Genomic DNA, 57,671 nt, shown 5'->3' with positions numbered 1-57,671 from the left:
GCTGGTGGTTTTCCATTTTCATCTTATTTGATCCCCCTTTACTTATTAGTGGAGTCTATAAACTAGAAAAGTTTCAATATGTTTAAGTATTTTCCAAGAAAAGCATCAACGAAAAAAAGCATACCAATTTCTAACTGAATTGATATGCTTATTCGTATGCTTTCTGAAATGCCTCACCTAAAAACGAACTATATCCTATTTTCCGCAGCACTTTTTATATTTTTTGCCGCTGCCGCATGGGCAATGGTCATTACGGCCTACCTTGTTGTCATTTCTTACAGGAACGCTGTGCAGCAAATTGCCTTGTCCCGATTCTTGTCTAAAGTCCATTTCTCGTTCCATCGCCCCTTGTTTCCAATACTCCATGTCAGGATGCTGCTCTCCGATGATAGAAAAATAGCCATAAACCACCTGTTCGATATCCACCAAGCTTGAGAAATACTCATTTTCCATATGTGCGGAGATGTCAGGCAATGCCTGTTTGGAGAACTGATGGCATAGTGCCTCAATCAGCATATCTTGGTCTTCCAATTCCTCAGCAGCTTGGTAAGCCTCCCGTAATGCTAGAATAGCATGCTCTGATTTGATATTTTCGACAACGGAGCTGGCAAAAATTATCGATTCTGATTTCTTTAAGTAAGGTGCTACTTCCTTTACCACCTCATCTGATTGGAAACGAATTAAGACGTCCGCCACTTCCTCTAGCAGGACATCCTCATCACGGGTTAGCATGCCTGCCAGTGTCGGAATATATTGATCCAATTTCATCAAACCAATCATATAAACTGTCAAAATGCCATTAAAAGAAAACCATTGCTCCTTTACCTCTTTTTGAATCACCTGGCCAATTTCATCTGCTGTCATCCAGCCATGATCCACCATACATTTTGCCAGTTTTTTTGCTTTCTCAAATTGATCATGCTGGAATGAATTGGCACGCTCCAGTTTATCTATTGTGTTCCTATATTCTTGGCAAACCGTTTCTTTTGTCCCGGTTTGGATAAGCTCATATAACTCCCATGTCTTTTGGTTAATATATTTTTTTAACTGCTGCTTATATTGGAGTGCTAGTTCAATTTCCATGTTATCTAGCAATCTTATCGCTAAATGGGCCTGGGTCTTGTCCATTGTTGGGATTTTTTCGATTAGCAGCTTGGCTGCATCTTCATTGATTTTCTGATGGTCGACATAAATAAGAATGTCGCTCAGCTTGTCTTTATTTTTAAATGCTTCCTTCAGCAATTCTACGGTCCACTCCTCTGGAACAAGTGGATATTCATGCAAAGCATGCAGTACGGTTTGCTGAATTAAAAGATCATCGCTCGTTAAGTGCGGTTTTATTTTTTCTATAAAAGCCATTGGTAACGTCCTTTCAAAATGCTATTGTGTTCATTATCAATAATACTAAAATTTTCAATCCGAATAAACTATACGGCGTACTATAAATGTCATTACGGTTTTGAGGAACGCTTAAAATGCAAACAAAAAAAGAGAAAGCAACTTTAATTCGGAAGTTGTTTCACTATCTTTCAGAAATAGAGTATACTGAACTCAAATCCCTAAAAAGGAGAATTTTCCGATGACAGAGAATCACCAAATCGAAACGGCAAAAAAGAAAGTCAGCCTGCAAGAAATCATGAAGCAGCAGCTTGAAAACAAAAAGAATCAGAATTCCGCTGGTAAAGGAAAAGCAAGTGCTGACCTTTCAGCCAAGAAAATGAAGAGCCAGCAAACAAAGAAACCAAGCAATACCCGCAGAAAAATGGGTGTCTAACGAATCAGAAAGGCAATTAGATTCTTTCAATAAGCTCTGCATAGATAAAAAAGCTTGGGTTCATGATATCCCAAGCTTTTTTTCTAGGTAATATAATTGGAACCAACTGCTCTTTATGTTAGCCATCAATATTAGCCTTCCCCTTGGAATGGATCATCCTTAATTTGAATATTGGTATATTCTAGATCTATTTCTTCATTATAACTTTCCTGCTTGTCCATTTCATCACCGCTGGATTCCTTCTGGTGCTTCTGTTGTTTCATTGCCTTCATTTGGGCGATGTCTTCCTGAATTTGGTCTGTCACCGCTTTTGGCACTACGTCTTTCCCGTAGGTTGCGCCAATATTGAGGGCTCCGTTCAATTCTTTAATACCCAGCTGAGCGAAATTATTGTTTTGTTCATATTTATCTAAAAAAAGCTTATCAACATAAAGCGTTTTAAATAGCGGTTCCTGCTTGGATTCAAGGTCTTCGCTTTCACTAGTGGATTTGCTTCGATCCGCCAGTTTTTCAGATAAGTCCGCAATTTGCCTCATGATGACTGCTTGCACTTCATTTAGCAATAAGAAATTTGCCTCCAGTGCAGTGATTTTTGCTTGGATTGAGGATAAGCCGGCCTCTCCCTTTTGGTTCGATTGGCTGGTCTGAGTGGAACCTGTGCTGGTATTCTTTTGCCGCACCTTTCGTTCAAGGCCATTTACTTTTTGCAGCAGTTGCTCATACTCCTTATTAGGGACCATCATGTCAGAAGCATCCGGCCTCTCCCCTTCCCGGCGCCCCAGCTTAAGGAGTATTGGCCGAGCTTGTTTTTCAAACTGCAGCAAGTGCTTGACCTGAACCTCTAGTGCATTGATCCTGGTTATTTGCCGTTCCTCCGGCTTATTTTCGGGAGTTCCTGTCCGATTATTTTGGCTGAATAATTTTTTTAGATCCATTTCCCATCACCAAGCTTACCGATTTTTTTAAGAAGCCTACTCGATGTTTACTTGTTCCTCGTTTATCCTTTGCCGTTTATAAGCTATGTAGAGAAGTCCATTGTGAAACTTTGCCGTCATTTGATTAGAATTGACCGGTTCAGGCAGATCGATGGTACGCTGAAAATCCCCTTGGTGCCTTTCCTGCAAAATCGCAGTTCCAGGATTCATCCGGCCGCTGGTGCCTTTTAGCATTAATTTCATTCCAGCCAAGGATAACTGAAGATTTTCCTTTCGATACCCCGCCAGGTCCGAAACAATGAGAACCTCTTCCTCTGTCAAATAAATATCCGTTGGGGGAAAACTAACTTCTTGGCCAGGAGAACGCTCACTGCCAGGGGAGGGTGGGAAATCCGATACATCCTTCATCAGATCATTCACGGACGCCTGCTCAAATATGCTGCCCCAAAAGTCACCCGCCTGATACTTTTTTGCCAACTCCAGCCATTGCATCAGGTTCTTCATGTCCATAATGGATTCCCCCCTTGTGCTGCCAAACAAAGCTCGTACTTTTTCCTCTATTATTAAATCATATTTGATATTCCTGAAAAAAATTCATCTGTTTCCGATCGGACTTCCCCGTCTCCCTAACATAATTTCGTCCTAAACAGCATAGTCTGTAAAAACTGGCATGGAAGGAATGGTTTAGATTGAACTTTTTGCCAACCAATATCACGATTAAAGGTCTTAAGATAAATAATATGGACCACCTGAGCTCAACGTCCTTTTCTTCGACCATCAAAACAAACCGAAACGTCTGTGCCAAGAAAAATCAAGGGTTTGGGCAGCAATTTTCCGATAAAACAATTAGAGCCTTCGGTATCCATGCTGCCAACGATAATGATTTTCAGGATGAATATGCTGAGAAAATCAACCGTTAACTTTATATACGAGGAGGGATTTCATGACAGGACCAGTACCCTACATTAACATCAACATCAATATGATTAAAGTAAACTCTTTCGAAAATGCCTCGGCCATCAATGTGGGGCAGAACCTGTTGGCAGAATGGCATAATTCAGACAAGAAAAACCAGGGATTTGGTCAGAATATGGGCGATGGCAGTCATTTTCTCGGGACGAGGAGCTGTGTCGATGACCGCGACCAGATTGATTCTGCTTCTTCTTTTGCATCATCTCCCGTCCCGATTCCATAAAGGGGGACAATATGGTTTTTGCACCGATATCAATGAATATACTAGGTTTTAAGATTAATGCCCTGGACCACGGAGCCGTAATCAATCTTGGACCGAGCCAGCACAATGATTTTTTTGTGTCCTATAAAAGGAGCCAGGGGATTGGCGAACAAAACGGTGACCTGTCCCCCTCCCTGCTGTCGGTATCTTGGGTGTCGGATATGGATCTGATTGACAGCCCAACCATAAAGAACAGTGTCTTGTGACAACAGCTTTTAGCCATATAACATTAGGAGGAATTTGATGATATTTATTACGCCGATGGCAATCAATCTTCTCGGGTTTAAAATTAATGCAATGGATAATGGGGCTGTGGCAAATATGGGCTCGTTTCAACAGATTGACCAATTTATTTCCTATAAACGAAACCAAGCTGTTGGGGAACTAAACGGCGACCTATCCCCCGTGAATCTCCCTGCGGCATTTGTCTTTGATCCTGATGGTTCTGACAGTAATACAGTCAAAAACAGTTTGATATAATTTCTTCACTAAAAAAATGCAGGACCTAAATGGGTTCTGCATTTTTAATCGTTATAATACATAATCAATATAATTTCCATGCCCTCTTTCAATGGGGAGCCCTTGGCCTTCTAGTTCTTTCCAAATCTTTTGGTCCAACGCGAAGGCATCCATCTGCTGCAAGGCAGTGATTTCCTCTTCGGAAATTGAAAGATAATAATCCCGGTCATTCATTTTGACAATAAATTCATAGTTTTTTAGCTTCAAAACAAGGACTTCATACTGTTCATCCCATTCTTTCAGCTGTCCTTCAACACAATTGGCCACATGCAGCAGGAATCGTTCGGTACTATAATTTCTGGACATTAACCCTCGTGCAAATCCACTAATGTTCATGTTCCTCGCTCTCCTTTAGGATTATTTTACTATAAAAATGGGAAAATAAACAATATTGTTAACAGACTAAAAATGGCTGCCGATTATGATCGACAGCCATTTATTATCCTACACTTTTTAGCATAATTTCCTCCATACACTTGTGCTATGGGCTATGGAATTGCATTCAATGAGCGAATAGGCAGCGTTGGTAATGGCTTCGGCCAGCGAATTGCCAGTGGCACAGATCTCGTTGAAGCATACTCTGGAAGTTCCATTGATTTTATACGTAAACCCTAAGGCTTCTAACCTATCGACAATCATCATAGCGTGGGCAAGATTTTGCTCTGGCTGGAACTCAGAATCGTGGATGAATTTCCCTGTTTCATAATCATACCAGCGATCCCATCTATTTAACTTCCAACCTAGTATTTTCCGTGCAATCGCATCAATTTTCATCATAAATTCCGCTCCTTTTTGTTATATAACAATTCATTTATTTTTAAAGCAATTATATAACAGAAGGAATGAATTATCCAGTTCTAATTTTAAAATTTTCAAAAAATAAACCCTATACGAAAATGTTTTATTAGTGATTTCCATCACTATAAAATCACTGCAATTTTTATATAGTAATAGTAGAAATAGTCGAAAGGAGAATTAAATATGCAAGGATGTCATAATGGAATGTTTGGCAACGGGCCAGTTGCACTTTCAGAGGGATTAAACAGATTAGTGAGCGAGCACACACCGCTGCGGAATGGTTTAGATGCTTTATTCGCTCTAGGCAATCAAGTTGAGCAGGACCCCGAAGGCATAGCATGTGAAGAACTAGTTCCAAAGGTGAAAAAGTTTTTCACTGACCTTGAGTTCCATTCCGAACGAGAGGAAGATCTGTTGTTTCGGATGATGGAAGTGTATCTGGGAAAAAACGGCGGACCGATTGCCGTGATGGAATATGAACACGAGCAAGCTAGGGGGTTCATTCAGGAATTCATTAGCAATACTGAGAACCTATCCGCTTTAACAGCAGAGGAAAAGATTACTAATGCTCATTTAATAAAGAATGCTTACTACACGCTGCTGGACCATTTTGCTAAAGAGGAACAAGTCCTTTATCCGATGGCTGAACGGATGTTGACTGAAGAGGAAAAAGAACAATTGGCCCAAAAGGTGTGAGGTCAGTGCAAACAGAGGCTGTCCATTTAGGTGTTAAAACCCTTAATGGACAGCCCCTTTAGTTTTATATTTCTACGTGTTCGTGTTTGATCATTTCAATGACTTTTTTTAAATACTCATATTCCTTTTGTTCTAAAATATCCACTTCAGTGTTTGTAGCCAGAAGAATTTGCTCCCTGCATTTTGCAATTCTTTGGATCATCGGGTAAATGGTTAAACTAGATAAATTCACAAAGTCATACAAATCATTTAAACAAACCGGCAATTTATAGCCCTTTGTGCTGCTGGCAATTATGACCCCGCTGTCGCGGAGCTTTGAAACAATGTTTGAACGGAAATAATGAGGATTGATTTTTATGTCCCTGAGGGCGTTTAAATTATCGAGAATTTCCTGGGTATAAACATATTGATCCGGATTTTCCCTCAGATTAAATAGAAGATACTTAAGAAAAACCAGCCGAATTTTTTCATCCTCATCCTCACTTTTTCGATGTTTTTCCATATAGGAATAGGCCAAGTTGACTGCCTGCTTGATAATGACCTTGTCGTACCTGGAATCCCGATTGCCAAACTTGTAATCATAAAGGAAATTTTTATAATCTATTGGCAGTAGATTGATAGCGGCTATTTTATGTTTCATGAGTTGAAAAAAGCTTCGATAATGACTCGAATAATGGGCATGATCATAGCCTTTTGCGATCGTCCCGGCGACAAATCCAGCCAATTGAAGCAAAATATCAGACTTTGTGTCATTGAAACCAAATATCGAATAGTTGAATAAATCTGGTATGTTCCTGCTTTCAATGTAGTTTTTAAATTCCTGCATAAACGGTTTAGCTTCCGCTTCACTAACTACAAAGTCCAGCTGGTCAAATGTCTGATTCAAATCTTCATAAATCATTCTATTTAAATAGCGGATAAACGGCTTATTGTACATAATGCCGCTCTCTTCCCTTATTTTTCTTTTATCAATGACAAATGCGTATATGGTGAACGGCAATTCCTTGAGTTCAGTTAATATCTGAGTTGTTAAGGTGTTGTCGTTTATAGATTTTATTTTGCCATCTGGAAAGAATTGCTGGCGAAGCTTTTCCAATTCCTGTTCCAGCATGGCTTTATTGGAACCTTTGATTAAAATGGAAACGATGATAAAGTGGGTTGACACTTCTTGGTTGTCAAAATCAAATCGATAATCACCAACTTCGTCCATAAAGGCATATTGAATATCTTCCAATTCCCCCACCCCTGTCCATTGTGAATCATTGTCTTCTATATATTAGTTCAACAAAGTTTTTACTAAACCTCTAATAAATTCTCATTTTTCCATTAAATAAAAGCTGCCTTTGTGGCAGCCTCTACTTGAATCTATATTTTTTGTCTTTCCTCTAACTGAACTAATTTATTGATAATTTCATCGCCTTCTTGGCCAGCTACTTCATTTGAAATAATGTCATCTTTCACTAATTTTTCGATTGCTCCATGCTGGGCATATAAAGCATGTTTTTCTAAAAGCAGCTGCTGCTGTTGTTTGAGGTCAGGGAATTTCTCAAACAGTTCCTCCAATTTGTCCTTCAGCATGGCCAGCTCTTGCTCATATTTTTCAATAATATCGCGGGAAGCTGATTCCGTAATGAATAATTTTTTTCTGACGGTATGTATTTCCGTTATTGCCGTTTCGAACCGGTGGCCCCGTGCAATGATTTCTTCGTACTCCTTGTGTCCGGCTTTGTCCTTGTTAATGCCTAAGAAGGTCAAGAGCGGTTTAATCGTAAGTCCTTGGACGATTAAGGAGAACAACACGACACTAAATGCCAGCACTAACAAATCCTCCCGCCCGGCAAAATCACGGGGAAGACTTAACACAAGCGCAATTGATAGCGACCCCTTCAAACCGCCCCAGTTAATCACATGCTTCCAGCTAGCCGGAAAGTTTTTGGCGAATAATAGACTGATGTAAACAGCCGCGCTTCTGGCGATCAGTACAATGATGATGGAAGCTAATACTAAGCCCCATTTATCCGCCATGTTTATCCTGGTGATTTCTAAACCGACCATTAAAAATACAATGGAATTAGCCAATAAGGCGGCCACATCCCAAAAGTTATTAATATTTAATTTGGTTGTCGGGCTCATTCCAATTTTTGCCCCGTAATTTCCTAGAACTAAAGCCGCCACAACGACTGCAATTACACCTGATGCATGCACCGTTTCAGCAAGGAGGAAGGATCCGTAAAATAAAATTAAGCTGAAGATGATTTCCAAAGGGTAATCATCAAAGTATTTGGTTAGCTGCGAGAATCCAAAGCCGAGTGCACCTCCTATGATGAGCCCGAGGGAAATGACCTTGACAAACTCCCATAAACCATACCCAATGCCGACTGCACCAAGATCGAGATATGTAAGCAAATAAAAGGCAGATATATTAAAAAAGACCACTGCCAGTCCATCATTAAACAAGCTTTCTCCTTCAATGACTGTCGCCATCCTTTTATGCACCCCGACACTTTTAAAGATGGACAGGACACTCACAGGGTCGGTGGCACTCATTAAAGCGGCAAAGACAAAAGCTTTTGGGGCCGAAAAATCCAATAACCAGAACATAGCAAATCCGACGATAAGAAAGGATAAAAGCGTCCCGCCAAACGCCAATGACAGGATGGGCCCTTTGTTCTCTCTTAAATGAGAAAAAGGGAGTTTAAGGGCGGCTTCCCCCAACAGGGCAGGCAAAAATAAACTGATGATGACAAAATTAAAAATTTCCCCCTCTGTAATGAAATCCTTTAACGGATCCAATACAGGGATATCAATTACCCCAATCACCGCACCAACCACCACCAAAGCAATCGGATAAGGACGATGAAACTTCTTCGCCACCGCCGTAACCCCAGCAGCAATCATAACCAACAAAAGACCAAGCTCAAAAACAAAATGCAAACCTAACTCATCCACCAATCAAAACCTCCTTTACCCTTATCATTCACAAAATACCGAGTAAAGATAAGCTTGAGAATCGGAGACAGTCCCCTGCCACGTCACCGCATTAATTAACTGGGGGACAGTCCCCCGCTGCTTTACCGCATTACTCAGCCGGGGGACTGTCCCCTTTTACTCTTTTAGTTTTTGTTGAAGAAATCGGGCATGTCGGTATTTTTTAGTGGGAATTGGGGCGGCCGTTTTTCTAGGAAGGATTGGACGCCTTCTTTTGCGTCGGCGTTGTTTCCTGCCCAGTAAAGGAATTTGGACTCCGCTAGATGTGAGGCGAGCGGTGTGTTTTCGCTTAGCATGTTCCAAAGGAGCTGACGGACGAACCGATTGGAGGTGGCAGCTGTTTCTTCTGTTATTAGATTGGCAATTTCGTATGCTTTCTCAAGGGCATCCTCCGCCTCGTACTGGACCAAACCGGCTTCCAAGGCTTCGACGGTAGGTATGTAGCGGCCTGTATACATCCATTCCAAAGCTTTCCCCACCCCGACCAGACGGGGTAAAAACCATCCGGAGCATGCTTCCGGGCCGATTCCCCGCTTGGCAAATACAAAGCCAATTTTTGCGCCTTGTTTAACAATCCGGATGTCCATCGGCAATGTCATGGTAAGCCCTATTCCAACTGCGGGACCGTTAATCGCCGCGATGATTGGTTTTTTCAAGTTATGGACCGTAAGGCTGACCTGTCCTCCCCCGTCACGATAGTCTTCCATTGATTCCGTTGAGGCAAAGGTGTCGCCTCCGCTCTCCAGGTCCATTCCTGCACAAAAGGCCCTTCCTTCTCCTGCTACGATTATGACCCGAACCTGATCGTCTTCATCTGCGTTCTGGTAAACATCAATCAATTCTCTTGCCATCTCATGTGTGTACGCATTCATGCGCTCTGGCCGATTTAAAAAAATCGTTAAAATCCCCTTATCCATCTCTGTTCTAATTGTTTTATACAATTCCTCTCACTCCTTAAAAAGTGTTTTGACCTTATAAAATTTTATGGGCACGCGCCAGATTGGCCATTTCAATTAAATTGGCAACCGGTCCATTTAAAGCGGCAAACCGGTCATCCATCGCCGCGCCCTTTTTCCAGCGATAATGGAGCTGCTGCAAAATGACTGCCAGCTTGTAGAAACCAAAGGCCAAATAATAGTGGATGCAGGAAATGTCCCGCCCGCTCATCTGAGCATACAGCTCCGCCATTTCCCTCCGGCTGGGGAAACCAGGCTGATTGGTCACAACTGATATGCCCATATCGGGATCACCCGCTTCTCCCCAATACGTGAGAACAGCACCAACATCCGTCATCGGGTCGCCTAGCGTCGCCATCTCCCAGTCCAGCACTCCTTTTACCACACCAGCTTTTTCCGGATCAAGGACCAGGTTATTTAGTTTAAAGTCGTTATGGACAATTGTTGTATCGGGGGATGCCGGCATATGGCGAATCAGCCAATTCTCCAGTTCAGCAACACCTAAAATTTCATCTGTTTTAGATGCACGATAGCGCTTAATCCAGCCATGCACCTGCCGCTCTAAGTAACCTTCCGGCTTCCCGATTTCTAATAAGTTGGCTTTTTTGAAATCCACCTGCTGCAGCTCGATTAAGCTATCAATCAAACCTTTGGAAATCTTAGGCCCAGCCATTTCTGAAGAGCCATAGGAAACAGGAAGAGAGTCATTCACCACAACCCCTTGCTTTTTTTCCATCAGGTAAAAATGCCGTTCCATGATGTTCGGGTCATCCTTGTAAAAATAAGGTTTAGGGGCAAGCGGGTAGAAGCCGTGAAGCCTGGACAAAATCGTATACTCTCGTTTAATATCGTGCGCCTTTGCCGGAATCTCCCCAAACGGAGGTCTCCTTAGTACAGCTTCCCAGTCTCCAATTGTCAAAAGATAGGTATGGTTGGAATACCCTTCGGAAAATTTGATTATTTTCATGGGCTCTTCCGGAATTTCTTCAACCGTATGACGGACCAGCCTTTCCAATTCATCCCAATTAATAGGTTCATTCGCAACCGATTGGTCTAAAGCTCGCATCTCTGCTATCGTCTCCTCCTTTTGAAGTTAATGAAGCATTTTTAAAATATATTCGGTATAAATGGCCGCTAATTCTTCTTTGTTTAAACGGCCATTGGGCTTATACCATTGTTGGACCCAGTTCATCGCCCCAAGCATGATCATTCTTGCAATCGCTGGTTCCTTTACAGAAAATTCACCATTGGCCACACCTCGAATGATCACTTGGTGGAATAAATTTTCATAATTCTTTCTAAGCTTTAATACGAGAGAGAGCTGCTCCTCACTGAAGGTACGCTTTGGTTCCATAATTAAATTGAAAACTTCCTTCTCTTCAATCGCATATTCCATATGGGCAGCAATCATTTTTGTCAGTAAATCTTGAGCTGTTTCTTCCTTTATGTCCAGAATTTTTTCCATTTCCTCAGTCGCTTTGGAAAGGACAAATTGGTGGCACTGGTACATGAGATCACTTTTATTTTTGAAATAATAATAGAGGGAACCTTTGGTCATAAGCAGCTCTGCGGCAATTTCCTCCATTGTTGCCCCGCTATATCCCTTTTTATTAATGATTTCTATCGCGGAGGAAAGAATTTGTTCTTTTTTTCGAAGGATTTTTTTCTCAGATAGTTTCATAGAATCACCGCTTAGAGTAAAATAAAGAACATGTTTTTTAGGCTAGGGACTGATAAAAAAAAATCTGGCTCCGAACCAGATCTTAAAATTGTTCCTCTATTAGAAATGGCTTTACCGTAATGTGTGCTTCAAAACCTTTCCAGAGGCAGTTTTCGGGAGTTCATCGATGAACTCGTAAATTTCTGGTATCTTAAATTTCGCTAAGTATTGTGAACAGTATTCACGAATGACCGCTTGATTTTCCTCATTTAAGGTATCCGACACAATAATCGCTTTTACTCTTTCTCCAAAAATCGGATCCGGTGCCGCGACAACCGCCGCTTCGATAATTTCAGGGTGCTTCTTTAACACATCTTCTACCTCGATCGAGTAGACCTTTTCTCCGCCCCTGTTAATCATGTCCTTTTTCCGGTCCAGTATATAAACGTATCCCTCTTCATCGATTTTGGCGATATCGCCTGACCGCCAGTATCCATCTATAAACGAGCTTTCGTTCGCTTGCGGGTTATCCCAATATTCTCCGATGACCATAGGTCCTTTAATCAATAATTCGCCAATTTCATTAACACCCTGTTCACGGTCATTTGAATCAATCACCTTCAGCTCGGCCGTATCCACCGCTTTTCCAACCGACGTCGCTTTGGACATCGGGAAGCCTGCAGGCATAACGGTTGTTGGCGAGGCTGTTTCCGTGGCACCGTAGCAGTTATGATAGCTGGCATTCGGAAAGATTTCCATCAGTTTTTCGAGTGTTTGCTGATAAATCGGAGAGCCGCCAAATGCGACAATCTTGACTTGCTCAAATGAGTATTCCTTCAGCAAAGGACTTGTAGCCATCATGATAAAAATGGTCGGCACATTAAAGTGAAAATTGACGTTTAAGTCATAGCTTTGTTTGATATATTTTTCATTGTTGTAATGTGTGAGAATCACCATGGATCCCCCCACATAAACCATTTGAAGGAATTGGGCCACCAGGCCGGTCACATGGAAAAATGGAACGGCCAGCATAGTGCGCATTTCGTTATCGGATTGGAAGCGCAGCTGATAGTGCATCACACTATGGACGATATTGACATGGCTTAAAACAGCCCCTTTTGGACGCCCTGTTGTTCCCGAAGTGTATAAAATAAAGGCTGGGTCGGTTTCTGTTATTTCTGTTTCAGCAGGTTCGCTATCCTCTTCCAGTAAGGCTGTTAGATTAAGCGTCTCTTTGGAGGCATCTCCGACTGCAATGATCTGGCGGGAGAAAGGTCTTACTTCCTCATTCTTTTCCTTGCAGTCTTCGATGACGCCGAGTAATTCCTGATTTGCAAAAATGACCGAAGGTTTGGAATGTCCAATAATATAGGCGACCTCAGGGGCTGTCAATTTGGTATTGACCGGAACCATCACGATTCCGCTTTTCAAACACGCTGTCACAATAATCGCAAACTCAAGGGAATTTCCAACGAGCGTGAGTAATCGGTCTCCTTTTTTCATGCCATAGCGGTTTTGCAAAGCGGAGATAAGCCGATTTGACATCTGGTCCAGCTCTTCGTAGGTCATCTTCTGACCCTCCAGGAACAGGGCATCCTTTTTTCCGTACTGCATAACGGTGTTCCTGATAATCTCTTGAAAAGAGGCAGGATGGTCAGCAAACACATTTATTTCTCTATCAAACAATGAGACTCTTTTAATATCCAATACCTTCAATGGCCGCTACCTCCTCACGCACTAAAAATGCTTCTAGGATTGTCAACCAAAATCGTTTCAATCGTTTGATCGGAAACTCCGCCTTCTTTTAGGGCAGGAATAATATTTTGGAACAGGTTTTCAATATGCCATTGCTCCAGCAGTTTGGCCAGCTCTTCAGGGAATGGGGATTCGGCGCCCAGCCATACATTCACCGTATCGTGGGATAACGTAATTTGGTTGGCATACCCGCTGCCGATGAGACCAATTAATACAGCAACCCGTTCCTTATCGAGCGGCGCTCCGACAAACTGCTGAATGCCCAAACGGTCAAATCCAACATAAACTCCATGCTTTAATGTCTCCATTTGATAGCGGATATCTGTATTTCCATCCATATGGCCTACCACGATTTTTTTAGGATCTGCTCCTTCAGAGACGAGCAATTGAGCCTGCTCCGGCCCCATGGTTCCTTCCTGCGTATGGGTAATAATCGGAACGCCAGTTTCTTTTTGGACCTTTGCGGCTGTTTTGAAGAACATTTGTTCATAATCGGAAATCACATTTTTTCCGGAACCCAGCTTAATCACTCCTGGTTTGATTCCAGTTTTGCCGATGCCGTTAGTGATTTCTCCCATGAATAATTCATAAATCTCTTCTTCAGCTACGCCTAATCCTTTTTTAAATTTAAAATAGGCAGGGGCTCCCTCGCCTTCATAATAATAGCCAGTAGAGCAGATGATATGGACTCCGCTTTTCTCCGAAATTTCCCGCAAGATTTCAGGGTTACGGCCGCAATCATTTGGCGTCGCATCGACGATGGTTTGCACACCATGGGCTTTGGCTTTTAGTGCGACCTCTACCCCGATTCTGACGATGTCAGCCGGATCTTTTTCATGCAGGGTATTTCCATTGAATCCCGGGTATCCGAAGGCAAAATGTTCGTGCATTAATGTTTTCCCAATTTTATCCGAAGAAACGGGTCCTAATACGGTATTAACCATTTTACTCATGACATTACCTCCAAATGGAATATATGTTTTTTGTTAATTCAACTTACATGAGTGAGAACATCCTGCCAATTTGAATACGCGTTTTTTCATCACCACCAGTAACCGCTTACATTTTTATAGCGGAAAATAAATTTCTTTGAGATTAGCAATCTACAATTTAATTATTACATTTATTGCCAATTAACTATAATTTAACAATTTATTCCATCGTTTACAAGCTTTTTTTGAATTAAGTTTAATATTTAAACATGGTTTAAACTATTAGAATAGTAGAATTAAAACAAATACCAAGAAAAATGGAGCCACTTTTGTTCAAATAAGTGACTCCGTTTTTTGGTTTCTTTGCCACATTAAATAGCAGGTGCCTCCATCCCGATATGGGCCCATCCCTCTCTTGCTGGTCCATAAATATCCGGTACGCTAATTCCTGCTTGCCGCATAAGGACGGTCATCTGTCCCCGATGGTGGATGATGTGCTTGATAAGAAGTGAAAGCGTTGCAGCCCTTGGCATTGTCATTCCAAATGCATTAACCAATTCTTTTAGTGTATCGTTTGTCCATTGCTGCTTCACTGCATACACAGTGTCCGAGCTGACTCTCCGAAAAGTTCCTGCTATTTCTTTTGCAGAAGCTGGAACGGTTTCTGAATTGTCGACTGGCGGGACGTCGACACCGAATTCCATCAGCATTCCAGGTGTACTTGTCACGATATGCCAGGCAATTCTCCCTAGCGTACGGTCCTCTGATGATACCTGCTGATGCAAGGATTCATTCGATAATGCATCTAAAACCTTTTGAGTTGAATCGGCTTCTTGGTTCCATTCCTCGATGAATTCGGCTATTGTTGTAAACATTCGTTTTTTTTCCTCCAATCTTTGGGCTCTCAACTGGTCATTCGATTGTGCATCCCCATGTTCTAGTATGTTCTTTCATCTTGTATTTAAAAGAAATTTTTACATATCCCTAAAGAAAAGGCAGACCCTTTATATGAGTCAGCCTTTGAAATCATCACCTTTTGAGACCAAGCAACAGCCCTTTAAAAGGCTTAGTCTGCTAACTTTAATAATTCGCTCACGGTTACAAGTTGGTATCCATTTGATGATAAATCTGCAACAAGTCTGCGAATAGCTTCTATGGTTTGGGAACGATCCCCATATCCATCATGGAAAATGAGAATACTGCCATTTTTCACGCAGGCCCTGGAGACTTCCATGATGTGTTCCACTCCGGGCTGCTCCCAATCACGGGCCTCCATGTTAAGAGCACCAATCATCGGATATCCCTTTTCCTTAAGTATTAACGCCGTTTCCTGATTATACTCCAAGTAGGGCGGGCGAAAAATTACTGGTTTATGTCCAGTCAAGCCCCCTATTAATTTTTCATTTCCTTCCATTTCCTCGAGACAATTTGCCCGGCTTAACTCTGACAACTTAGGATGTGTGTAGGTATGGTTGCCGATTTCATGCCCTTGCTCTGCCACTGTTTTGGCCATCTCCGGGTACCTTTCTACTTGCTCCCCAATCATAAAAAAGGTCGCTTTCCCATGTGCCTCCTGAAAAATCTCTAAAACCTGAGCAGTGTACATAGGATTGGGCCCATCATCAAATGTAATCGCCACGGCCTTGTGCGACGTAGAAACATCGTTAATCAAACCGATTCCCTCCCTCTTCTCTGAACATTAAACAAACACTCTACTCCACTATCTTCCTTTTTTAAAGACTCTTTTATCGCTGAACGTTGATCTTCTATGTTTGAAAAATAAAGGGAGAAATTCCTTCTATTTTGGGAAATATGGGTATTTCCTTAAAAATAAGAGTATTTTTTCCCTTTATTGTATCCAAATCAATGAATTTTGGCATATTTAGAACCGTTAAGCGGAATTTTTCCGCTTATATCGGCTTCATAAGGCCTCTCTATCTACAATAGACGGAAATTCTCCCCCTATTCCATTCTCATACCTACACGAAAAACAACAATGAATCCTAACAGACCCTTTTTAAAAAAAGTGCTGGACTTATAGGCTGCCAGCACTTTTTTCTGATTCCTATTAAACTGATACGCTAGAAAGTGATTCCAATAAATATTGATTAATTAAAGCCTTCAAGCGCTCTGTTCTGCCTGATTGATTCTTAATTTCGGTTAATTGAAGGGCATAAGCCTCCAGCTCCCTGAAGTTGGTTCGGCCTTCGACAATCTCCAGGCCAATTCCTTTTGTATAGCTGCTATAGCGCTCTTCTATGAAGCTATCAAGCGCTTTATCTTCAATTAATTTGTTGGCGACTTTTAACCCCACCGCAAATGCATCCATTCCTGCAATATGGGCATGGAAAAGATCTTCTGGCTCAAATGAACCTCTTCTGACTTTGGCATCAAAGTTTAATCCGCCGCTGCCCAGACCGTCATTTTTCAAAACTTCATACATGGCAAGTGTGTTGGTATATAAGTCAGTCGGGAATTCATCGGTGTCCCAGCCAAGTAAAACATCACCTTGGTTCGCATCGACAGAACCAAGCATGCCATTGATGCGGGCAACACGAAGTTCATGTTCAAATGTATGGCCGGCAAGGGTAGCATGGTTCGCTTCAATATTAAACTTGAAGTAGTCTGTTAAGCCATATTTTTGCAAGAATGTCAGACCAGTAGCCACATCAAAATCATATTGATGCTTGGTAGGCTCTTTTGGTTTCGGCTCAATTAAGAACGGCACATGTAAACCGATTTCCTTTGCATAATCGACGGCCATATGGAAGAAGCGCGCCAAATTATCCTGCTCCAGCTTCATATCCGTATTAAGAAGAGTTTCATAGCCTTCACGGCCGCCCCAGAATACATAGTTCTGTGCTCCGAGCTCTTTTGCTACTTCTAATGCCTTTTTCACTTTTGCTGCAGAGTATGCAAACACATCGGCATTTGGAGAAGTTGCCGCACCATGGGTATATCTAGGATTGGTAAACATGTTGGCCGTGTTCCAAAGCAATTTGACTTTGCTCGTTTTCATGTATTCTTTAATCATAGCCACAATAATATCTTGATTTTTATTAGTTTCACTTAACGTGCTGCCTTCAGGAGCAATATCTACATCATGAAAAGCAAAGAACGGAACATTTAGTTTTTCAAAAAGTTCGAATGCTGCTTCCACTCGAGCTTTTGCTAAATCCAAACCCTTCAGATGGTTCCAAGGACGAATGGCCGTTCCAACGCCAAAGGGGTCAGTGCCATCTGCCGTAAATGTGTGCCAGTAAGCCACGGAAAAACGAAGATGCTCTTCCATTGTTTTTCCGTTCACTTTTTCTTCTGGATTATAATACTTAAAAGCTAATGGATTTTTGGATGAAGCGCCTTCAAATTGAATCTTGCCAACGTTTTCAAAGTAAGCCATTGAGTATTCCTCCTAGTCGGTTTTAGGAAACAAATCCTTTTTGTAACTGCTTACAATTCTTGCAATCTGTTACTTTGCTTAATTAAATTATAGCACCGCGAACTTAGTTTGTCTATTAAATAAACTAAGATTTTTTCTGAGCCTCTCCTTTACTCGATAATCGCTAATGGATTAAGTTTATGACAAAGTTTGTGTTAAAATATAAGTCAGATCAATAAGGAGTTTTATAAAAGTGGAAAACATGACATGGAACCAACAATTAATGAAAAAAAATAATAAAGCGCTCGTCTTGCAAATTATTATTGAAAAAGAGCCTATTTCTAGATCGGACATTGCACAAATATCCGGGCTGCACAAAGCGACTGTATCTTCTTTAGTGAATGAATTATTAGAAGAAGAACTGATTTATGAATCAGGGCCAGGAGAATCAAGCGGCGGCCGCCGCCCCGTAATTCTCCACTTCAATAAAGCTGCCGGTTATGCCATCGGGATTGATATCGGGGTCAATTATATTTTATGCGTCTTGACGGATTTAAAGGGCAATATTCTGATTGAAAAAAATGAAGTGGTAAACCGGACCCCCTATCCGGCAATCAAGAATAAAGTTCAAAAAATGATTCAATCTCTTATGGATGAAATGCCCAGCAGCCGGTACGGAATAGTAGGCATTGGCGCAGGCGTGCCTGGAATTGTCGACAAAGAAGGTGCCATTCTATTAGCACCGAATTTTGGCTGGAGCAATATTCAGTTAAAAAAAGATCTCGAAGAGTTATACCAGATCCCCGTCTTGGTTGAAAATGAAGCCAATGCGGGCGCTTTTGGCGAGCAGCAGTTTGGGGCATGCCAGAACACGGATAACATGGTTTATATCAGTGCCGGAATTGGTCTTGGGGCCGGCATAATTGTAAATAAAGAACTATATCGAGGCAAGGATGGCTTCTCGGGTGAAATGGGACATATGATTATTGAAGTCAACGGGAAGCCTTGCAGCTGCGGCAGCAAGGGCTGCTGGGAAGCATATGCTTCCGAGAATGCTCTACTGGAGATGGCGGGTAATCCAAGCGATACACTTGAGTCCTTAATCACACGCGTTGAAATGCAGGACCAAACGGCACAGCAGCTTTTTGAAACGATCGGGCATTACCTTGGGTATGGGATCAACAACATTATCAATACCTTCAATCCCCATCAGGTCATCATCGGAAACCGGCTGGCATTAGCTAAAGACTGGATCGAACAGCCTATACGGGAAACGATTGAAAAGCATACGCTCGGCTTCCAACTGAACGAATTGGAATTAGTTTTTTCAAAGCTTGGAAAATATTCGACAGCATTGGGTGTAACCGCATTTGTTGTGGAAAACTTTTTGAAAGCGGAAGAAAAAACTTTATAGTTGGACATTAAACTTTATGGGACTGGCTCCACGCCAAGAACAGTATTTAGAACGTTTTTTCAAAATACTGTGGTGTGGTGTCTAGTCCCTTTGCTTTTTGGACAATCCCATAAAAGATCAATTTACTCAGGTTCGAACCCTACAACGCTGATGGTGCAGGCTGTTGACTCTCACTCTTTCAGACCCAATGATCTGAAACAATTTACTCTCTTGACAACGTTACCCAATGAATACCCCGGCTTCTATCTATTTATTGTGAATGCTAAATGGAGTTATTGGCTTGGGATATCCTGTATTAAAGTTCTGCCCGGCGCCACATTTAATATCTGTACTCCCCTGCATATGGCCAACAATTCTTTTCTGCTAATTTTCAAAAAAAAAAACAGTCCCCATTCTAGAGAACAGGAACCGTTTCTGGTTATTGAATAAATCCATTGAGATACTGATACAACTCTTCTAATTCTTGTTCCTTCCCAACGATACAATTTGGGTATTGCTTAATTTCCGCCACACTCGTTAGTTTAAAATCATTCGGCGCAGGGAGACCGGAAGCACAAATGACCAGGTAATCCGCAAAAAATATGATTCCAGTCAGGGCAGACGTTTTAATGACCATCTGTCCCATCGGCCTTCCTGCAAACAAACCTTTTACAGCACTTTTCCCACCGGTTCTTTCAATGACGATTTTTGTTTCATCTGCCAACACTTTGGTCCCGGATTTTAGCTCAAACGTTTTCACTGCTTATCTACCCCCCGTTCCTACAATAGAGGATAGCTTTTCCAGATGCAATGAAATTTATCACCAGAATGGTATAGCCAATTTAATCTATTACTTCGTTTTGGAAACGATGGAAAACCTTTTTTCTCCCGTCCATTTTTCTCCCTTGTATTGTATGCTAATGTTAACGGTATAATTGCCTTCCATTTCTATTGCCGTGTTTCCAACGTATACACCATCATTCGTTTCTTGCATTTCCATTGAAAGATCCCCATGACTCATTCTTTCCATTTTTAATTCAGCACTTACCTTTGCCCCTTTTACTGGCTTTCCCTCAGTATCTAGAATCTTAAGCTGAATAAGCGAGGATTGTCCAGGTGCAAATGATTTTGGAGCAGTAAGTTCTATTTGAAATTTATTGTAATCGCAGCCAGTGATGACAACTAATAATAAACATATAACAAAAGGAAGATATTTGAATTTACTCATTTCACCATATCCCTTCACATCTAAACTTCTTTAAACTGCCAAAATCGACTTTACACAGCCATACATTTTCCTCTGGCTCACTGATTATACATTATATAAGCCAAACAATGCCACAGAACTGCATCCATTTAATTCATTACTTCCCTGGGGGACTGTCCCCTGCTGCTTTAATGCGTTACTTTCCTGGGGGACTGTCCCCCGCTGCTTTAATGCGTTACTTTCCTAGGGGACTGTCCCCCGCTGCTTTAATGCGTTACTTTCCTGGGGGACTGTCCCCAATTGTGTTATACTAGTATACAGCAAAAGTTTTTGCCTTTAGGAGTGTGTTTTATGAGTTATAAAGCAGTCATCTTAGATATTGACGGGACGATTTATCCGCATGGGAAGGCGGTTAGTGCTGCGACGAAGCAGGCTATTGAGAGGTTAAGAGATAAAGATATGAAGGTGGTTATTGCTACCGGGAGGGCTCCTTATTTTTCGGAGTCGATTGTTCAGGAGACTGGGGTTGATTCCATGGTGTTCTTTAATGGGGCCTATGCCGTTCACGAAGGCAAGGAAATCTACCGGAATGCTATTGAAAAGAATTTATTAGAAAAGTTGCTGCTACTGTCACAGGAGTATAACCACCCGCTGACTTTTTTAAGCGGCAATAGCTTTACAGCTACCGATTTAAGCCATCCTTTTGTGGTACAAGCTTATCGGCACAATACGTGGATGCCGGACTTAACCCCTCAAGGTTACTGGATGGACCAGGATATTTATCAATTGTTCCTTCACTGTGATACCGATGAAGAAAAATCCTATCATCTTCAAATCCCCGAATTAGATTTCAGGAGATGGACAACGATTGAAGCTAAGACTTGTGATGTGAACCAATCCAGGTCTAATAAAGCTGTTGGCCTGACCAAGCTATTGGAAGCAATCGGCATTGCTCCAGACGAGACAGTTGCCTTTGGCGATGGCCTAAATGACATAGAAATGCTATCAATGGCAGGCATGGGCGTTGCCATGGGTTCTGCCCGTGATGAAGTGAAACAGGCCGCCAATATGGTCACCCTCTCTGCTGAAGAAGACGGGGTTTATTATGGATTAGAGCGGCTTGGATTGCTCTAATCTATGTACACTTAAGCATCTAAACATATATTTCACTACTACATAACGGCGAAAAGCTTGCAGCATTCGGCACATTGCCTTATCTGCAAGCTTTTTTTCTAAAATCTTAAGATAAAAACGGGCCAGAGTCCTTTTTTCAGTCCTTTAATCGTTCACAGCCATTCGGCCCAGCGGTCCGTGTTCATCGATTATGTCCTGCAGGTCATAAACGGAGATAGGAAACATTGGGAAGCCAAATGCGTAAGGCGTGATTTCGTACAGCTGAAAATAGGCCACTAGGGCTTTGTCAGCAATATAAAAGTCTTGATCGGGCTTTATGCTTGTGAAGTCTTGCAGCAGAAAAATATTGCGCTGTTTGATTTGCTCCCTAATAATCGTTGAAAGTTTTTGCACATACGGACTATCCCTCTTAAACAGATCCTTCAAGTTACAAAGCTTCCCCTTTTGCAAGTCGAAAGTCATGGATTTAATATATGTCATACCGTGGGCTGCATGAGAGTGATACGTGTAATTTGAAAGGGATAAACTCAGTACCTGGCGCTGGTTGTTTTTTATTTCATAGGTGCCCAGCATCTCCTCGACAGTGGTCGGCATCATTCCTGTTTGTTGATTAATCAGCTCTTGGGTCTGTTGGACAATCGTCCGATTGATGAAGCGTTCCAGCTGTTGGTCCAAAACGCCGCTAACCTGTGGATAGGAAACCGTTCTTTTCGGACCGCCGTCAATCGTCAACGTTTTAATCTTAAGCGGTAAAGTAATGGGCATTTGTATCCATCCTCAACTTTTTTACCCCATATTATTTATAAGCCAATAAATCGGTGCCTCTATAGATAGCCAATTATTGGTTTAACGTATATAATTCAGCTCAATTATCCAGACTGTACCTACTTGGTCATTTTTCGCTGTTTTGGAGGTGTTTTGATGGATATCTATCAAGCCATTTGGGAGGCAGATAGGAATGGCAGCGGACTTCAGCCCGTCCTAGCCCCGGATAGCGGAGATTCAGCTGAAGGATACGTTGTCGTTGACTTAGGAGCCTGCAGCCCTGAGCACCATGTTTTTAAAGAAGTCGTTATTCCAGATCGAAAAAAACACAGTTATAAATTAGTTGAAAAACTCTTTGATAACTATACATTAAATCATTATAGCAGGGAAAAAAACACCAGTGCCGAAACCAAGGAAGTGAAAGAATTCTTAAACATGGCTATTGATTCTCCCCCAGTTGAGACAGCCAAAAAATTCATTGAGGAAAAAACAAAAAAACGCTTCACTGAAGTGCAATGGTATACTCATTTACATAACCTATGGTTTCGGCAGTATGATGAAGAAACCGGAAAGGATTTATCCGGCTTTGAGCATGTTTTTATTGGGGAACAACGAAATCGGAGACTTGAAGGGCACCATTTTTGGTATAAATATTGGCTCGAGGATGCTGCACCATTAAACCGCCATCATCAGGATCATGTTGAATTAAAATGTGATTACTTTGGGGAACAAAAAGGAGCGCCGTATGTGGTGACACTCGGTTATCGGTTGTACGCTTTCGATTATCAAAAGAATCATTTTTTTAAAATCAGCAAAAATCACTGTGCCTTTTTGGTCGGAATCAGTGCAGAAGGACTTTTGGCATTAGGAACTGTCCGGGCCTTTCAGCATAAAGATGTTCCAGAGAATCTGATCATCAATCAGATCCCGTTTAGACTTGAACTCTATAGAAGTCCTGATGGCAAAAGTATCCGGACCTTTTATCCGTTAGATCCAGAAAGACAAAATCCTATCAATTAAATAAGAACTTGTCCTTCATGGCGCCTATTGTTGTCCTTTATTTTCTTTTGCCTGCTCCAGTCTTTCAAGCACCCTTCTTTTACGATAAAGCATCCTGCCTGTTTCTGCCAGGTCATTGATCATGGATCGATTGGTGAAGGCGCCGAAAAGCATTCCGGCGATGGGCACCATTTGAAAAAGCTTCTTCCAGCCAAACTGATCTCGATATGTAAATACCACCTCACGCCAGCCCTGGAGCTGGGACACCATTTCACTAGACTGGCTTCCATGGTCATAAAAACTGGAAAGCTCATTCAGAATCGCCTGTTTGCCTACAATATCCGATGAAGAAAATTGCAAGCATTTAATGATAAATACCCTCTCACTTTTTTCGGTTGGATCATAGCCATGAATGATGGCCATTTCCTGCAATGTTTTTAATGATATCGCCATGATGGCGGGTATATCAATCGCCAAGGTAAAAAAACCGCCAATCCCAGTGCTGGCCCCTTGGATGGCGGCAGCTTTCTTCCGCTTGTCCGCCAGCTCCCTGCTTAACTTGTCCATAGTGGATAAGGAAATCTCTTGGATATCAGTCATATCGCCAATTGGATGCCCCGTTTCTTTCTCAATCATGCTAAAAATCGTTTGTTTTTTGATCAAATAACTGCCGCCCGTTTGTATATATGAGCCTATTTCCTCAAGCAATGATCCAACTTTGTTGTGGATAAATTGAGGCGTGATCTTATCTAGAAGTTTAAATGGCAGCCGTCCCAGCCGTTCCCAAATCCACAAATTTCCTTGGTCTTTTTCCCACTTCTCAATTATAGCCAGCTCATGCATCAGTTCCGCTTTCGATTCCATTCCTTGCCCACCCTCTATGTTTCTTTGATAAAAAATACGGATTATCTGATAAAAAGTTTCATTTAGTGGTAGTTTGCACGAACGAGCCAAAAAAAGACTGACGTGGAAACTGTTTTTAAAACAGCTTCTCACGCCAGTCCTTCACAATAGTTTATTTCGTTTCGAAGGCGTAGAATGCTCTCTTCAAGGCATTCGCCGCTTGGTCAATCGCTTTTTTGCTGTCATCCAAGATGCCTGGCATCCCGAAAAACCCGTGAATCATTCCGTCGTACCTTGTTGCTTCCACCGGAACTCCGGCCTCTTTTAGAAGGTCCCCATAGGCTTCACCTTCATCACGCAGCGGGTCAAAGCCGGCCGTTATCACGAGGGCTGGCGGCAGTCCGCTCAGGTCCCCAGCTTTTAAAGGAGAGGCATACGGGTTCAAGCCGTCCTGCTCATTTCGCAGATAATGGTTCCAGAACCAAATCATCATGTTCTTTGTCAAAAAGTAACCCTCAGCATTCTCCTGATAGGATTCTGTTTCATAAGAATGATTGGTCACTGGGTAAATGAGCAGTTGGCAGGCTAAAGACGGTCCTCCCTTTTCTCTGGCCATCAATGCCGTCACTGCCGTAAGATTTCCGCCGGCGCTGTCACCGCCAATGGCAATACGGTTTGCATCTCCTTGGATGGCGGACGCGTTCTCGGCAACCCACTTGACCGCAGCATATGCGTCCTCGGCCGCTGCAGGGAATTTATGCTCTGGTGCCAGACGGTAGTCAACCGAAATCACCACACATCCTGCTTTATTGGCCAGCATCCGGCACGGCCCATCCATCGTGTCGAGATTGCCAATCACCCAGCCGCCGCCATGGCAGTAAACCAATACCGGAAACGGCCCTTCACCAGCAGGAGTGTAAATTCGGACAGGTATTTCGCCTGCCGGCCCTGGGATGGTTCTGTTTTCTACTTTAGCTACCTCCTCCGGTTCTCCTGCCAAGGTGCCCAAATCGATCGCTTGCCTCGCTTGTTCAGGCAATAAGGTTTCCATTGCAGGACCGCCGGCTGCCTCTAATTGTTCCAATAAAAACTTCGCTTGTGGATCAAGATTTGCCATTTTTATTTCCTCCCATTTTGTTAGGTTCAATAAGCTTTTATAAATTCATTGCCCTTGAAGCAGGCAATGTTATAAACCCTTCATAGCCTTTGGCTGCAACATCATTACAAATCTGCCGGTAAAGCCCCACTCCTCCGGCAAAAGCGAGAAATCCGCGGGGCTTGCCTTCAATATTGGCTCCCATATACCAGGAATCAGTCTTAGGTAACAGTGTCATTTCGGTAATCTCTCTGCATTGCTCGCTCCATGCCTCTTCAGCAGGAGGTGCCACATCGAATTCATCATGATTATTTTTCCTGAGGTATTCGAGAAAGTCGGCAATCCATTCGACATGCTGCTCAATCGAAACGATCATATTGCTTAAAACGGATGGGCTTTGCGGACCGGTAATCATAAACATATTTGGGAATCCCGCTGTCGCCAAGCCTAGATAGGTTTTCAGATTGGCACCTCCAGCCCACTTTTCCTTAAGCGGGACCCCGCCTTTACCGCGGATATCCATTTTGAAAAACGGTCCTGTGATGGCATCAAAGCCGGTTGCAAAGACGATCATATCCAGTTCAAATTCTGTTTCCTCAGTTTTCAGCCCAGTTGGTGTGATCTCCATAATTGGGGTGTTTTTTATATCTACTAGGGTCACATTTTCCCGGTTATAGGTTTCAAAATAATTCGTATCAATGATCGGGCGTTTTGTTCCGTAAAAAAAACTTGGCATCAGTTTGTCGGCCACCTCAGGGTCCTGAACAATTTCCCTGATTTTTGATCGGATGAAATCCTGAGCGGTTTCATTGGCATTTTCTCCAAAGCCCAAGTCACTAAATTGATAGAGTAAGGTAAACAGTCCGCCTTCCTGCCAAGCTTTTTCATATGCCTGCTTGCGGACGTCTGGTGAAACTTCTATTGCCAATTCCTCCCGTGGGAACGATGGTACACCATGCCTCGATTCACTCATTGCTTTTTTGATTTCGCTGTAATTATTCCGAATCTGCCGTATATATTCCGGGTCATAGGCGTGGTTTTGTGCTGGGGTACTATACTGTGGTGTCCGCTGAAAAACGGTTAGGCTGCTTGCTTCTTTAGCGATGATGGGGATGGCCTGGATGCCGCTGGAGCCTGTTCCAATCACCCCAACCCGCTTTCCCTTGAATCTGACTTCTTCATGTGGCCACTTTCCTGTGTGGTACATCTCCCCTTTGAAACAGTCCATTCCCTTTATATTTGGGGTATTGGATGCCGATAAGCAGCCTAGTGCGGTAATAAAATAGCTGGCCGTCAGCAAATTTCCAGTATCTGTGTCAATTTCCCAGAAATGATAGTTCTCATTATAGCGGGCAGCCGTAATCCTTGTTTTGAATTGGATGTCACGGCGCAAGTCCAGCCTATTTGCGACGAAGTTGATATAATCCAATATTTCCGGCTGCTCAGCAAATCTTTGTGACCATGTCCATTCATTTAGAAGCTCTTCTGAGAAAGTATAATTATAGTAAATACTTTCGATATCACATCTCGCCCCCGGATAGCGGTTATGGTACCAGGTGCCGCCAACATCTTCAGCTGCCTCATAAACGCGTACCGAGTATCCCAGCTCCCGGAGCTTATAGAGCATATATAAACCTGAGAACCCTGCTCCTACAACCACTGCATCAAAATGTTGAACCTCAAGCTGGCTTTCTGTCATTTTTTTAGGACCTCCTTTTTGAAAATCTTCATGTAAAAATATGCAAGCGTTTTCATTTAAATTCTATCTATTTCTTCCATCTTCCTGCTTTATTTGGTAAATTTAGTAATTTTTTAATATAAAAAAGGCCTCCATTGAATTGGAAGCCTTTTTTCATATGCTTTTGCTCTTAGGACTATATTTACCTATTCTTGTTGGGATGCTTCCCATTTGGAGACCTCTTCACGAACCCGAGGTGCTACTTCTTTCCCCAGAAGTTCAATTGCCCTCATCACGTCTTCGTGTGGCATGCTGCCAACAGGTACATGGAGCATAAACCGTGTCACTCCTACATTTTTTCGAAGGTGGATGATTTTCTGGGCCACTGTTTCTGGGTCGCCAACGTAAAGAGCACCATCAAAGCTCCTTGCCGCATCAAATGCGGAACGGTCATAGTAGCCCCAGCCCCGCTCCCTTCCAAGCACGTTCATCGCTTGTTGAGTGGATGGGAAAAATTTATCCGCTGCTGTGTCTGTATCTTCGGCGACAAAACCATGGGAATGGGAGGCGACTGCGAGTTTGCTGGCATCATGTCCGGCTTGGGCTGCCGCTCTTTTATAGAGCTGAACCAATGGCGCAAACCGGACAGGGCTTCCACCAATTATCGCTAATACAAGCGGCAGTCCAAGAAGACCGGCACGGATGACAGATTCTGGCGTTCCACCGCTGCCAATCCACACAGGTAAACGATCCTGCACGGGGCGAGGATAAACGCCAAGATTATGGATGGCTGGCCGATGTTTGCCGCCGCTCCAAGTGACTTTCTCTGATTCACACAATTTCAATAGCAAATCCAGCTTTTCATCAAACAGCTCTTCATAGTCCTTTAAATCATAGCCAAACAATGGGAATGACTCAATAAATGACCCTCGTCCTGCCATAATCTCTGCCCGCCCGTTTGAAATGCCGTCAAGCATCGCAAATTGTTCAAATACCCGTACCGGGTCATCAGACGAAAGAACCGTCACCGCACTCGTCAGCCGAATCCGCTTTGTTTGTGACGCTGCTGCAGCCAGCAGGACAGCAGGAGACGATGCCGCATAATCCTTGCGATGATGCTCCCCTACTCCAAATACATCCAAGCCCACTTGGTCGGCAAGCACAATTTCCTCCACAACCTCCCGCAGCCGCTCGGCATGACTAATCACCTTACCCGTCCTAACATCCGGCGTCGTCTCAACAAACGTCGTTACACCAATCTCCACTAACTAACCCCTCCAACTTTATCACTTTCCCGTGCTGGGGGACTGTCCCCCGGCACGTTAATACTTTAGTGCTGTGCAAACTTGTCCATCTTATAAGTATTTTTTTATGTCCTCGAGGAAAGCATTTACGGCTTCTTCTTTTGTGGCCCAAGAGGTGACAATCCGAATTGCTGAATGGTCTTGGTCAGCCTTCTCCCAAATTAGAAAAGCATAATTGTTTTGTAGTTGCTCGATTACGCTGTTCGGAAGAATCGGGAAGATTTGGTTGGACGGCGAATGGGTTACAAATTTGATATTGGCCCGGCTTAATTCATCGCTAATCTTCTTTGCCATGTTATTGGCATGCTGAGCCAAATCGAAGAATAAATTGTCCCGGAATAATTCAAGAAATTGGATGCCAAGAAGTCGCCCTTTTGCAAGCAGCGCCCCTTTTTGTTTCATATGGAAACGGAAGTCTTCTTTAAGGGAGTCACGGCAAATGACGAGCGCTTCCCCGATGAGTGCTCCATTTTTCGTGCCGCCGATGTAAAATGCGTCAACGAGTTCCGGGAAATCTGATATACGGAGGTCATTTTCCGAAGAACATAGAGCAGAACCCAGACGTGCCCCATCCATATAAAAAATCAAGTTGTTCTTTCGGCAGAAATCGCTTAATAGCTGTAGTTCATGCCTATTATAAATGGACCCTATTTCGGTGGAATCCGATATGTAAACAAGCTTTGGCTTTACCATATGTTCATCTGTATGTGCATCCAGCACTTCCTGGATCGCTGACGGGGTCAGTTTTCCATCGGTCGTTTCAACTGACAGCACTTTATGCCCTGTTGCTTCAATTGCCCCTGTCTCATGGGTCTGAATATGGCCGCTGTTCGCCGCAATTGCTGCTTCATGGGGTCTTAAGAAAGCGGATAATGCTATCAAATTGGTTTGCGTCCCGCCAGGAATCAGATGAATATCCACATCCGGCCGCCCGATCTTCTCCTTCAAAAGCTCAACCGCCTGCCGGGAATAACGGTCCTCCCCGTAACCATCCTCCTGCTCAAAATTCGACTCGATTAACGCATGTAAAATTCTAGGATGCGCACCCTCAGCATAATCATTCTTAAAGCTGTACATCACACGGCCTCCATCTATATATATTTGACAGTCTAATCTTAATATATGGGGACAGTCCCCCACAACTTTAAAGCACTAACGCGCTGAGAGACTGGCCCCAGCGTGTTAGTACGTCAAATTATTCATTGATGATTTCTAGTAGGCCCATGTCCATGCATGTTTGGATGGATAGTTTTTTGGTTTCTCGTTGAAATTTTATTTCGATATGTTCTTGGTTTAATTGGGCGATTGTTCCTGATCCAAAGACGCGGTGTTTGACTGTGATGCCCTGTTTTAGGTTTTCTGCATTTTTAATGGCATTTGGATTGTGGGGAATGATTGGTTTCCCTGCTTGATCCCGCTTCAAAGGTTCTCTTCTAGATGCTTTGACTGGGGGGGTGATGATGTTCTTGACATCCAGGATAAATTGCGAAGGCCTAACACTCTTGCCAAATTGCTTTTTATAGGCAATAAGCTCCAGGCTGGATTCCGCCCGCGTCATCCCTACATAAAACAGCCGGACGGCTTCCTCGAGCAGCTCCGTATTTTCTAAATCATCATCCGTTGGAATGACACCTTGAATAAGGTCAATCATATACACACTCTTAAATTCCAAACCCTTTGAGCTATGAAAAGTCGATAAGGTCACTACATCTTCATTTTTCTTAAATTTTGAAGTATGAATGACAGATTGCAGATAGTCTAGGCGGGCAGCGAATTCCTCCATCGTCCTAAGGGGTCTCGCGATCTGCTCTAAAGTATGAAGAATGCCCAGCAAATAATCTTTATTAAACTTTAAATTCTTGGCAATCTTTTCAAGTGCCTTATCATACCCTAACACCCCGCGAATAATCTTCATAACCTCTAAAGGCCGCTTTCCTCGCATCATGACAAAGGCCAGTCTGCATTCGGTGATTTGCTCTGACCGTTTCGGGTCCATCATTTTTAAAAGTTGATCAAATATCGAGACATTTTGATTTGATTGCTTCAGCTCTGCCATTCTTTCCTTGGTAATAAAAATGGGCAGCTTCCGATAAATCTGCTCGAAAATATCGACCCGTTTGTCACTGAAACTCAGCCGCATAAAGTTCAAAATATCTTTTACCACCCAGTGCGAAAAAAACCGGTTGTCATGATCCTTGATATAAAATGGAATGCCGGCACGTTCAAATTCATTCACTAACAGAATGGATGATGAATTATTCCGAAACAGAACCGCTGTATCTTTAAACCGGTCCAGTCCCGTTATCTTCTCTGCTAAATAGGAAGCCTGCTGTTCATAATCATCCAAATGTTTAATCACAATCGGCTGATCCGGCGGATTTTCCGTAAACATATTTTTGTCATAGCGCTGCTTATTCTGTTTAATAAATTGATTAGCCGTCTCGACTATCTCTTTGGAGGACCGGTAGTTTTGCTCCATCATCAAAATCACGGCATTGGGATAGACCTGCTTAAAATTGAGCAGATATTGAGGCTCTGCTGCCCTCCAGGTGTAGATGGACTGGTCGTCATCCGCCACCACATACAAATTTTGATGGGGCCTCACTAATTTTTCAATAATCGCATGCTGTACCATTGATGTATCCTGGCTTTCATCAGTCAAGACATAATCATACCGCTGCTGGTACTTTCGGAGCAGGGCCGCATCCATTTCAAATGCCTCATTTGCAATCGTCAGCATATCATCGAAATCCAGCAAAAGCTTGGCGCCAGCGGTCTTTTTGTAGTTTTCGTATTCTTGGAAAATTTGCTGGGCGAACGGGACCTCACAATTTACCTTTTCCCAATCCTCACGCGGAACCATTTTGTTTTTGATAAAACTAATATAAACAGTCAGCTCCTCCAGCTGGTCCTCTGACATCCATTCATTTGTGAACCGATTAAACAGCTGCTTGATTAAAGTGTTTTTTTGTATATGTGTATCCTTATTGCCTTCAATGATTTGATAGGCCACTAGATTTTTATAGAAATATTCACGGACCACTGCAAAGGCGAGGCTGTGGATGGTTGAAAAATCCACGGACTGTTCGGTGTATTCGGGAAAAAATCGTTTAAACCGTTGTTTCATATCGTTAGCTGCCGCTTTACTAAAGGTCACTGCTTTTATTCTGGCTGGATTGATTCCCTTCTCTTCGATCAGGTAGCCAATCCTCATAATCGTGGTCGTCGTTTTCCCAGACCCCGGCGAAGCGAGCAGCAATAAAGGTCCTTCCGTATGGAGAACAGCCGTTTTCTGAACTTCATTCAAGGAAACCCCTAATTCTTTTTTCTTTCTATTAAAAAAATCTTCATTTTGAAACATACCTGTTCTCCCTCAAAAATAGTACCTTTTGAAGTATAGTACATTTTTAAAACTATCTCAAACCGGAGATGTATGATTTTGGAAATATTAATTAAAAAAAGCAGCCTTGGTTACTCCACCATTTTTATATTGACATAGCCAAGCAGGATGACGTAGCCAACAATCAGAATTGGAAATAATATTTGCATATCTGGATGGTCGATAAAAGCAGCAATCAGCATCGCAGCACCCATTAACCCATTATAAAACCCTACCAATTTTGCCAGCTTATCTTGGTCTTTGACCCGTCTCTGATTGAACCCAGACAATAGCCAAGTTTGCTTTTTCACTCCCACTAAATAAGCCAACACTAACAAAATGATGCCAATCATGAAGAATGGCTGTTGGTTCATTGTACTTCACCCTCTCGGTTATTTTTTTCTAGCTATGAAAGGCACAATATAGAATGCGGCGATAAATGTGATCGATAAATATAGGATTAAATAGTTTGCATTGACAGTCTGCACCTTAAGGATTTGCCATGAAATTAACAGGTACACCAAGAGAAGCAAATTGGCGATGGAGAAGGTTTGAAACGAATAGGCTTTGATATTTTGATTGACTCTTTCGTCATATTCAAGTTCATCCGCAGCTTCCTGCTTTTTAATTCTCAGCCATTTAAAGCTGCCAACCCCAGCCACTAGGGCTGCCAAAATCCCCCATTGAGCGGATCCTGACAGCAAAGCCACAATGGCCAAGCACACGATCATACTGATGAATATCGTAAAAACATTTACGTGCATATCGGCTCATCACCTTTCATTTTCTTATTCCTCTTCTATCCAAAACAGTTCATCCACCGGACAATCCAATTGTTTACTTATTAGTAAACATACACGAATGGTAGGATTGTATTTTTGGGCTTCAATTAAATTCATTGTCTGCCGGGTCACGCCGACTCGTTTCGCAAGGTCACCTTGAGTGAGTTTTCCTTTTTCAATCCGGGCAATTTTTACTTTATTCTTCACTGTAATTTCCTTCACTTCACTCACCCACACCTTAGTACTCTCTTCTTTCATTGTAATATATATTTTACTTTTTATAAATATATATTACATCTTTCAAAAAAAAAAACTACTGCACTATATAGTGCAGTGACAGGAAATGATAGACAGTCTTAACGTCGATTCACAGAAGTTCTTTAAGAGCTGCGATGACTTGATCAATCTCATCCCTGGCCGTGTTACGGCCTAGGCTGAATCGGATTGCTCCCATCCCAACTTCCACGGGGACTCCCATTTCTTTTAAGACCGGTGATAATTCAATACTTCCGGCATGACAGGCAGAACCCGTAGAGGCAGCTAAATTCGGTATCGCATCTAACAGTTCTTGCCCGATTCGATTGACAAAGCTGACATTTAAAGTGTTCGGCAGCCGTTCCTCTGGATGCCCATTCAGCACGACCTGTCCGCTGAAATGCTCAAGTAATTGCTGCCAGAAATAATCTCGTAAATCTTTGATTCTTGAATTTTCCAACTGGGTTCCGGCCATTTCACATGCCTTCCCAAGCCCTGCTGCAAGCAGTGTATTTTCCGTACCAGCACGAAGGCCGAATTCATGCCCCGCTCCATGAATAAGCGGCTCCAATTCAATTCCGTCCCGGATAAACAAGGCACCGATTCCCTTTGGCGCATAAAGCTTATGGCCGGCAATCGTGAGCAAATCAACTTTTAATTGTTGAACATCAATTGGAACCTTGCCTGCGGATTGAGAGCCATCCGTATGGAAGACAACCCCATGTTTTTTGGCCATTTCACCAATCTCCTGAATGGGCTGTAACGTCCCTACCTCATTATTAGAATGCATGATGGTGATTAAAATGGTTTCGCCGGTGATCGCTTTTTCAAGCTCTTCCGGCGAAACCCTCCCGTACTGGTCCACGCCGACATATGTAACATTTGCCCCCAGCCGTTCAAGGAACTTGCATGGATTCAAAATGGCAGGATGTTCAATTTTCGAGGTAATGATATGGCTGCCTTTATGGCGATTTTTAAAATAAAAACCTTTTAAAGCAAGGTTATTAGCTTCACTGCCGCCGCTGGTAAAAATGATTTCCCGGGGGGAGCAGCCAATTAATCCGGCCACCTGTTCCCTTGCCTTTTGCAGCAATTCTTTCACAGGTTTGCCAGACCAATGCAGGGCTGACGGATTTCCGTAAAAGTCATGCAGCAGCGGCTCCATGGCATCGACTACTTCAGGAGCCAAAGGAGTGCTGGCATTATAGTCAAGATATATATTTTTCACTAACTCTCATTCCTTTCTACAAAAACCTGCTGTACACGTTAACTTTCATTCTACTTTTTTTATTTATAGATTCCAAGAATGAAAGCCGTTTTTCCATGAATCATTTACAGCATCTTCTCCATAAGTTTAAATAAACCCTTGCCTTCTATGGTTATACTAATTAACGCAATTATTAGTGATACATGTTGGAGGAAGAATTTTTGGAACATGCTTGGCTTTCCCTTATACCATTTTTAATCGTAATATCGATGTCGATATGGTTAAAAACCATATTGCCTGGGCTTGTTTTCGGCCTGCTTGCGGGAGCATTGATTTTTAAAGCAGGTTTAATAACTGGCATTTATCAGTCAATCACCTATATCGTTACCACCTTGTCCAATGAATCCAATATGAAAATCATTGCCTTTCTCTATTTATTTGGCGGACTAGTTGGGATGATGAACATATCTGGAGGGATCAAAGGATTTTCAGAGTGGATTGGCACAAAAATTAAGACGGAGCGCGGACTGCTTGGGCTGATCTGGCTGACACTCCCGTTTACGTTTATGATGCCGATGTTTCGGATCATGATGATTGGACCGGTTGTCAAAACGCTTGCCAGAAGAATGAACCTGCCGAAGCAAAAGGTCGGGCTGACCATGGATATCTCCACAGAATCTGTCATCGTCTTGCTGCCAGCCGCCACCGCTTTTGTCGGATTTATGGTTTCGCTAGTGGATGCAAGCACTCGGGGGATCGATTTAGCGATGCCGCCTTATCAAGTATTTTTGCTTAGTATTTTGTTTAATTTCTTTGCCATTGTGATGCTGTTGATTGGGCTCATTCAAACCTTCTGGACGCGCACGAAGCGCCCAAACTTGAAAACAGCTCAGGCACAAATGGAAGAGGAAGAACATGAATTCCATCGGATGGGCATAAAAAGAGAGCTGTCCTTGGTTAATGCACAGCCATGGCATTTGATTGTTCCTGTGTTTTTGCTGCTTGGATTATCTTTATGCTTGCTGTGGAAGGATGGGGCCACAAAGGGGGCGGAATCCCTATTTGAAGCTTTTTCAATGGCAGATGCTACCTTCGTCATGCTTTTGGCTGTATTTATCACCCTAATTATATCGTTTGTTTTTTACATCACAAGGCGTCAGCCCTTAAACGAGATCTTGTACCATTTTTATGATGGGGGGAACCAAATGATGGAGGCGGTCAGCCTGCTGGTTCTCATTTGGTCACTGACTTTATCTGCAGAGGACCTTGGTTTTTCAGCCTTTATCAGTTCCACATTAGGGACGTTCTTGCCGGCGTTTCTGGCCCCAGCCACGATTTTTCTGCTAGGTTCTGTTGTCGGATACTTTATTGGCTCGTCATGGGGAACTTGGGGGTTGTTTATGCCGCTGGGAATAACATTGGCTGTTTCTACTGGGGCATCAATTCCGTTAACGGTTGGTGCCGTTTTTGCCGGCGGCGCATTCGGTGCGTTAGCTTCTCCGCTTGGTGACACAACCATAACGACTGCGTCGATCCTTGATTTGCCTTTAGTGGACTATGCCCGTTATAAATTGAAGCTTTCTGCAATCGGTGGGATCATTGCCGTTGTTTTGTATCTTATTGGAGGGTTATTTATCGGTTAAAAGGGATAAAGTTGCAAATCGGTTTAACCCCTCCAGATCCATCTTATTTTTGCGTTTCCCTGCGGATTACCGGTGCGACTTCCGTTGCCAGCCGTTCAATATTTTTCGCTATTTTTTCAAACGGAAGACCGCCGATATCCATTTGGGCAATAAATCGCTGATGCCCAAATAGCTCATTTTGCTGGAGGATCTTTTCAATCATTTGTTGCGGACTGCCAACGAATAATGCCGTATCTGGCGCAGACATTATTTCAAAGTCCTTCCTGGAAATTTGTGTGCCCAATCCCCGCTGCCCGTTCACATATCGCCAATAATTTGCATAATAAGGAAAAAACTCCTCATTTGCCTTCTGTGTCGTTTCTCCAATAAAAGCATGACCAGTTACTGTTACTTTCAACTCCTTTTTATCATATCCTGCTTGATTGGCAGCTAGATAGTATTCATCGGCCAAGGGTTTAAATCTTGCAGGACTGCCTCCGAGAATCGCCAAGGCTAGGCCTACACCATATCTTCCTGCACGCGCTGCACTTTCCAATGTTCCGCCAACCCCCACCCATATGGGATAGAATCTTGCTGAGGTCTTGGTGAAATCTCCGCATTGTTTAAAGAAGCTCAGAAATGTCCGTTCCAGGTGACTTTTTCCTCTGCATTTACCCTTAACAAAAGATCCAAATGTTCTTCAAACAACTCATCATAGTCAGTCCTATCATATCCAAACAATGAGAATGACTCTGTATATGCCCCCCTGCCCGCCATGATTTACCAGAATTCGGATCAGTGAATATATCGGCTAAGGTATAGATTCCTATTTCCATTTTGATCGCCTCACCGTTTTATCCATCATTATATGATCCAGATTTCTCTTTCATAATCGAAAAACAAAAATGCAGCATGGGCACCATGCTACATCTTTTGCATTTCATCTTCGATTAGCTGCTTCTGCCGATCAATAATTTCAATGGCTTGATCGGAAACATTGGTCAGTTCCATATATAAGTCTTTTGAAGTTCCTGCATCTCCTTCATTAACTTCTTGGACAATTTGTTCCACGATTTGCCTTCTTTTATGCCCAACTGACCTTAATTCTTCACCTAACTGCTCCAGCTTATTTACATCCATCCTATTCCCCCATTTCACATGTATGGGAATAGTGTACCCTGTATTTTGGAAAAATATCATCAATTCGGACACAGGCAGCCATTGTGATGGCTGCCCGTTTCAGATTATTCCTTTGTTAAATTCAACGAATCTTGATCGCTATTTTGTATTTCTTTTTCTATTTTTGCAATCCTTTCATCTATAGTGCTTTGATGAAACGAATTCGTTATTTTTTGTTCAAGGCGGTCTAGGTAGTTTTCAATGTCTTTAAACTTTGAATAAGGCTGGCTGTCAGTAAACTCCTGGGATTCAGTCATTTGGTTGATTCGCAGATTGGCCCGTGCCACATTTTCCCGCCCCATTAATTCCATTCTTCGCAGCTGCATATCCTTAAGCTTTTGCTTCATGTCTCCATGCTTTCTTTCTAAGTCACTCAACTGCTCGGCAGCTTGGCCAAGTGCTTCCTTTATGCGGCTGGCACGTTCAGCGAACAGCTGCTGCTCATTCGAAGCAAACTCGAAAAGCTCTGTCTCTCCCGCTTTCGAGGCAATTTCCGCTTGGTGCTGCCTCTTTTCTGCCAATTCAACTGCCAGCGCATATTCTTTCGTGAACTCCTCTTTCAAACGTGCCTGACGTTCCACAAGCTTTCCAACCTTCTTCGTTTCCTGCTCGCACTGACGGAGATATTGATTCAACAAAGCAATGGGATCTTGCTTTTCTTTTTGATTCAGAGCCTCATTCAAATCTGCCATAATGACATCTTTCATCCTTGAAAATAAGTTTGTCATGTTCCTATTCTCCTCTGCTATTAAAATTTGTTTAATTCATTCCATTGTTTTTCAAAATTGGCAAATGGGTCATTTTCCACTTTCACTGATTTTTTACTGCCGGTGTTCCAATTTTTATAGACCAGATAAAGCACATATGCCGCTCCTACTCCAATCAGCGCTGGGATATGGCTGATGGCCCCTGACAAGACAACTAATCCAAGTATGATTAACGCCACTTTCCAGCCTGTGGATTCCGTTTTTAAAAATTGCTTATAGATGAAATACAGGACAGCCAGGCTGATTAGCAAGCCTGCCATTGGGACAAGGGTTGCCAAGAAGATGATGGCGGCAGCCCCTCCCGCTAAAAGTAAGCCAAATTTTTTCATGATATTTTCCTCCTTCAAAGCTGATTTGTTTATCATGAATCCATCTTATCCTGTTTTTTGGTTTTCGATAATTGCGCTGGAGCTTGATTTTTCTATCGGACTTAAGACTTAGGGAACCCCGGGTCCAAAGCAAAAGGTCACACTTTTTCCTGTCAAACAAGTAAAGTGTGAGCCTTTGCAGCTAGTAGTGGTCTTGGAAATTTCCACTTTTTATCCTATTAAAAACAATTGGCCCTATTCTATGTCATGGAATTGTAATACTAAAATATTGTTCTTTTTCATAGTAATAGAAACTAATAAGAGAATCATATCAATTTACTAGGAGGAAAAATGATGAAAAAACTAATTTCAGTCCTAACACTGGCAGCTTCGCTCTTATTTGCATCACCAACGTTTGCTTATACAGTAAAAAGCGGTGACACCATGTCCAAAATTGCAAGAGAAAACGGACTGTCATTACAAGAATTGGAAAAGCTTAACCCGCAGGTACAAAATCTTGATATAATATATACAGGTGAAACTATTCATACGAATCATTTGATGGCGGTTGAGAGCGATAAGGCAGACACGGCTGCCAAACCGTTAGTATCCAGGGAGTACTCCAGCTATGAAATCGATCTTTTGGCAAGATTGGTCCGAGCAGAGGCACAAGGTGAGCCATTCGAAGGAAAAGTGGCTGTTGCTGATGTTGTCCTTAACCGAGTGAAAAGCCCTGCCTTCCCTGATACCATTAGAGGTGTCATCTATCAAAAGGGGCAATTCCAGCCCGTTCAGAACGGGCAAATCAATAAGCCGGCTGATCGGGATTCGATTGAAGCAGTATCTGAAGCATTAATCGGAAACGGCCATTTGTCTGGGGATTCTCTCTATTTCTATAATCCAGATACAGCCGCCAGCCGCTGGCTTGATTCAAGAACAACCACATTAGCGATTGGAAATCATGTTTTTAAAAAATAGAATCTATTAATAGGCTGGAAAGAGTGAGAAGATGAACGCTATTACTTTTAAAGCATTTGCCCTAACAAACGAAATAGATTTAAACAAGATTGCCCTGCACTGTGGAATACCCAAAAAATTCACCTGGGAACAGCCCTTAATCCTGAAAGGAGCTATTCTGGAATCGATCTTGGTTAATTCCATTGACGATTCCCAAGGTGTCCTTGTTTTTTCGTTTGGCAGTATAGTTTTTATTAATCTATCCCATCCAGAAGAGATGATGAACATTTTAAAATTCCTGCAAACCTTCGAACCGGACATCGATCTTAAAAATAAAGACAAGTATACCGATGATTACAGCCTTCATATTAGTGAATCTAACCATGTAGAACTGGCTGATGAATTTGTCGTTGTACCTGAATATGAAAATTTTTATCCAGAATTGATATCAACCGTGCTGGCAAAATCGGTTGCCTTGGAAAAAACGGAGGAACAGCTGGGGAAAATTCATGACAAGCTCGAAACGATGATTGACCGGCTAGAGAAGGGCAAACTAAGGATTGGCAACAAAGAACTAGCAAGGACAACCGCCAAAATCGTCCGTCATGAATATAACACGCTTGCCTATATTATGATTTTGGACAAACCAGACATTACTTGGACCAGCAGCAACGCCAATGAATTTTATGACCGGATGACCGAGTTTTTTGAATTAAATGACCGATATAAAATCTTGAAGAGCAAAACAGAGATCTTGTATAACATCATGGACGGTTTTTCGACGATCAGCCATTCAATCCGCGGGCTGTTCGTTGAATGGATTATCGTGATTCTTATTCTATTTGAGATTTTACTTACATTTATATAGATAGACCTCTTTTCTTCCCATTTTTATAGAATTTTAAAAGAGAAAAAGAGATTGGCTGGCAGGAGAACGAATTTGAAGTTTCACCAGACAGCTCCTTCGATATTCTTTACTATTGAAGGATTTTTGGAGATAATTTTGATATAATTAACTGGAAATTGGAAAATTTTCTTATTTTTTTATATTTTCATAATGGAGGAATCTGTATGTATCCAAATATTTTAAGACATCCAGGACCGACCCCTATCCCTAAAAGAGTTCAGCTTGCGATGAGTCAGGATATGATTAGTCACCGGACTGATGAGTTTGTCCAATTATTTCGGGAAACCACAAATCGAGTGAAACCGATTTTTGGAACGAAACAGGATATCCTGCTTTTGCCATCTGGCGGAACTGCCGCCTTAGAAGCAGCTGCTGTCAATACGGTTTCTCCCGGAGAAGAAGTCGTAGTAATCACGGTGGGGGCTTTTGGCAATTATTTCGTCTCCATCTGTGAGAAATATGGATTTAATGTACATAAACTTGAAAAACCATGGGGAGAGGCTTGTACCGAGGAAGAATTGAGCGAATTCCTCAAACCGTTATCAAATATAAAGGCCGTTTTTGTAACTTACAATGAAACTTCTACCGGGATTCTCAACCCGATTGACAAGTTAGCGGAAGTGGTACGTACAGAGACAGATGCGTTATTTATCGTCGATGGCGTCAGCTGTATCGGCGGTGCCCCTGCTGAAATGGATGCCTGGGGCATTGATATACTAGTAACGGGATCCCAGAAAGCCATGATGCTCCCGCCAGGACTTGCCCTCTTGAGCATCAGTGACCGGGCGTGGAAGGTGATTGAAGGGATTCAAAAACCTGCTTATTACTTAGATTTGTTAAGCTACCGCGATTGGGCAGCAAAAGGAATGACGCCGAACACCCCTGCGATATCATTGATTATGGGCCTTTCCGCCGTATGTGATTTGATCGAAGAAGAGGGCGGCATCTCCCAAACTGTTGCCCGGCATGAACTGATGAAAAATATGGTTCGTGAAGCGATGAAGGCGCTGTCGATTGGGCTGCTGACAAGTGATGAGTTCGCCTCTCCTACCATTACCGCAGTTCTTGCTCCAAAAGGATTGGAGGCAGGAACCTTTATTAAGCATTTAAAGGATAAATATCACATCGACTTTGCCGGAGGGCTCGGACACCTGCAGGGCAAAATTTTCCGTTTTGGGCACATGGGCTACTGCTTCCCGTCCGACATCCTAGAAGCCATCTCCTTAATCGAAGCCGGCTTGCAAGACTTCTCCTGCCCATTTGAACCCGGAGCAGGAATACTCGCAGCACAAAAAGTCTTCCTCGCCGCCCAACACAAATAAACGCACAAAAAAAGGTCTGAACCAATCACAACGGCAGACCTTTTTTTGTGCATCAAATTTAGGATTAACATATTGGGGGGACTGTCCCCCGTTCTGTTAATGCTTCAACGCTTTGCAGTACTGACCCCCGCTTCGGTTATTTAAAGCCAAGGACAGGGTGTGGTACGTATGGCTCTTCTAGGAAGGTTATTTCTTCAGCTGTTAGTTGGATGGTTAGTGCGGCGGCTGCGTCTTCGAGATGGTGCAGTTTGGTTGCTCCAATGATGGGCGCGGTGACCGGTTCTTTTTGGAGTACCCAGGCGAGTGCGATTTGAGCACGCGGGACCCCTCTTTTTTCGGCCAGCTCTGCCACTCGTTCGACTACTTGGCGATCGGCTTCTACTGCTGATGTGTAGAGTGTTTTGCCGAATTCATCCGTTTCAGAACGCGCTGTCGTCTCATTCCAATCGCGGGTCAGCCTGCCTCTTGCCATCGGACTCCATGGAATCACACCGATTTTTTCTTCCTTGCACAGCGGCAGCATTTCCCTTTCTTCTTCACGGTAAAGCAGATTCAAATAATTTTGCATCGAAACGAAACGAGTCCAGCCATGTTCCTCGGCAGTATGTAAGGCCTTTAAAAATTGCCAGGCATACATAGAGGAGGCGCCAATGTATCTTGCCTTACCTGCCTTTACCACATCATGCAGAGCTTCCATGGTCTCTTCAATCGGTGTGCTGTAATCCCAGCGGTGAATCTGGTATAAGTCGACATAGTCGGTTCCCAATCTTCGCAAACTGTTATCAATTTCACTCATAATCGCTTTTCGGGACAGCCCTGCGCCATTTGGACCTGGATGCATCCGATTAAACACCTTTGTGGCGATGACAATCTCATCACGGCGGGCAAATTCCTTAAGGGCCCGTCCAACGATTTCTTCGCTGGTCCCATCTGAATACACATTCGCCGTATCAAAAAAATTAATGCCCTTCTCCAGTGCCTTCTTAATAAACGGCCGGCTCTCTTCTTCATTCAAAACCCACTGGTGAGATCCCCGCTCAGGCACACCATAGCTCATACAGCCAAGGCAAAGGCGGGAAACCTCCAAACCAGTGCTGCCAAGTCTAACATATTCCATCCTAAAAACCTCCTATGCAGTGATTAAAATAACCAGTCTTTCTCAAATATTTTCCAACATTTTCATTTATTATTATAATTCATATTGCCCTTAACTGCCTAAGAATTAGGTTTGCCTATATCTGCATAGGAGGTTAAGACGTATATAACACCCACTTTCCGCTAACTTATACCTTTTTATCCGTAGAATCATCATTGCTTTTCGTCTTTGTTTTAAATAGGTCCTTTGATACGGAATTCAACTTATTGATAAATCGGTTGAAACCGAAGCCTACGAAGAAGGCTATGGAAATTTGTCCTAATGGGGTATTCTGATTATCAGTAAACTCGATAAGAAGCACCCCGCTTTGAATCAAAGTTACCGCCACTACTGCGGTCCCCGTTGCAAAAATCGGAAAAAAAATGTACATGATCCACTGTCGGTAATCGGTTAACTCTCCTTTCATGTAATGCGAGCAAAACATATAAAGATGCCGTAATGAACCCCCGATAGCCCCGGCAAAAAAATAGTATAAAAAAATTTCTATATCAGAAATAAACGGCATCGTCTTTTCCAAAGTTCCTGTCCATAACATGCCCATCATCAGAAAACTTCCAAAAAACAAAACAGAAAGATAAGTCAAAATCACAGCCATTAACCACTTTTGCATGCCTTACACCCCTTTTTCTATACTATGAGGTCCCATGTTCCAAGGTGTCAGGCTATTCAGCAGAAAAGGTGCCTGTCCCCCAGTGCTTTAAAGCACTGGGGGACAGGCACCTCATATGAGCCATTTGGTTAATCTACTATTTTGACCAGCTGCTTGCCAATGTTGTCGCCGCGGAATAGGCCAAGGAAGGCATCTACTGTGTTCTCAAAGCCTTCCACAATGTTCTCGCGGTATTTGATTCTTCCCTCTTTGAGCCATTCTGACAGCTGGATTAAGCCTTCTTTATTGTGTTCCGCATAGTCGGAAACAATGAAGCCTTTCATTAATGAACTAGTCGTTAACAGCTGTCCTGCCACTCTAGGCCCAAGCTCAGGCTTTTCGAGATTATATTGCGAGATCTGGCCGCAAATAACCGTCCTTGATTGGAAGTTGATCCGAGACATGACTGCGTCGCTGACTTTACCGCCAACGTTGTCAAAATAGACATCGACTCCCGCAGGGCAGGCCTCCTTTACCGCTTTTCGGAGATTCTCTGCCGATTTATAATTAATGGCAGCATCAAAGCCTAATTCTTCTGTTAAATACCTGCATTTATCATCAGCTCCGGCAATCCCGACCACTCGGCAGCATTTAATTTTCGCAATTTGGCCGACAATCGTTCCGACCGCACCCGATGCCCCAGATACAACAACCGTTTCACCTTCTTTTGGCTGCCCGATAAGCATTAAACCAAAATAAGCCGTTAATCCTGGCATTCCCAGGACATGCAGAGCCGTAGTAATCGGTCCCCATTCCGGATTGACCTTCCGGATATCGCTTCCATCAGAAACATTGTATTCAGCCCATTCTAGGCGGCCTTCGACAAATTGGCCCTCTTGAAATCTAGGATTCTTTGATTTCGTCACCTTTCCGACGATTCCCCCAATAAACGGTTTCCCAACCTCGTAAGGCTCAGCATACGATTTCGCATCCGACATCCTTCCACGCATATAGGGATCAACGGACAGATATAGCGAACGAATCAATACCTCTCCCTCATGAATTTCAGGAATTTCCTCCTCCATCATCTTAAAATGACTTTCGTCCGGCATTCCCTGCGGCCGTTTTGCGAACAAAATTTTACGATTCCTACTGCTATTAGCCATTACCTACCACTCCTAAGTTCATTTCAATCAAAGAAGTGTATTCTTAGATGCTATATATTAGTTCTCCCTTATCCGATTTTTTCCTTCTTTGGGGCCTGTCCCCCAGCACTGTAATGCGTTAAAGCACCACGCTGCTTTTCACTTTGTTATTTCGGGATTCGATATAGATAAATAACCCGTTATAGTAGTTTTCGATTTTTTCAATGGTAAGGCTGTGCGACTGCAAAAGTCCTAGGGTATCCCGATTTAGGCAGCAGCCATCGCAGATTTTTTTCCATGCAGGGGTCAGCCATTCCTGAAGCGTCCCCAAAAATGGATTGTCCATCTTCACATGTTCAAAAAAGAGTATTTCCCCATCATGCTTGCAGACCCTGATCATTTCTTGGATCGCTTTTTCAGTATCCGGAATCGTACAAAAAACGAGAGTAGCGATAACCGTATCAAATGAATCATCAGGAAATGGAAGTTTCTCAGCGCTCGCCTGAAGCACTTCAATTGGCACCTGAGCCCGTTCCAGTTTCGGCTTGGACCTCTCAATCATATCCGGACTGGGCTCAATCGCCACTACCCTTTTTGCAGCCTCATATAAAGGGAAATTGAAGCCGGTTCCAGAGCCGATCTCAAGGACACAGCCTGTTGCTTTTGACAGGAGCTGTCTGCGAATTTCCTTAAATTTATTTTTTTCTAAAGGGCTCATAAAAACGTCATACCATTTTGCAAACGAACGACCCATTCTTGTTCAACTCCAACCAAATTCTTAAAATAATAAATGGAGTGGTTATATACACACCCCACTCCATTATACCAAGTTATTTCCCGTCTACGATTTCTTTTAAGATTTCGTAAGACCGTTTTTGTTTTTCAGGATCATAAATATAAGTCACTGCCATCAGCTCTTCGACATCATAATACTCCTGGAATGCTGTCAGCTGCTTGCGGACCGTTTCTTTGCTGCCCATCAGGGTGACACTTGACATCGCTTCAGCCATTTCTTTTTCCGCAGAATTCCAAAGCTCATCCATGTTTTCAACAGGAGGCTGAAGCATCATTTGCGAACCCCGAACGACATTCAAAAAGAACTGATGCTTCGTCGTTGACAAAAATTGCGCCTCCTCATCCGTTTCCGCTGCGATGACATTCAAGCAAACCATCATATATGGCTGATCCAAATACTCTGATGGCTGGAACCGGCTCCGGTAAATGGAAATCGCTTCTTCCATGTATCTTGGGGCAAAATGGGATGCAAACACATATGGCAGACCCAAGCTTGCCGCTAAGTAAGCCGAATCCGTAGAAGAACCAAGAATATAGATCGGAATGTTCGTTCCTACTCCTGGATAAGCTTTTACATACCCTTGCTTCTTGGCTGGCCCAAAATAGGTGAGCAGATCTTTCACATCATTTGGAAAGGTATAGACGGTATCATTTTTTGAGCGCCTTAGCGCATTAGCTGTCATCATGTCGGTACCAGGTGCGCGGCCGAGGCCTAAATCCAGCCTGTCAGGGTAAATCGTTGCCATCGTCCCAAATTGTTCCGCCACAACCAATGGGGAATGATTTGGGAGCATCACGCCTCCAGACCCTACACGTATGGACTTGGTATGTTCCAATGTATGTTTGATTAAAATCGACGTAGCTGAACTGACAAGAGTCGGCGTATTATGATGTTCTGCAATCCAATAACGGGTATATCCCATTGCCTCAACCGCCTGAGCCAAGTCCACCATGGAATCAATGGCTTGTTTTGTATCCTGCCCTTCACGTATTGGGGCTAAGTTTAATACTGATACAGGTATATGAATATTTGACATATTAATTATCCTTTCATGAATAAATCTATTTCTATAGTAACAATTGCATCAAAAGAAACAAACTTAAATGCTTATGCTGAAAAAAACCTTTTTGTATGGTCTTTTCCTTTTTAGCATCCCTAATGTTTTCATTTACAACCGTTTTGAAAAACAGTATAGTTTTTCATCCCCGCCTCATTCTGATATAGTATGTTTTGTATCAGAAATAGAAAGGAATTTGCCCCATATGAAATGCTTATCGATTGATTTAGATGGTACATTATTAAATTCGGCACATGAATTGACAGAAAAAAGCATAAAAGTTCTTCATGAATTGCAGCAGCAAGGCCACTGCGTCATTTTAAACACAGGGCGAGCTCTAGCCGATGTCATAAAACTGGACGCGCTGAAAAATTTGCAGGTGCCCATTTTTTGCATTAATGGTTCTAACCTATACTCCAAAACGGGGGAGCTCTTATTTGAAGCCGTCATTCCTTTGGATACCTATAAAGAAATTTTCGCGATATTAAAAAAATTGGGTGTTGGGGTGCTGGTTTATACCAATGAAGGCGGACTCCCTTCCACGCTTCCACCATTACACAATAAAACGAAACAAGAACTTGATGACATATTTGAAAATTTTAACTATGATGCGATCCTTCAAAAAGAAAATCTAAAAATTTATAAGCTGATTGCCTTGGTTTATCACGACCAAATCGAGAAAATCAATGAAGTAAAGGCAGCTTTAGACGATAAATTTGCCATTTCAATGGCTTCCTCCTTCCCTAATAATGTGGAGATCACCTCTAATGAAGCACACAAGGGGAAGGCGCTCATTCGCTTTCAGCAGATCATGAACGTTTCCTTTGATGAAATCATTGCCTTTGGAGATGGCGGGAATGATCTGGCTCAATTTGAAGTGGCTGACATATCGGTAGCAATGGGAAATGCCCCTCTTGCCATTAAGGAAAAAGCTGATATCGTCACAAAAACCAATGATGAAGATGGGTTTGCCTATGCAGTCCGCCACCTATTAAAATTAGTTAATTGACGGAAAATTTTTAAAATTATACAAAATCCTTGAAACTTTTTAAATAATCTGTTATAGTTCAATTAATTACATATTTCTTTACTTCAAACCTTTTGAAGTGAGGATAGAGGCGCAAAGACCATTAGTACACCGCTGGAGGATAATGAGGTCTGGTGAAAACGGTGGAAAGGGGAATTTGCCGAAGCTGAGAGAATCTCAATTATTCTTGAAGCTGGTTCTGTTGTTGAATAAGCACAGAACTGTCATATAGGCAACTATATGGAGGGCTATCTCACGCGTAGGAACTTCTAACTGTTTCTACTGCAGCAGCGGGATGCCTCGTTGCTGCTTTTTTGCGTTGACTTTTGATTGGCCTTTACCACCTCTAATTTTTTATAAAAATGGATAAAGGGTGAGAATGAATGAATTTCGGCCAAGTATTAACCGCAATGGTGACACCATTTGACCAAAATGGCGAGATTGATTTTCCAGCTTTAAAAAATTTGGTTCAACATTTAATTGACAATGGAACGGATGGATTAGTTGTCTGCGGAACGACTGGAGAGTCCCCTGCCTTAACAACAGAAGAAAAAGTGGAATTATTTCGGTTTGTTGTGGCCGAAGCCGCAGGAAGGATTCCGGTCATTGCTGGGACGGGTTCCAACAATACACGTGCTTCCATCAGCCTGACAAAACAAGCTGAGGAAGCTGGTGTAGATGGAATCATGCTGGTGGTTCCTTATTATAATAAACCTTCACAAGAAGGCCTATACCAGCACTTTAAAGCCATAGCCGAATCCACACGGCTGCCGATAATGCTCTATAACATTCCAGGACGGAGTGTGGTAAATTTAGCTGTGGATACGGTTGTCCGCCTGTCTCAGCTCAACAGTATTGTGGCGATCAAAGAAGCAAGCGGCAGTTTAGATAACATGGCAGCCATTATCAGCCAAACGCCAAGTGATTTTACTCTATACAGTGGTGATGATGCCTTAGCTTTGCCAGTTTTAGCGATTGGCGGCGCTGGCGTAGTCTCCGTTGCCTCACATATCATTGGAAACGAGCTTCAAAATATGATTTCTAGTTTTAAAAATGGGGATGTTCAAGCGGCGGCTGATGCTCATCACCGTCTTCTCCCAACAATCAAAGCTTTGTTTGCTGCGCCAAGTCCCTCACCAGTAAAAGCGGCTTTGAATATGTGCGGTATCCCCGTTGGTGATGTCCGCCTGCCAATGGTTCCATTAAACGTCGAACAACAGCAGACATTAAGAGAATACCTGCCTCCACTTCAAGTTAAAGCTTAAAAAAGGAAAGCAGCCATTTCCGTTAATTGGCTGCTTTCCTTTTTATGAGAGGTCAGTTTACTTTTTTTGGTCCAGACCAATGCATTTCTCTTAACCGATATTTTTGCAGCTTCCCTGTAGCTGTTTTAGGGAGCGCCTCGACAAACTCTACGGCTTTCGGCGCTTTAAAGTGAGCCATTTCTGAACGGCAAAACTTAATGATTTCAGTCTCGGCTGCCGTTGCGCCTGGCTGCAATACAATAATCGCCTTTGGCACCTCACCCCATTTTTCGTCTGGAATGGCGATGACCGCACACTCTAAAACAGCAGGATGACGGTATAGCACACCTTCAACCTCCGTAGAAGAAATATTTTCTCCTCCAGAAATAATTAAATCTTTTGCCCGGTCACGAATTTCAATATAACCATCTGGATGTGTAACCGCTAAATCGCCGGTATAGAACCATCCGTCCCTAATGGCGGCTGCGGTGGTGACTGGGTCCTTATAATAACCTGCCATGACAACATTGCCCCGGGTAATAATTTCGCCCAATTCCTCTCCATTCCAAGCTACCTCTTCCCCATCTTGGTGAACCACTTTCGTCTCTCCATTAAACGCAAGCTCAATTCCTTGTCTTGCCTTAATTACCGCTTGGTCTTCGGAGGATTTAGCATCGAATTCATTTTTCCACTCACAATAAAGGATAAACGGAGAAGTTTCGGTAAGGCCATAAACATGAATCATTTTTAAGCCTAGAATCTCCTGGGCCTTTTTGATTAAGGCTGCTGCAGGTGGTGCTCCGGCTGTTGCCATGCGCGGATGGGTCTTAATTTCTACTTCCTTCGCTTTTGGATCATTAACCAGCATGTTTATCACAGTTGGCGCCCCGCATAAAAGGGTGATATGTTTAGTTTCAAAAAGATCCAATATGAGTGGCGGATCTACTTTTCTTAAACAAACATGTGTGCCCCCAGCAGCTGTAAGGGCCCATACTCCGCCCCAGCCATTGGCATGAAACATCGGCAATGTATGCAGATAGACATCCTCATGATTAACACCTAGATGATACATGAAGTTAGCTGCATTCATATAATTGCTTCGATGGGTCAGCATGACTCCCTTAGGTTTGGAAGTGGTCCCGCTTGTATAATTGAGGGTCAGGAGCTGATTCTCATCGATTTCCACTTCGGGAGGGCCCCCAGCCTCAGGCGCATGCATGAGGAAATCCTCATAATCCACGCCTGATAAAGCGGTTTCAAAACCAGGTACGGAAACAATAACGATTTGTTCTAAAGCCAGATTGCCAATGATTTTTTCAATCGGTTCACAAAATTCAGCGTCCACAATTAACATTTTGGAATCGCTATGACGAATAATGTATTCCAAATCTCCCGCAGACAGACGGTAATTTAACGGTACCATGACCGCACCAAGCTGGCAGATGCCGTAAAAACATTCAAGCATGTAATGGGTATTTGGAAGCATCACCGCAACATGATCCCCTTGCCCGATTCCTGCCTGCCTTAATGCTGCAGACAACTGGTCCGTTCTCCTTCCAAATTCGCGGTATGTAAACTCTTTGTCTCCATCAATGACGGCCGTTTTTTCGGGATAATACTTTATTGCCCGGCGTTTCCAATCTAATGGGGTTAACGGGGAAAGCATAAAACCAACTCCTCTATTTTAATAAGAGTGATGGATATGTTTGGCAACTTTCCTTGGATGACTCATCACAAGTCTAATCTATTGTAAAAAATAGGGACTTGTCAATTAGTATTTAGAATTTTTTGAAAAAATACTAGTGTCTGATCATGATAAAAAGCCTCAAGTAAGGAGGCTTTTTATGCATAGCTGGCTTATTAAAGATTAACACCTTTCATTCCAGCTTCCGGATATCGTTCCCCCGCTGCGATGCCTTGCGGAGCTACTCGGTTGATCCTCTCTAAATCCGTCCCAGATAACGAGATTGCGAGGGCCCCAACATTTTCTTCAAGATAATTGATTCTTTTAGTTCCTGGTATCGGGACAATATCCTCCCCTTGAGCCAGTAACCAGGCAAGGGCCAATTGGGAAGGTTTGCAGTCTTTTTCATCAGCAATTTCAATTATCTTTTGGACCAAATCCAAGTTTCTTTGAAAATTTTCACCTTGAAAGCGTGGAGAGAATCGGCGATAGTCATCCTCTGCCAAATCCTCATACCTTTGAATCTGGCCGGTTAAGAATCCTCTGCCTAAAGGACTGTAACAAACAAAGCCGATTCCTAACTCTCTGCAAACAGGCAGAATTTCATCCTCAACATCCCGGCTCCATAGTGAGTACTCTGTTTGCACGGCGGTTATTTGATGTACGCTGTCCGCGCGGCGAATGGTTTGAGGGCCTGCTTCCGATAATCCAATGAAACGAACTTTCCCCTCTTTCACTAAATCAGCCATGGCACCGACCGTTTCTTCAATAGGCGTATTTGGATCGACACGGTGCTGATAATACAGATCAATATAGTCGACTCCTAATCGCCGCAGACTTGCCTCACAAGCTTGTTTCACATATTCAGGCCGTCCATTGATCCCTAAAAATTCACCAGTTTCGCTTCTGACATTTCCAAACTTCGTTGCAATCATGATCTGTTCACGGCGGTCTTTGATGGCCCTGCCAACCAATTCTTCGTTTTTTCCTACTCCGTACATATCTGCCGTATCCAGGAAGTTAACGCCTAATTCAATCGCCCGATGAATAGTCTTTATCGATTCTTCATCATTTCTGCCACTGTAGAAATCTGACATCCCCATACATCCTAAACCCAGTGCAGATACCTCTAAACCATTTTTGCCAAGTCTTCTTTTTTGCATTTTTATCACCCCGATATTATAGTTTTCCTGTGCATTTGGCCAAGCTGGCCGGATAAACACGATATGTCCTGTTTGTCCAGTCTCCAATTCTACCCTCGATGAATAGTTGCCAAGGATGGTGCAGGAATAGGCATTCCCAATTATCATCCATAAAATATTATATCAAGGCGAATTGGACTAAAAAAACATTTCATTTTTCTAACATTGTCTATAGATTAGGAAAGGGAGAGCAATTATTTTTAAACTCAAAAGATCATCTGGAACTATTTTCCCATACATCCACCCGTTTATCTAATTCGATAAATCTGGTTACATATTTCTCTCTAGACTGCCAAATTGGCAGCCAAAAGATGTGAAATAATTATTTGAGCAGGCCGGCTAACTTGTCTGGAGCATTTGTGAACTCCCCGTCAACACCTAGTGAAAGAAGGCCAGCCATATCCTCCTGTGAATTGACTGTCCAAGGATGAACAACAAGCTTGTTCTGGTGGGCAGCCTCCATAATTTTTGGGACCACGAGTTCCTTACTGGGGCCAATTCCATAAGCATAATTAGAGATCCGCTTAAATTCCTGATTTACATCCTTGCCTTTCAGCATACTTGCTGTATAGAGTTGAATGAGCTTTACATTTGGGGCCATCGATTTGAACTTACGAAGACTTTCCTCGCTGAATGATTCAATAATAAGATTCTGGTCATGAATGACATAATTTCTTTTCAGTATATTGATTAATTTCTCTTCCATTCCTGGATAGATATTGGGTGCCTTTGTTTCCATATAAAGGCTTACTTTCCCATTTCCCTGTTGTTTAACCAATGTAATAGCTTCTTCTAATGTGGGTACATGCTGGCCCATATATTCTTTTTTGGCCAGGTCTGGGTATGCCTTATTGAACCATGAACCCGCATCTAATTGACGGATCTCATCTAGTGTAAAATCTTTTACTTGCCACGGAGCACGATTTGGATAAATCTGTTCTACATTTGTGGTTCTCTCGAGTGTTTCATCATGCATTGCGATCAAATGCCCATCCTTTGTCATTTGCAAATCGATTTCTACATAATCTGCTTTCATCTGCATGGCCTGTTTATAAGCTGGCAATGTATGTTCCGGCGCATATGCAGATGCTCCACGATGGGCTATGACTGAGACATGGGAGGCAATCGGGTGTAAGGAAGATTGTTTATTATTAGCAGCAATGCTTTGTTTTGATGCCAGTGCATTTACTGCCCAAGGAACCGCTATGGTTACCGCTAGAGAAAGGCAGGCAAGACCTGCAATAAACCGGTTCTTCATGCTGATAAACATCCCCAATGTTATTAATTGTTTTAAGACTAAATTAATCCAGCAAATGAAGGGATTGACTTCAAAAAAAGCTATTGACGACAAAACTCATTCGAGATTTGGTGGAATTGTCCTCAACCATGGCTCTTAACGACTATTCTCCTTCGCCATTTGCCGAAAATGTCTTCAAGCATACCTCTTAACGACAGTTCTCCTTCGCCATTTGCCGAAAATGTCTTCAAGCATGCCTCTTAACGACAGATCTCCTCCGCCATTCGCCGAAGATGTCTTCAATTATAGATCTTATTAAGATACCTATTTTTTAGATTTAAACCAATGTTTTCTTCCTATCTCTAAGGGCAATCGCTGTTTCAGGAAAATCCGTAATAATCGCATTGACCTGTAAATCTAACAGTTGTCTAATTTGATCTGGATCATTCACCGTCCAGACCCGTATGTTTTCATATAGTCCGATTAAATTCATGATCCTATAGGCTGCCTCAGTTCTAGGCAATACGATATTCTTGTTAAGATGTAAAGCTTCTAGACCGAGCGTTTCGATATGATCAGCTGGAAAGGAGATTTCTTGATTTAATAACCAAGCAATGTTAGCGCCTGGATTCACCTTTTTCATTCGCAATAATGACGGAAGGTGGAAAGAAGAGTAAACAACCTTTCTGCCGTTACCATACTGTTCAACAATTGATTGGACTTTCTCTTCAATCCCTTTATAAGCAAATACATAAGTTTTTAACTCAATATTGAGTTCTGTTGGATAGGGAGCCAGTAATTCCAGAACTTCCTGAAGCGCCGGCACCCTTTCCAAATCCCAAGCTTCATCATATTCTGGAATATGGGTAAAAGAACTTCCGGCACTTACTTGTTTAATTTCTTCTAACGTCAAATCTTTAATCCAGCCGGTTCCATTCGTGGTACGGTCAAGTGTCTCATCATGAATCACAACCACTTCACCATCTTTTGTCAGATGGACATCTAATTCAAGACCGTCAACCCCTTGGCCGATGGCTTTTTTGAAACTTAACAATGTATTTTCAGGATAACTGCCTTTAGCACCGCGATGGCCATAAATTTTCGTCATTACAACTCACCCTTTTTGATCATAATGGGAAAAGGAGAAAAAAGCATGGGAGCCCACGCCTTTTTCTCTGTCATATAATGAATTATTTTCCTCTTGCTTTGTTTGCCTGCTGGATGGCTTCGTTAAACTGTTGAACAGCCGTGTCGTAGGCTTTATCTACATCTCCGCCATTATACACTGTTTCAAGTGCAGTTTCCATAATTTTACGGCCTTCAGGAAGCATGTCCATTAAGGCGCCTTGAGTGGCATAGGATGACTTTGTGGATTGCAATTGGTCTACTGTTACTTTCAATTGCGGCTTTTCAGACCAAGCATCTTTCACTACTTTTTCATCATAGGCAGCCGGATTAATCGCAAAGTACCCTGTACCGACATGCCATTTTGCCTGCACTTCTGGTTTTTGCAGATATTTCATGAATTCCCAAGCTGCCTCAGATTCTGCTTCTGGTTTGCCATCGATCATCCATAAGCTTGCACCGCCAATCACAACGCCTTCACGTTCTTTGTCCTCAGGATGCGGAAGGAAAGCAATCCCTACTTCGAATGGAGCATTGTCGATCACGTCTCTGGCACTTGCAGATGATTGCAGGAACATCGCCACGTCACCAGCTAGGAAGCCAGCCACCATGTTGTCGCCATTTGTGCCATAGTTCGCGAAAGTTTTATCATCCACCATATTTTTTACCCAGTTAAAAATGGATTTCCCTTCTTCTTCCTTCCAGCCGATTTTAGTCGGCGTATCCGTACGGCCATTATCGTTGTTTAACAATAAAGCCCCTTGATTTGCCAGAAGCTGTTCCCATAACCAGCCGTATGCTTGCAGTGCAAATCCTTTCATTTTTGGATTCGATTTTGTGATAGCTTTTGATGCATCTTCTACTTCTTCAAAAGTAGCCGGCGCTTTCTCCGGATCTAAGCCAGCTGCTTTAAAGGCATCCTTATTATAGTACATAACGGGTGTTGAAGAGTTAAATGGCATCGAATAAAATTTGCCGTCTAATGAATAGTAATTCGTAATGTTTTTCTCTAATCCGTTCATTTCATACTTATCTTTATCTACAAATTCTTGGATTGGGGTAATCTTTCCGCTGTTAATCATTGATTTTGTTCCAATTTCAAAAGTTTGGATCATCGTTGGAGCACTATCTGTACCAGCGACAGCATTAAATTTCGTCAAGGCCTCATCATAAGTTCCTTGAAATTCAGCATTTACCTGGATGTTATCTTGAGACTTATTGAAATCCTCCACGATGCTGTTCAATGTTTCCTGACCGGCACCACTCATCGAATGCCAAAAAGTAACGACTTGCTTTTCACCTTTTTTTGCAGATTCTTTGTTTTCTGAGCTGTCCCCGGAAGCGGCATTTCCGCTGCATGCCGTTAAGAGCAAGATGATCCCTAATGTAAGAATTGACAGGAATTTTTTCTTCATTTTTTTCTTCTCCTTTTTTATGGTGGAATGATTAGAACGAAGAAACCGTTATTTGACGGCGCCTTCCGTTAACCCTGTTTGCAATTTCTTTTGACCTGCGAAAAGCAAGATTAAGGTCGGGATGATGACAATGACAGCACCCGCCATCATGACACCCCATTGGTTCAATTGTTCCTGGGTTTGCAATTGCTTCAAACCGATTTGAACAGTACGCACTGTATCATTCGTGGTGGACAATAACGGCCATAGGTACATATTCCACGAAGTCAAAAAGCCATAGATACCGAGCGTGACTAAGCTTGTCCTGGACACGGGAAGGACCACCGTTAAATAGAATTTAACATCACCCATTCCAGCAATCATGCTGGCTTCGCGTAATTCTTTTGGAATCTGCTTGAAATTTTGCCGCAATAAAAAGGTGCCAAAGGTTGTCGCAAAAAAAGGCACCGTCATCCCCGCATAGCTATCGATCCATCCCAAGTCACGGATCATGTGAAAGTTTGGAATGACCGAAGCTTCAAAAGGAACCATCATCGTCGCAATAAACAGATAAAATAGTAAATCTCTCCCTTTAAACTCCAAAAACACAAACGCATAGGCAGCTAATGCGGATAACATGAGCTGTCCAAGTGTGATGACAATCGCAACCACCAAACTGTTAAACAGAAATTGCAGCAAAGGCAAGCGGTCAAAGGCCGCGATATAATTATCGAAAGTAAAGGTCTTCGGCAAGCTTCCTGTCAAAATATCCTGATTGGTCATAAAACTCATCACTATGGCCATGATGGCGGGGCCAGCAAGCAAAAAGGCCGAAATGACCAGCAGCACATAGAAGGTGATCTTTTTTCCCGTTGTCAGCATCATTGATAATGAACCTTCCTTTCACCCAGCTTAAATTGCAGCGCCGTCATCAGTAAAATGAGAATGAATAACACAACGGCCTGGGCACTGGCGGAACCGAACTGATAATTCACAAAGGCTTCCCGATAAATCGAATAAACGATTAAATTTGTCCCGTTTGCCGGACCCCCCTGAGTTAAAATATCAATCTGCCCAAAGGTTTGGAACGCATTAATGATCGATACAGTAATCACAAAGAAAAAGGTCGGCGACAGCATTGGGATGGTAATTCTTCTAAGCTTGTAAAAATAGCCTGTGCCTTCAATATCGGCACTTTCATAGAGAGAAGAATCAATCGATTGCAATCCGCCCAGCAAAATTAAAAAAGTAAAGCCGATATTCATCCAAATGGTCGTGGCCGACACCGCTAAAAGTGCCCACTTCGGATCCGTCAGCCATTCAATCGCCTCCAGGCCGAATACTTCAAGGAATTTGTTCAACAGTCCCATCGTCGGATTGAATAAATACAGCCAAAATACCGAAGCCGCCGCCACCGATACCCCCATGGTGGAGGAGAAAATCGTTCGAAAAAAGCCAATCCCCTTTAATTTTTCATTGGCCACAACGGCTAAAGCTAAACTGATCACCACCGTTGTCGGCACTGTATAGAAAACAAATAAAAAGGTATTTTTTACACTCTTCATAAAAATTGGATCGGTAATTAAAGCTTTATAGTTTTCCCAACCGACATAAACAGTCGTTGCCCCCTGCGCATTGGTCAGAAAAAAGCTTAAGTAAATCGTCTTAAACATCGGGTAGAACACGAAAGCTCCAAATAAAAGGATCGAAGGCAATAAGAACAACATTCCTTTTAAGAAACTTTTCTTCCGGTTTTGCTTTTTTACACGTTCTGCTTGAAGAATGTAAGTTTCATTGGTTTCGAGTGTTCGATAGGCCATACTCATACGGTAACAACCTCTTGTCTCTTTCCAAACTCTGCGGATTTGATTAATTTTCCTGAATCGGCATCAAAGAATACAAGGAACTCTGGCAGAAGCTGCACAGGTACTTTCTGTCCAAATTCAATTGGCCATTGTCCCGGCCATTTCGCCGTCCACACCTCTGAACCAACATCGAAGGCAATTGAGGTTTCATTTCCCAATTGCTCAATATTGACGGCTTCTAGAGAGTGGATGTTCTCTTTTTTAGAAAGGCCAGCTGCCAGATGTTCTGCCCGAATGCCGACTTTTAACTTCCGATCTTTCGGGATGTCACTGAAAATAGAAGGGTTTACTGGAATATGTATCTGGTTTTCTACTATTAGATATTTTCCATTTTCAGAGAAAACAGCATTCCCTATATTCATTTTAGGGGAACCAATAAAAGTGGCAACGAACAAGTTTTCCGGTTCGTTATAGAGTGTAATCGGTTGGCCCACTTGCTGAATCTGCCCATCATTGAGCACCATGATCCTGTCTCCCATCGTCATGGCTTCCACTTGGTCATGGGTCACATAAATCATCGTCAGCCCTAACCTTTTTTGCAGCCGGCGGATTTCTACCCTCATATTGGCCCTAAGTTTTGCATCTAAATTTGACAGAGGCTCATCCATTAAGCAGAGCGGTGCATGGCTTACAACGGAACGGCCAAGTGCAACCCGCTGTCTCTGTCCGCCAGAAAGTTCTCTTGGTTTTCGTTTCAATAGTTCTTGAAGGCCCAACATATCCGCCGCTTCCTTTAGTCTTCTCTGCTGTTCTTGTTTATCTACTTTCCGTCCTTTTAAGCCAAAAAGAATATTCTCTTTCACTGTTAAATGCGGATATAGGGCATAATTTTGGAAAACCATTGATAAATTTCGATCTTTCGGAGGAAGATGATTCACGGTTTGACCGTTTATTTTCAAGAAACCTCCGGAAATTTCTTCAAGTCCGGCAATCATTCTTAGCAATGTGCTCTTTCCAGAACCTGAAGGACCAACAAGAACAAAAAACTCACCTTCTTCAATTGTTAAATTAATACTATTAAGGACACCCTTCTGTTTATCGTATGATTTAGATATATTGATTAGCTCAATATGACTCATACTCTCCCCCTCCTTTCTAAACACAGGACTATTAAAGCATAATTTTTTCTAAAAAGTTGGCAATTTACAGATTACTTACAATGAATTTACATTCAATTTAGTATGTAAAAATTTTAATCTAAAAATTAACATATTCTTTACAGTAAAATTTTTAATACTTTGCCAAGTTTTTCAATTAGATGAAAGGAAAATTAATCCTGAAAACACAAAAAAAGACAACCATCTAAGGTTGCCTTTTCATTTGCCTGGCAGCGTCCTACTCTCACAGGGGCTTTCGCCCCAACTACCATCGGCGCTGAGAAGCTTAACTTCCGTGTTCGGTATGGGAACGGGTGTGACCT

The 57,671-nt window shown here is 42.6% G+C and carries 61 protein-coding genes, 1 rRNA gene, 1 pseudogene and 1 riboswitch (1 of these 64 running past the window's edge); of the genes and pseudogenes, 15 read left to right on the top strand and 48 right to left on the bottom strand.

The features are described 5' to 3' along the window. Positions 1-22, bottom strand: partial view of a sigma-70 family RNA polymerase sigma factor gene (locus NFS43_RS15155; RefSeq protein WP_251552785.1) — the 5' end (the start) only. 518 nt of this gene lie to the left of the window's left edge; the window shows 22 of its 540 coding nt (coding positions 1-22); it begins with the start codon at positions 20-22; its stop codon lies beyond the left edge, outside the window. A 173-nt stretch (positions 23-195) separates the two neighbouring features. After that, positions 196-1,359, bottom strand: coding sequence for an SEC-C metal-binding domain-containing protein (locus NFS43_RS15150; protein WP_251552783.1), 1,164 nt, complete (start codon positions 1,357-1,359; stop codon positions 196-198). Positions 1,360-1,579: 220 nt separating this feature from the next. Here NFS43_RS15150 and NFS43_RS15145 point away from each other — a divergent pair, with 220 nt between their 5' ends. Further along, on the top strand, positions 1,580-1,774 hold the full coding sequence (locus NFS43_RS15145) for a hypothetical protein (protein WP_251552757.1): 195 nt from the start codon (positions 1,580-1,582) through the stop codon (positions 1,772-1,774). Between the two features lie 131 nt (positions 1,775-1,905). Here the strand turns inward: NFS43_RS15145 and NFS43_RS15140 are convergent, their stop codons facing one another. After that, on the bottom strand, positions 1,906-2,709 hold the full coding sequence (locus tag NFS43_RS15140) for a hypothetical protein (RefSeq protein WP_251552755.1): 804 nt from the start codon (positions 2,707-2,709) through the stop codon (positions 1,906-1,908). A gap of 36 nt (positions 2,710-2,745) precedes the next feature. Beyond that, positions 2,746-3,219, bottom strand: coding sequence for an Hsp20/alpha crystallin family protein (locus NFS43_RS15135; protein ID WP_251552753.1), 474 nt, complete (start codon positions 3,217-3,219; stop codon positions 2,746-2,748). Between the two features lie 179 nt (positions 3,220-3,398). On the opposite strand from NFS43_RS15135, the gene NFS43_RS15130 reads away from it, so the two are divergent. From NFS43_RS15130 to NFS43_RS15115, 4 genes are read left to right on the top strand one after another with little or no spacing between them, the layout of a single operon-like run. Then, positions 3,399-3,629, top strand: a complete 231-nt coding sequence (locus NFS43_RS15130; RefSeq protein ID WP_251552729.1) for a hypothetical protein — start codon at positions 3,399-3,401, stop codon at positions 3,627-3,629. Between the two features lie 23 nt (positions 3,630-3,652). Continuing rightward, positions 3,653-3,904, top strand: a complete 252-nt coding sequence (locus NFS43_RS15125; RefSeq protein ID WP_251552726.1) for a hypothetical protein — start codon at positions 3,653-3,655, stop codon at positions 3,902-3,904. Positions 3,905-3,915: 11 nt separating this feature from the next. Continuing rightward, the gene (locus NFS43_RS15120) at positions 3,916-4,149 is read left to right on the top strand and encodes a hypothetical protein (protein ID WP_251552723.1); all 234 of its coding nucleotides are present in this window, start codon (positions 3,916-3,918) and stop codon (positions 4,147-4,149) included. A 37-nt stretch (positions 4,150-4,186) separates the two neighbouring features. Continuing rightward, the gene (locus NFS43_RS15115; protein ID WP_251552703.1) at positions 4,187-4,423 is read left to right on the top strand and encodes a hypothetical protein; all 237 of its coding nucleotides are present in this window, start codon (positions 4,187-4,189) and stop codon (positions 4,421-4,423) included. Between the two features lie 51 nt (positions 4,424-4,474). On the opposite strand, the gene NFS43_RS15110 is transcribed toward NFS43_RS15115, so the two are convergent. Both NFS43_RS15110 and NFS43_RS15105 read right to left on the bottom strand, forming a co-directional pair. After that, complete coding sequence (locus tag NFS43_RS15110; protein ID WP_251552700.1) at positions 4,475-4,798, bottom strand: hypothetical protein; 324 nt, start codon at positions 4,796-4,798, stop codon at positions 4,475-4,477. Positions 4,799-4,915: 117 nt separating this feature from the next. Next, positions 4,916-5,239, bottom strand: coding sequence for a BC1872 family protein (locus tag NFS43_RS15105; protein ID WP_251552675.1), 324 nt, complete (start codon positions 5,237-5,239; stop codon positions 4,916-4,918). Between the two features lie 204 nt (positions 5,240-5,443). Here NFS43_RS15105 and NFS43_RS15100 point away from each other — a divergent pair, with 204 nt between their 5' ends. Then, complete coding sequence (locus NFS43_RS15100) at positions 5,444-5,956, top strand: hemerythrin domain-containing protein (protein ID WP_251552666.1); 513 nt, start codon at positions 5,444-5,446, stop codon at positions 5,954-5,956. A 64-nt stretch (positions 5,957-6,020) separates the two neighbouring features. Here NFS43_RS15100 and NFS43_RS15095 read toward each other — a convergent pair whose 3' ends face one another. From NFS43_RS15095 to xylA, 10 genes are all read right to left on the bottom strand, one after another. After that, complete coding sequence (locus NFS43_RS15095) at positions 6,021-7,190, bottom strand: DUF3800 domain-containing protein (RefSeq protein WP_251552643.1); 1,170 nt, start codon at positions 7,188-7,190, stop codon at positions 6,021-6,023. Between the two features lie 131 nt (positions 7,191-7,321). Then, positions 7,322-8,905, bottom strand: a complete 1,584-nt coding sequence (locus NFS43_RS15090) for a cation:proton antiporter (protein WP_251552641.1) — start codon at positions 8,903-8,905, stop codon at positions 7,322-7,324. A 164-nt stretch (positions 8,906-9,069) separates the two neighbouring features. Then, complete coding sequence (locus NFS43_RS15085; protein WP_251552632.1) at positions 9,070-9,885, bottom strand: enoyl-CoA hydratase-related protein; 816 nt, start codon at positions 9,883-9,885, stop codon at positions 9,070-9,072. A gap of 31 nt (positions 9,886-9,916) precedes the next feature. After that, positions 9,917-10,966 (bottom strand): phosphotransferase family protein, encoded by a 1,050-nt coding sequence (locus NFS43_RS15080; protein WP_251552630.1) that lies wholly within the window; start codon positions 10,964-10,966, stop codon positions 9,917-9,919. Positions 10,967-10,993: 27 nt separating this feature from the next. Continuing rightward, positions 10,994-11,581, bottom strand: a complete 588-nt coding sequence (locus tag NFS43_RS15075; protein ID WP_251552622.1) for a TetR/AcrR family transcriptional regulator — start codon at positions 11,579-11,581, stop codon at positions 10,994-10,996. A gap of 111 nt (positions 11,582-11,692) precedes the next feature. Then, positions 11,693-13,276: a class I adenylate-forming enzyme family protein gene (locus NFS43_RS15070; protein WP_251552614.1), complete on the bottom strand. Its 1,584-nt coding sequence runs from the start codon at positions 13,274-13,276 to the stop codon at positions 11,693-11,695. Positions 13,277-13,290: 14 nt separating this feature from the next. Further along, positions 13,291-14,268, bottom strand: coding sequence for a phosphotriesterase family protein (locus tag NFS43_RS15065; RefSeq protein ID WP_251552604.1), 978 nt, complete (start codon positions 14,266-14,268; stop codon positions 13,291-13,293). Positions 14,269-14,618: 350 nt separating this feature from the next. Continuing rightward, positions 14,619-15,122, bottom strand: a complete 504-nt coding sequence (locus NFS43_RS15060) for a DinB family protein (RefSeq protein ID WP_251552601.1) — start codon at positions 15,120-15,122, stop codon at positions 14,619-14,621. A 191-nt stretch (positions 15,123-15,313) separates the two neighbouring features. Next, positions 15,314-15,919 carry a polysaccharide deacetylase family protein gene (locus NFS43_RS15055; RefSeq protein ID WP_251552578.1) on the bottom strand — a complete coding sequence of 202 codons (606 nt, stop codon included), beginning with the start codon at positions 15,917-15,919 and terminating at the stop codon, positions 15,314-15,316. A 396-nt stretch (positions 15,920-16,315) separates the two neighbouring features. Further along, the gene (gene xylA / locus NFS43_RS15050) at positions 16,316-17,647 is read right to left on the bottom strand and encodes a xylose isomerase (RefSeq protein ID WP_251552567.1); all 1,332 of its coding nucleotides are present in this window, start codon (positions 17,645-17,647) and stop codon (positions 16,316-16,318) included. A 241-nt stretch (positions 17,648-17,888) separates the two neighbouring features. Here xylA and NFS43_RS15045 point away from each other — a divergent pair, with 241 nt between their 5' ends. Then, a complete protein-coding gene (locus NFS43_RS15045) occupies positions 17,889-19,040 on the top strand; it encodes an ROK family protein (RefSeq protein WP_251553084.1) in 1,152 nt (383 codons plus the stop codon). Between the two features lie 275 nt (positions 19,041-19,315). On the opposite strand, the pseudogene NFS43_RS15040 reads toward NFS43_RS15045, so the two are convergent. The 3 genes and pseudogenes from NFS43_RS15040 to NFS43_RS15030 form a co-directional block, all read right to left on the bottom strand. Continuing rightward, positions 19,316-19,402 (bottom strand): annotated as a pseudogene (locus NFS43_RS15040) (gamma-glutamyl-gamma-aminobutyrate hydrolase family protein); the annotation flags it as partial. Positions 19,403-19,458: 56 nt separating this feature from the next. Further along, the gene (locus tag NFS43_RS15035) at positions 19,459-19,779 is read right to left on the bottom strand and encodes a hypothetical protein (RefSeq protein ID WP_251552539.1); all 321 of its coding nucleotides are present in this window, start codon (positions 19,777-19,779) and stop codon (positions 19,459-19,461) included. Positions 19,780-19,869: 90 nt separating this feature from the next. Beyond that, positions 19,870-20,247 (bottom strand): FixH family protein, encoded by a 378-nt coding sequence (locus NFS43_RS15030; RefSeq protein WP_251552536.1) that lies wholly within the window; start codon positions 20,245-20,247, stop codon positions 19,870-19,872. Positions 20,248-20,577: 330 nt separating this feature from the next. Between NFS43_RS15030 and NFS43_RS15025 the strand changes: the two genes are divergently transcribed. Then, positions 20,578-21,360: a Cof-type HAD-IIB family hydrolase gene (locus NFS43_RS15025; RefSeq protein ID WP_251552534.1), complete on the top strand. Its 783-nt coding sequence runs from the start codon at positions 20,578-20,580 to the stop codon at positions 21,358-21,360. A 144-nt stretch (positions 21,361-21,504) separates the two neighbouring features. Here the strand turns inward: NFS43_RS15025 and NFS43_RS15020 are convergent, their stop codons facing one another. Then, complete coding sequence (locus tag NFS43_RS15020) at positions 21,505-22,125, bottom strand: DUF3298 and DUF4163 domain-containing protein (protein ID WP_251552532.1); 621 nt, start codon at positions 22,123-22,125, stop codon at positions 21,505-21,507. A gap of 156 nt (positions 22,126-22,281) precedes the next feature. Between NFS43_RS15020 and NFS43_RS15015 the strand changes: the two genes are divergently transcribed. Next, positions 22,282-23,145, top strand: a complete 864-nt coding sequence (locus NFS43_RS15015; protein ID WP_251552531.1) for a hypothetical protein — start codon at positions 22,282-22,284, stop codon at positions 23,143-23,145. Positions 23,146-23,169: 24 nt separating this feature from the next. On the opposite strand, the gene NFS43_RS15010 is transcribed toward NFS43_RS15015, so the two are convergent. From NFS43_RS15010 to NFS43_RS14965, 10 genes are all read right to left on the bottom strand, one after another. Beyond that, the gene (locus NFS43_RS15010; protein ID WP_251552530.1) at positions 23,170-23,988 is read right to left on the bottom strand and encodes an EcsC family protein; all 819 of its coding nucleotides are present in this window, start codon (positions 23,986-23,988) and stop codon (positions 23,170-23,172) included. 151 nt (positions 23,989-24,139) lie between these two features. After that, positions 24,140-25,084, bottom strand: coding sequence for an alpha/beta hydrolase (locus tag NFS43_RS15005; RefSeq protein ID WP_251552528.1), 945 nt, complete (start codon positions 25,082-25,084; stop codon positions 24,140-24,142). A gap of 37 nt (positions 25,085-25,121) precedes the next feature. Continuing rightward, the gene (locus tag NFS43_RS15000; RefSeq protein ID WP_251552527.1) at positions 25,122-26,762 is read right to left on the bottom strand and encodes a flavin-containing monooxygenase; all 1,641 of its coding nucleotides are present in this window, start codon (positions 26,760-26,762) and stop codon (positions 25,122-25,124) included. Between the two features lie 185 nt (positions 26,763-26,947). Continuing rightward, positions 26,948-28,006: an LLM class flavin-dependent oxidoreductase gene (locus NFS43_RS14995; RefSeq protein WP_251552526.1), complete on the bottom strand. Its 1,059-nt coding sequence runs from the start codon at positions 28,004-28,006 to the stop codon at positions 26,948-26,950. Positions 28,007-28,096: 90 nt separating this feature from the next. Next, positions 28,097-29,122 (bottom strand): threonine aldolase family protein, encoded by a 1,026-nt coding sequence (locus tag NFS43_RS14990; RefSeq protein WP_251552524.1) that lies wholly within the window; start codon positions 29,120-29,122, stop codon positions 28,097-28,099. A 118-nt stretch (positions 29,123-29,240) separates the two neighbouring features. After that, the gene (locus tag NFS43_RS14985; protein ID WP_251552523.1) at positions 29,241-31,406 is read right to left on the bottom strand and encodes an ATP-dependent helicase; all 2,166 of its coding nucleotides are present in this window, start codon (positions 31,404-31,406) and stop codon (positions 29,241-29,243) included. A gap of 110 nt (positions 31,407-31,516) precedes the next feature. Next, positions 31,517-31,798 carry a DUF3784 domain-containing protein gene (locus NFS43_RS14980; RefSeq protein ID WP_251552522.1) on the bottom strand — a complete coding sequence of 94 codons (282 nt, stop codon included), beginning with the start codon at positions 31,796-31,798 and terminating at the stop codon, positions 31,517-31,519. 18 nt (positions 31,799-31,816) lie between these two features. Then, positions 31,817-32,188, bottom strand: coding sequence for a hypothetical protein (locus NFS43_RS14975; protein ID WP_251552521.1), 372 nt, complete (start codon positions 32,186-32,188; stop codon positions 31,817-31,819). 24 nt (positions 32,189-32,212) lie between these two features. After that, complete coding sequence (locus tag NFS43_RS14970; RefSeq protein WP_251552520.1) at positions 32,213-32,464, bottom strand: helix-turn-helix transcriptional regulator; 252 nt, start codon at positions 32,462-32,464, stop codon at positions 32,213-32,215. A gap of 109 nt (positions 32,465-32,573) precedes the next feature. Further along, complete coding sequence (locus NFS43_RS14965) at positions 32,574-33,689, bottom strand: cysteine desulfurase family protein (protein ID WP_251552519.1); 1,116 nt, start codon at positions 33,687-33,689, stop codon at positions 32,574-32,576. 200 nt (positions 33,690-33,889) lie between these two features. Between NFS43_RS14965 and NFS43_RS14960 the strand changes: the two genes are divergently transcribed. Then, on the top strand, positions 33,890-35,311 hold the full coding sequence (locus NFS43_RS14960; RefSeq protein ID WP_251552518.1) for a Na+/H+ antiporter NhaC family protein: 1,422 nt from the start codon (positions 33,890-33,892) through the stop codon (positions 35,309-35,311). Positions 35,312-35,354: 43 nt separating this feature from the next. On the opposite strand, the gene NFS43_RS14955 is transcribed toward NFS43_RS14960, so the two are convergent. The 4 genes from NFS43_RS14955 to NFS43_RS14940 form a co-directional block, all read right to left on the bottom strand. After that, entirely contained in the window at positions 35,355-35,846 is a 492-nt protein-coding gene (locus NFS43_RS14955) for an LLM class flavin-dependent oxidoreductase (RefSeq protein WP_251552517.1), read from the bottom strand. A 368-nt stretch (positions 35,847-36,214) separates the two neighbouring features. After that, positions 36,215-36,430 carry a hypothetical protein gene (locus NFS43_RS14950; protein WP_251552515.1) on the bottom strand — a complete coding sequence of 72 codons (216 nt, stop codon included), beginning with the start codon at positions 36,428-36,430 and terminating at the stop codon, positions 36,215-36,217. A 104-nt stretch (positions 36,431-36,534) separates the two neighbouring features. Continuing rightward, entirely contained in the window at positions 36,535-37,197 is a 663-nt protein-coding gene (locus NFS43_RS14945; protein WP_251552514.1) for a PspA/IM30 family protein, read from the bottom strand. Between the two features lie 20 nt (positions 37,198-37,217). Then, positions 37,218-37,565 carry a lmo0954 family membrane protein gene (locus tag NFS43_RS14940; RefSeq protein ID WP_251552513.1) on the bottom strand — a complete coding sequence of 116 codons (348 nt, stop codon included), beginning with the start codon at positions 37,563-37,565 and terminating at the stop codon, positions 37,218-37,220. A 333-nt stretch (positions 37,566-37,898) separates the two neighbouring features. Here NFS43_RS14940 and NFS43_RS14935 point away from each other — a divergent pair, with 333 nt between their 5' ends. The 3 genes from NFS43_RS14935 to NFS43_RS14925 all read left to right on the top strand — a co-directional run bounded on the left by NFS43_RS14935 (position 37,899) and on the right by NFS43_RS14925 (position 40,730). Continuing rightward, positions 37,899-38,522, top strand: coding sequence for a cell wall hydrolase (locus NFS43_RS14935; protein WP_251552512.1), 624 nt, complete (start codon positions 37,899-37,901; stop codon positions 38,520-38,522). 31 nt (positions 38,523-38,553) lie between these two features. After that, a complete protein-coding gene (locus NFS43_RS14930) occupies positions 38,554-39,369 on the top strand; it encodes an RMD1 family protein (RefSeq protein WP_251552511.1) in 816 nt (271 codons plus the stop codon). Between the two features lie 203 nt (positions 39,370-39,572). Beyond that, the gene (locus tag NFS43_RS14925; RefSeq protein WP_251552510.1) at positions 39,573-40,730 is read left to right on the top strand and encodes a pyridoxal-phosphate-dependent aminotransferase family protein; all 1,158 of its coding nucleotides are present in this window, start codon (positions 39,573-39,575) and stop codon (positions 40,728-40,730) included. A gap of 136 nt (positions 40,731-40,866) precedes the next feature. Here the strand turns inward: NFS43_RS14925 and NFS43_RS14920 are convergent, their stop codons facing one another. The 5 genes from NFS43_RS14920 to NFS43_RS14900 all read right to left on the bottom strand — a co-directional run bounded on the left by NFS43_RS14920 (position 40,867) and on the right by NFS43_RS14900 (position 45,452). After that, positions 40,867-41,847, bottom strand: coding sequence for an aldo/keto reductase (locus NFS43_RS14920; protein ID WP_251552509.1), 981 nt, complete (start codon positions 41,845-41,847; stop codon positions 40,867-40,869). 166 nt (positions 41,848-42,013) lie between these two features. Beyond that, positions 42,014-42,496, bottom strand: coding sequence for a hypothetical protein (locus NFS43_RS14915; RefSeq protein ID WP_251552508.1), 483 nt, complete (start codon positions 42,494-42,496; stop codon positions 42,014-42,016). 128 nt (positions 42,497-42,624) lie between these two features. Further along, entirely contained in the window at positions 42,625-43,641 is a 1,017-nt protein-coding gene (locus tag NFS43_RS14910) for an NADP-dependent oxidoreductase (protein WP_251552507.1), read from the bottom strand. Positions 43,642-43,759: 118 nt separating this feature from the next. Beyond that, positions 43,760-44,374, bottom strand: a complete 615-nt coding sequence (locus tag NFS43_RS14905; RefSeq protein WP_251552506.1) for a class I SAM-dependent methyltransferase — start codon at positions 44,372-44,374, stop codon at positions 43,760-43,762. 76 nt (positions 44,375-44,450) lie between these two features. Next, positions 44,451-45,452 carry an LLM class flavin-dependent oxidoreductase gene (locus NFS43_RS14900; protein ID WP_251552505.1) on the bottom strand — a complete coding sequence of 334 codons (1,002 nt, stop codon included), beginning with the start codon at positions 45,450-45,452 and terminating at the stop codon, positions 44,451-44,453. A gap of 226 nt (positions 45,453-45,678) precedes the next feature. Between NFS43_RS14900 and NFS43_RS14895 the strand changes: the two genes are divergently transcribed. Then, positions 45,679-46,482 (top strand): HAD family hydrolase, encoded by an 804-nt coding sequence (locus NFS43_RS14895; RefSeq protein WP_251552504.1) that lies wholly within the window; start codon positions 45,679-45,681, stop codon positions 46,480-46,482. Between the two features lie 96 nt (positions 46,483-46,578). Further along, positions 46,579-46,759, top strand: a riboswitch (Lysine riboswitch). 124 nt (positions 46,760-46,883) lie between these two features. Next, positions 46,884-47,765, top strand: a complete 882-nt coding sequence (dapA, locus tag NFS43_RS14890; protein ID WP_251552503.1) for a 4-hydroxy-tetrahydrodipicolinate synthase — start codon at positions 46,884-46,886, stop codon at positions 47,763-47,765. Between the two features lie 52 nt (positions 47,766-47,817). Here dapA and NFS43_RS14885 read toward each other — a convergent pair whose 3' ends face one another. From NFS43_RS14885 to rrf, 9 genes are all read right to left on the bottom strand, one after another. Next, the gene (locus tag NFS43_RS14885) at positions 47,818-49,410 is read right to left on the bottom strand and encodes a long-chain-fatty-acid--CoA ligase (RefSeq protein ID WP_251552502.1); all 1,593 of its coding nucleotides are present in this window, start codon (positions 49,408-49,410) and stop codon (positions 47,818-47,820) included. Between the two features lie 194 nt (positions 49,411-49,604). After that, complete coding sequence (locus tag NFS43_RS14880; protein ID WP_251553059.1) at positions 49,605-50,591, bottom strand: aldo/keto reductase; 987 nt, start codon at positions 50,589-50,591, stop codon at positions 49,605-49,607. A 361-nt stretch (positions 50,592-50,952) separates the two neighbouring features. Then, positions 50,953-51,888, bottom strand: coding sequence for a glycerophosphodiester phosphodiesterase (locus tag NFS43_RS14875; RefSeq protein ID WP_251552501.1), 936 nt, complete (start codon positions 51,886-51,888; stop codon positions 50,953-50,955). 316 nt (positions 51,889-52,204) lie between these two features. After that, positions 52,205-52,975 (bottom strand): glycerophosphodiester phosphodiesterase, encoded by a 771-nt coding sequence (locus NFS43_RS14870; protein ID WP_251552500.1) that lies wholly within the window; start codon positions 52,973-52,975, stop codon positions 52,205-52,207. A gap of 82 nt (positions 52,976-53,057) precedes the next feature. Further along, on the bottom strand, positions 53,058-54,407 hold the full coding sequence (locus NFS43_RS14865; RefSeq protein WP_251552498.1) for an ABC transporter substrate-binding protein: 1,350 nt from the start codon (positions 54,405-54,407) through the stop codon (positions 53,058-53,060). A 48-nt stretch (positions 54,408-54,455) separates the two neighbouring features. Continuing rightward, positions 54,456-55,271: a carbohydrate ABC transporter permease gene (locus NFS43_RS14860; RefSeq protein WP_251552496.1), complete on the bottom strand. Its 816-nt coding sequence runs from the start codon at positions 55,269-55,271 to the stop codon at positions 54,456-54,458. Further along, on the bottom strand, positions 55,268-56,206 hold the full coding sequence (locus NFS43_RS14855) for a carbohydrate ABC transporter permease (protein WP_420910335.1): 939 nt from the start codon (positions 56,204-56,206) through the stop codon (positions 55,268-55,270). The genes NFS43_RS14860 and NFS43_RS14855 overlap by 4 nt, the downstream gene beginning before the upstream one ends. Before the next feature lie 2 nt (positions 56,207-56,208). After that, the gene (locus NFS43_RS14850) at positions 56,209-57,330 is read right to left on the bottom strand and encodes an ABC transporter ATP-binding protein (protein WP_251552493.1); all 1,122 of its coding nucleotides are present in this window, start codon (positions 57,328-57,330) and stop codon (positions 56,209-56,211) included. Between the two features lie 243 nt (positions 57,331-57,573). Then, positions 57,574-57,671 (bottom strand): 5S ribosomal RNA (rrf, locus tag NFS43_RS14845); the annotation flags it as partial.

It is taken from the genome of Neobacillus muris (assembly GCF_943193175.1).
Taxonomy (GTDB): Bacteria; Bacillota; Bacilli; order Bacillales; family Cytobacillaceae; genus Neobacillus; species Neobacillus muris.
Note: the sequence above shows the minus strand (reverse complement) of the source record. Positions and strands in the feature narration are given on the sequence as shown.

Bases quoted from the DNA above. Each gene is read 5' to 3' on its own strand.
- NFS43_RS15150 (WP_251552783.1), bottom strand. From the start codon at position 1,359: ATGGCTTTTATAGAAAAAATAAAACCGCACTTAACGAGCGATGATCTT.
- NFS43_RS15145 (WP_251552757.1), top strand. From the start codon at position 1,580: ATGACAGAGAATCACCAAATCGAAACGGCAAAAAAGAAAGTCAGCCTG.
- NFS43_RS15140 (WP_251552755.1), bottom strand. From the start codon at position 2,709: ATGGATCTAAAAAAATTATTCAGCCAAAATAATCGGACAGGAACTCCC.
- NFS43_RS15135 (WP_251552753.1), bottom strand. From the start codon at position 3,219: ATGGACATGAAGAACCTGATGCAATGGCTGGAGTTGGCAAAAAAGTAT.
- NFS43_RS15125 (WP_251552726.1), top strand. From the start codon at position 3,653: ATGACAGGACCAGTACCCTACATTAACATCAACATCAATATGATTAAA.
- NFS43_RS15120 (WP_251552723.1), top strand. From the start codon at position 3,916: ATGGTTTTTGCACCGATATCAATGAATATACTAGGTTTTAAGATTAAT.
- NFS43_RS15115 (WP_251552703.1), top strand. From the start codon at position 4,187: ATGATATTTATTACGCCGATGGCAATCAATCTTCTCGGGTTTAAAATT.
- NFS43_RS15110 (WP_251552700.1), bottom strand. From the start codon at position 4,798: ATGAACATTAGTGGATTTGCACGAGGGTTAATGTCCAGAAATTATAGT.
- NFS43_RS15105 (WP_251552675.1), bottom strand. From the start codon at position 5,239: ATGATGAAAATTGATGCGATTGCACGGAAAATACTAGGTTGGAAGTTA.
- NFS43_RS15100 (WP_251552666.1), top strand. From the start codon at position 5,444: ATGCAAGGATGTCATAATGGAATGTTTGGCAACGGGCCAGTTGCACTT.
- NFS43_RS15080 (WP_251552630.1), bottom strand. From the start codon at position 10,966: ATGCGAGCTTTAGACCAATCGGTTGCGAATGAACCTATTAATTGGGAT.
- NFS43_RS15075 (WP_251552622.1), bottom strand. From the start codon at position 11,581: ATGAAACTATCTGAGAAAAAAATCCTTCGAAAAAAAGAACAAATTCTT.
- NFS43_RS15065 (WP_251552604.1), bottom strand. From the start codon at position 14,268: ATGAGTAAAATGGTTAATACCGTATTAGGACCCGTTTCTTCGGATAAA.
- NFS43_RS15060 (WP_251552601.1), bottom strand. From the start codon at position 15,122: ATGTTTACAACAATAGCCGAATTCATCGAGGAATGGAACCAAGAAGCC.
- xylA (WP_251552567.1), bottom strand. From the start codon at position 17,647: ATGGCTTACTTTGAAAACGTTGGCAAGATTCAATTTGAAGGCGCTTCA.
- NFS43_RS15045 (WP_251553084.1), top strand. From the start codon at position 17,889: ATGACATGGAACCAACAATTAATGAAAAAAAATAATAAAGCGCTCGTC.
- NFS43_RS15030 (WP_251552536.1), bottom strand. From the start codon at position 20,247: ATGAGTAAATTCAAATATCTTCCTTTTGTTATATGTTTATTATTAGTT.
- NFS43_RS15025 (WP_251552534.1), top strand. From the start codon at position 20,578: ATGAGTTATAAAGCAGTCATCTTAGATATTGACGGGACGATTTATCCG.
- NFS43_RS15020 (WP_251552532.1), bottom strand. From the start codon at position 22,125: ATGCCCATTACTTTACCGCTTAAGATTAAAACGTTGACGATTGACGGC.
- NFS43_RS15015 (WP_251552531.1), top strand. From the start codon at position 22,282: ATGGATATCTATCAAGCCATTTGGGAGGCAGATAGGAATGGCAGCGGA.
- NFS43_RS15010 (WP_251552530.1), bottom strand. From the start codon at position 23,988: ATGGAATCGAAAGCGGAACTGATGCATGAGCTGGCTATAATTGAGAAG.
- NFS43_RS15005 (WP_251552528.1), bottom strand. From the start codon at position 25,084: ATGGCAAATCTTGATCCACAAGCGAAGTTTTTATTGGAACAATTAGAG.
- NFS43_RS15000 (WP_251552527.1), bottom strand. From the start codon at position 26,762: ATGACAGAAAGCCAGCTTGAGGTTCAACATTTTGATGCAGTGGTTGTA.
- NFS43_RS14990 (WP_251552524.1), bottom strand. From the start codon at position 29,122: ATGTACAGCTTTAAGAATGATTATGCTGAGGGTGCGCATCCTAGAATT.
- NFS43_RS14985 (WP_251552523.1), bottom strand. From the start codon at position 31,406: ATGTTTCAAAATGAAGATTTTTTTAATAGAAAGAAAAAAGAATTAGGG.
- NFS43_RS14980 (WP_251552522.1), bottom strand. From the start codon at position 31,798: ATGAACCAACAGCCATTCTTCATGATTGGCATCATTTTGTTAGTGTTG.
- NFS43_RS14975 (WP_251552521.1), bottom strand. From the start codon at position 32,188: ATGCACGTAAATGTTTTTACGATATTCATCAGTATGATCGTGTGCTTG.
- NFS43_RS14970 (WP_251552520.1), bottom strand. From the start codon at position 32,464: ATGAAAGAAGAGAGTACTAAGGTGTGGGTGAGTGAAGTGAAGGAAATT.
- NFS43_RS14950 (WP_251552515.1), bottom strand. From the start codon at position 36,430: ATGGATGTAAATAAGCTGGAGCAGTTAGGTGAAGAATTAAGGTCAGTT.
- NFS43_RS14945 (WP_251552514.1), bottom strand. From the start codon at position 37,197: ATGACAAACTTATTTTCAAGGATGAAAGATGTCATTATGGCAGATTTG.
- NFS43_RS14940 (WP_251552513.1), bottom strand. From the start codon at position 37,565: ATGAAAAAATTTGGCTTACTTTTAGCGGGAGGGGCTGCCGCCATCATC.
- NFS43_RS14935 (WP_251552512.1), top strand. From the start codon at position 37,899: ATGAAAAAACTAATTTCAGTCCTAACACTGGCAGCTTCGCTCTTATTT.
- NFS43_RS14930 (WP_251552511.1), top strand. From the start codon at position 38,554: ATGAACGCTATTACTTTTAAAGCATTTGCCCTAACAAACGAAATAGAT.
- NFS43_RS14925 (WP_251552510.1), top strand. From the start codon at position 39,573: ATGTATCCAAATATTTTAAGACATCCAGGACCGACCCCTATCCCTAAA.
- NFS43_RS14920 (WP_251552509.1), bottom strand. From the start codon at position 41,847: ATGGAATATGTTAGACTTGGCAGCACTGGTTTGGAGGTTTCCCGCCTT.
- NFS43_RS14915 (WP_251552508.1), bottom strand. From the start codon at position 42,496: ATGCAAAAGTGGTTAATGGCTGTGATTTTGACTTATCTTTCTGTTTTG.
- NFS43_RS14910 (WP_251552507.1), bottom strand. From the start codon at position 43,641: ATGGCTAATAGCAGTAGGAATCGTAAAATTTTGTTCGCAAAACGGCCG.
- NFS43_RS14905 (WP_251552506.1), bottom strand. From the start codon at position 44,374: ATGGGTCGTTCGTTTGCAAAATGGTATGACGTTTTTATGAGCCCTTTA.
- NFS43_RS14900 (WP_251552505.1), bottom strand. From the start codon at position 45,452: ATGTCAAATATTCATATACCTGTATCAGTATTAAACTTAGCCCCAATA.
- NFS43_RS14895 (WP_251552504.1), top strand. From the start codon at position 45,679: ATGAAATGCTTATCGATTGATTTAGATGGTACATTATTAAATTCGGCA.
- dapA (WP_251552503.1), top strand. From the start codon at position 46,884: ATGAATTTCGGCCAAGTATTAACCGCAATGGTGACACCATTTGACCAA.
- NFS43_RS14885 (WP_251552502.1), bottom strand. From the start codon at position 49,410: ATGCTTTCCCCGTTAACCCCATTAGATTGGAAACGCCGGGCAATAAAG.
- NFS43_RS14880 (WP_251553059.1), bottom strand. From the start codon at position 50,591: ATGCAAAAAAGAAGACTTGGCAAAAATGGTTTAGAGGTATCTGCACTG.
- NFS43_RS14875 (WP_251552501.1), bottom strand. From the start codon at position 51,888: ATGAAGAACCGGTTTATTGCAGGTCTTGCCTGCCTTTCTCTAGCGGTA.
- NFS43_RS14870 (WP_251552500.1), bottom strand. From the start codon at position 52,975: ATGACGAAAATTTATGGCCATCGCGGTGCTAAAGGCAGTTATCCTGAA.
- NFS43_RS14865 (WP_251552498.1), bottom strand. From the start codon at position 54,407: ATGAAGAAAAAATTCCTGTCAATTCTTACATTAGGGATCATCTTGCTC.
- NFS43_RS14860 (WP_251552496.1), bottom strand. From the start codon at position 55,271: ATGATGCTGACAACGGGAAAAAAGATCACCTTCTATGTGCTGCTGGTC.
- NFS43_RS14855 (WP_420910335.1), bottom strand. From the start codon at position 56,206: ATGGCCTATCGAACACTCGAAACCAATGAAACTTACATTCTTCAAGCA.
- NFS43_RS14850 (WP_251552493.1), bottom strand. From the start codon at position 57,330: ATGAGTCATATTGAGCTAATCAATATATCTAAATCATACGATAAACAG.